55 protein-coding genes (2 of these 55 cut by a window edge) are annotated in these 57,671 nt (G+C 52.5%); 45 read left to right on the forward strand and 10 right to left on the reverse strand.

Annotated features, from left to right (window positions below):
• The 10 genes from mutL to nhaC all read left to right on the forward strand — a co-directional run.
• Positions 1 to 150: the 3' portion of a DNA mismatch repair endonuclease MutL gene (mutL, locus tag KNP86_RS03300; protein ID WP_214752822.1), read on the forward strand. Its footprint begins 1,653 nt before the window's first position; the window shows 150 of its 1,803 coding nt (coding positions 1,654-1,803); its start codon lies off the left edge, out of view; the stop codon is at positions 148 to 150.
• 163 nt (positions 151 to 313) lie between these two features.
• The gene (locus KNP86_RS03305; RefSeq protein ID WP_034777406.1) at positions 314 to 973 is read left to right on the forward strand and encodes a 50S ribosomal protein L25/general stress protein Ctc; all 660 of its coding nucleotides are present in this window, start codon (positions 314 to 316) and stop codon (positions 971 to 973) included.
• A 201-nt stretch (positions 974 to 1,174) separates the two neighbouring features.
• Positions 1,175 to 2,026, forward strand: a complete 852-nt coding sequence (locus KNP86_RS03310; RefSeq protein WP_200881482.1) for a formate/nitrite transporter family protein — start codon at positions 1,175 to 1,177, stop codon at positions 2,024 to 2,026.
• A gap of 190 nt (positions 2,027 to 2,216) precedes the next feature.
• A complete protein-coding gene (locus KNP86_RS03315) occupies positions 2,217 to 4,061 on the forward strand; it encodes an anaerobic ribonucleoside triphosphate reductase (RefSeq protein ID WP_034777407.1) in 1,845 nt (614 codons plus the stop codon).
• The gene (gene nrdG / locus KNP86_RS03320) at positions 4,039 to 4,494 is read left to right on the forward strand and encodes an anaerobic ribonucleoside-triphosphate reductase activating protein (RefSeq protein WP_214708567.1); all 456 of its coding nucleotides are present in this window, start codon (positions 4,039 to 4,041) and stop codon (positions 4,492 to 4,494) included. The genes KNP86_RS03315 and nrdG overlap by 23 nt, the downstream gene beginning before the upstream one ends.
• A 54-nt stretch (positions 4,495 to 4,548) precedes the next feature.
• On the forward strand, positions 4,549 to 5,367 hold the full coding sequence (locus tag KNP86_RS03325; protein ID WP_034777410.1) for a fumarylacetoacetate hydrolase family protein: 819 nt from the start codon (positions 4,549 to 4,551) through the stop codon (positions 5,365 to 5,367).
• A 121-nt stretch (positions 5,368 to 5,488) separates the two neighbouring features.
• Positions 5,489 to 6,751: a S1C family serine protease gene (locus tag KNP86_RS03330; RefSeq protein ID WP_034777411.1), complete on the forward strand. Its 1,263-nt coding sequence runs from the start codon at positions 5,489 to 5,491 to the stop codon at positions 6,749 to 6,751.
• Between the two features lie 55 nt (positions 6,752 to 6,806).
• Complete coding sequence (locus KNP86_RS03335) at positions 6,807 to 7,151, forward strand: DoxX family protein (protein ID WP_034777412.1); 345 nt, start codon at positions 6,807 to 6,809, stop codon at positions 7,149 to 7,151.
• A 21-nt stretch (positions 7,152 to 7,172) separates the two neighbouring features.
• Positions 7,173 to 8,270: an amidohydrolase gene (locus tag KNP86_RS03340; protein WP_214752824.1), complete on the forward strand. Its 1,098-nt coding sequence runs from the start codon at positions 7,173 to 7,175 to the stop codon at positions 8,268 to 8,270.
• A 164-nt stretch (positions 8,271 to 8,434) separates the two neighbouring features.
• On the forward strand, positions 8,435 to 9,835 hold the full coding sequence (gene nhaC, locus KNP86_RS03345) for a Na+/H+ antiporter NhaC (protein ID WP_034779844.1): 1,401 nt from the start codon (positions 8,435 to 8,437) through the stop codon (positions 9,833 to 9,835).
• A 17-nt stretch (positions 9,836 to 9,852) separates the two neighbouring features.
• Here nhaC and KNP86_RS03350 read toward each other — a convergent pair whose 3' ends face one another.
• On the reverse strand, positions 9,853 to 11,043 hold the full coding sequence (locus KNP86_RS03350; protein ID WP_214752825.1) for an HTH domain-containing protein: 1,191 nt from the start codon (positions 11,041 to 11,043) through the stop codon (positions 9,853 to 9,855).
• Positions 11,044 to 11,121: 78 nt separating this feature from the next.
• Here KNP86_RS03350 and KNP86_RS03355 point away from each other — a divergent pair, with 78 nt between their 5' ends.
• Positions 11,122 to 12,252: a mandelate racemase/muconate lactonizing enzyme family protein gene (locus KNP86_RS03355; protein WP_214752827.1), complete on the forward strand. Its 1,131-nt coding sequence runs from the start codon at positions 11,122 to 11,124 to the stop codon at positions 12,250 to 12,252.
• Complete coding sequence (locus KNP86_RS03360; protein WP_214752828.1) at positions 12,239 to 12,910, forward strand: hypothetical protein; 672 nt, start codon at positions 12,239 to 12,241, stop codon at positions 12,908 to 12,910. The genes KNP86_RS03355 and KNP86_RS03360 overlap by 14 nt, the downstream gene beginning before the upstream one ends.
• Positions 12,911 to 12,946: 36 nt before the next feature.
• On the opposite strand, the gene KNP86_RS03365 is transcribed toward KNP86_RS03360, so the two are convergent.
• Positions 12,947 to 13,696, reverse strand: coding sequence for a GDSL-type esterase/lipase family protein (locus tag KNP86_RS03365; protein ID WP_034777417.1), 750 nt, complete (start codon positions 13,694 to 13,696; stop codon positions 12,947 to 12,949).
• A 117-nt stretch (positions 13,697 to 13,813) separates the two neighbouring features.
• Between KNP86_RS03365 and KNP86_RS03370 the strand changes: the two genes are divergently transcribed.
• From KNP86_RS03370 to hfq, 7 genes are all read left to right on the forward strand, one after another.
• Positions 13,814 to 14,734, forward strand: a complete 921-nt coding sequence (locus tag KNP86_RS03370; protein ID WP_034779847.1) for an ABC transporter ATP-binding protein — start codon at positions 13,814 to 13,816, stop codon at positions 14,732 to 14,734.
• Positions 14,727 to 15,725, forward strand: coding sequence for an ABC transporter permease (locus KNP86_RS03375; protein ID WP_034777418.1), 999 nt, complete (start codon positions 14,727 to 14,729; stop codon positions 15,723 to 15,725). The genes KNP86_RS03370 and KNP86_RS03375 overlap by 8 nt, the downstream gene beginning before the upstream one ends.
• 179 nt (positions 15,726 to 15,904) lie before the next feature.
• Complete coding sequence (locus KNP86_RS03380; protein WP_214752830.1) at positions 15,905 to 17,434, forward strand: M4 family metallopeptidase; 1,530 nt, start codon at positions 15,905 to 15,907, stop codon at positions 17,432 to 17,434.
• A gap of 112 nt (positions 17,435 to 17,546) precedes the next feature.
• Positions 17,547 to 18,407, forward strand: a complete 861-nt coding sequence (locus KNP86_RS03385) for a PPK2 family polyphosphate kinase (RefSeq protein ID WP_034777421.1) — start codon at positions 17,547 to 17,549, stop codon at positions 18,405 to 18,407.
• A 111-nt stretch (positions 18,408 to 18,518) separates the two neighbouring features.
• A complete protein-coding gene (locus KNP86_RS03390; RefSeq protein ID WP_214752831.1) occupies positions 18,519 to 19,112 on the forward strand; it encodes an AmiS/UreI family transporter in 594 nt (197 codons plus the stop codon).
• 236 nt (positions 19,113 to 19,348) lie between these two features.
• Positions 19,349 to 20,299, forward strand: a complete 951-nt coding sequence (gene miaA, locus KNP86_RS03395; RefSeq protein ID WP_214752834.1) for a tRNA (adenosine(37)-N6)-dimethylallyltransferase MiaA — start codon at positions 19,349 to 19,351, stop codon at positions 20,297 to 20,299.
• A gap of 12 nt (positions 20,300 to 20,311) precedes the next feature.
• The gene (gene hfq / locus KNP86_RS03400) at positions 20,312 to 20,560 is read left to right on the forward strand and encodes an RNA chaperone Hfq (protein ID WP_021067304.1); all 249 of its coding nucleotides are present in this window, start codon (positions 20,312 to 20,314) and stop codon (positions 20,558 to 20,560) included.
• Between the two features lie 40 nt (positions 20,561 to 20,600).
• Here the strand turns inward: hfq and KNP86_RS03405 are convergent, their stop codons facing one another.
• A complete protein-coding gene (locus tag KNP86_RS03405) occupies positions 20,601 to 21,113 on the reverse strand; it encodes a hypothetical protein (protein ID WP_138859499.1) in 513 nt (170 codons plus the stop codon).
• A gap of 156 nt (positions 21,114 to 21,269) precedes the next feature.
• Between KNP86_RS03405 and KNP86_RS03410 the strand changes: the two genes are divergently transcribed.
• The 6 genes from KNP86_RS03410 (at position 21,270) to KNP86_RS03435 (ending at position 27,713) form a co-directional block, all read left to right on the forward strand.
• Positions 21,270 to 22,448, forward strand: a complete 1,179-nt coding sequence (locus tag KNP86_RS03410) for a DNA-binding protein (RefSeq protein WP_214752836.1) — start codon at positions 21,270 to 21,272, stop codon at positions 22,446 to 22,448.
• 15 nt (positions 22,449 to 22,463) lie between these two features.
• Positions 22,464 to 23,393 carry a CobW family GTP-binding protein gene (locus tag KNP86_RS03415; RefSeq protein ID WP_034777428.1) on the forward strand — a complete coding sequence of 310 codons (930 nt, stop codon included), beginning with the start codon at positions 22,464 to 22,466 and terminating at the stop codon, positions 23,391 to 23,393.
• On the forward strand, positions 23,393 to 24,175 hold the full coding sequence (locus KNP86_RS03420; RefSeq protein WP_214752837.1) for a 5'-3' exonuclease: 783 nt from the start codon (positions 23,393 to 23,395) through the stop codon (positions 24,173 to 24,175). Before KNP86_RS03415 ends, KNP86_RS03420 begins: the two co-directional genes overlap by 1 nt.
• Positions 24,156 to 24,545, forward strand: a complete 390-nt coding sequence (locus tag KNP86_RS03425; RefSeq protein ID WP_214708599.1) for a reverse transcriptase-like protein — start codon at positions 24,156 to 24,158, stop codon at positions 24,543 to 24,545. The genes KNP86_RS03420 and KNP86_RS03425 overlap by 20 nt, the downstream gene beginning before the upstream one ends.
• A gap of 106 nt (positions 24,546 to 24,651) precedes the next feature.
• Positions 24,652 to 26,052: a class II fumarate hydratase gene (gene fumC / locus KNP86_RS03430; RefSeq protein WP_214711016.1), complete on the forward strand. Its 1,401-nt coding sequence runs from the start codon at positions 24,652 to 24,654 to the stop codon at positions 26,050 to 26,052.
• A 170-nt stretch (positions 26,053 to 26,222) separates the two neighbouring features.
• The gene (locus KNP86_RS03435; RefSeq protein ID WP_214752838.1) at positions 26,223 to 27,713 is read left to right on the forward strand and encodes a GGDEF domain-containing protein; all 1,491 of its coding nucleotides are present in this window, start codon (positions 26,223 to 26,225) and stop codon (positions 27,711 to 27,713) included.
• 15 nt (positions 27,714 to 27,728) lie between these two features.
• Here KNP86_RS03435 and KNP86_RS03440 read toward each other — a convergent pair whose 3' ends face one another.
• The 3 genes from KNP86_RS03440 to KNP86_RS03450 all read right to left on the reverse strand — a co-directional run bounded on the left by KNP86_RS03440 (position 27,729) and on the right by KNP86_RS03450 (position 29,825).
• On the reverse strand, positions 27,729 to 28,208 hold the full coding sequence (locus KNP86_RS03440; RefSeq protein WP_214752840.1) for a dihydrofolate reductase: 480 nt from the start codon (positions 28,206 to 28,208) through the stop codon (positions 27,729 to 27,731).
• Positions 28,205 to 28,999, reverse strand: coding sequence for a thymidylate synthase (locus KNP86_RS03445; RefSeq protein ID WP_214708604.1), 795 nt, complete (start codon positions 28,997 to 28,999; stop codon positions 28,205 to 28,207). The genes KNP86_RS03440 and KNP86_RS03445 overlap by 4 nt, the downstream gene beginning before the upstream one ends.
• A gap of 154 nt (positions 29,000 to 29,153) precedes the next feature.
• Positions 29,154 to 29,825 carry a Type 1 glutamine amidotransferase-like domain-containing protein gene (locus KNP86_RS03450; RefSeq protein WP_214752842.1) on the reverse strand — a complete coding sequence of 224 codons (672 nt, stop codon included), beginning with the start codon at positions 29,823 to 29,825 and terminating at the stop codon, positions 29,154 to 29,156.
• Positions 29,826 to 29,997: 172 nt separating this feature from the next.
• On the opposite strand from KNP86_RS03450, the gene KNP86_RS03455 reads away from it, so the two are divergent.
• The 5 genes from KNP86_RS03455 to KNP86_RS03475 all read left to right on the forward strand — a co-directional run bounded on the left by KNP86_RS03455 (position 29,998) and on the right by KNP86_RS03475 (position 33,885).
• Positions 29,998 to 30,279: a hypothetical protein gene (locus tag KNP86_RS03455; RefSeq protein WP_214752844.1), complete on the forward strand. Its 282-nt coding sequence runs from the start codon at positions 29,998 to 30,000 to the stop codon at positions 30,277 to 30,279.
• Positions 30,280 to 30,383: 104 nt separating this feature from the next.
• Positions 30,384 to 31,304, forward strand: a complete 921-nt coding sequence (locus KNP86_RS03460) for an NAD(P)-dependent alcohol dehydrogenase (protein WP_214752845.1) — start codon at positions 30,384 to 30,386, stop codon at positions 31,302 to 31,304.
• A gap of 96 nt (positions 31,305 to 31,400) precedes the next feature.
• On the forward strand, positions 31,401 to 31,925 hold the full coding sequence (locus KNP86_RS03465) for a type 1 glutamine amidotransferase domain-containing protein (protein ID WP_138859491.1): 525 nt from the start codon (positions 31,401 to 31,403) through the stop codon (positions 31,923 to 31,925).
• A gap of 26 nt (positions 31,926 to 31,951) precedes the next feature.
• Positions 31,952 to 32,686: a Bax inhibitor-1/YccA family protein gene (locus tag KNP86_RS03470; RefSeq protein WP_214752847.1), complete on the forward strand. Its 735-nt coding sequence runs from the start codon at positions 31,952 to 31,954 to the stop codon at positions 32,684 to 32,686.
• Between the two features lie 80 nt (positions 32,687 to 32,766).
• Positions 32,767 to 33,885, forward strand: a complete 1,119-nt coding sequence (locus tag KNP86_RS03475) for an NAD(P)/FAD-dependent oxidoreductase (protein WP_214752848.1) — start codon at positions 32,767 to 32,769, stop codon at positions 33,883 to 33,885.
• A 71-nt stretch (positions 33,886 to 33,956) separates the two neighbouring features.
• Here the strand turns inward: KNP86_RS03475 and KNP86_RS03480 are convergent, their stop codons facing one another.
• Positions 33,957 to 34,520, reverse strand: coding sequence for a TetR/AcrR family transcriptional regulator (locus KNP86_RS03480; protein WP_214752850.1), 564 nt, complete (start codon positions 34,518 to 34,520; stop codon positions 33,957 to 33,959).
• 121 nt (positions 34,521 to 34,641) lie between these two features.
• Between KNP86_RS03480 and KNP86_RS03485 the strand changes: the two genes are divergently transcribed.
• The 6 genes from KNP86_RS03485 (at position 34,642) to KNP86_RS03510 (ending at position 44,324) form a co-directional block, all read left to right on the forward strand.
• The gene (locus KNP86_RS03485; protein WP_214752852.1) at positions 34,642 to 35,514 is read left to right on the forward strand and encodes an ABC transporter ATP-binding protein; all 873 of its coding nucleotides are present in this window, start codon (positions 34,642 to 34,644) and stop codon (positions 35,512 to 35,514) included.
• Positions 35,515 to 36,312, forward strand: coding sequence for an ABC transporter permease subunit (locus KNP86_RS03490; RefSeq protein WP_214752854.1), 798 nt, complete (start codon positions 35,515 to 35,517; stop codon positions 36,310 to 36,312).
• Positions 36,313 to 36,378: 66 nt separating this feature from the next.
• A complete protein-coding gene (locus tag KNP86_RS03495; protein WP_034777450.1) occupies positions 36,379 to 37,191 on the forward strand; it encodes an aldo/keto reductase in 813 nt (270 codons plus the stop codon).
• 217 nt (positions 37,192 to 37,408) lie between these two features.
• A complete protein-coding gene (locus tag KNP86_RS03500) occupies positions 37,409 to 38,158 on the forward strand; it encodes a TspO/MBR family protein (RefSeq protein ID WP_034777451.1) in 750 nt (249 codons plus the stop codon).
• A gap of 278 nt (positions 38,159 to 38,436) precedes the next feature.
• Positions 38,437 to 42,876, forward strand: coding sequence for a glutamate synthase large subunit (gene gltB / locus KNP86_RS03505; protein ID WP_214752856.1), 4,440 nt, complete (start codon positions 38,437 to 38,439; stop codon positions 42,874 to 42,876).
• Positions 42,873 to 44,324 carry a glutamate synthase subunit beta gene (locus KNP86_RS03510; RefSeq protein ID WP_214752858.1) on the forward strand — a complete coding sequence of 484 codons (1,452 nt, stop codon included), beginning with the start codon at positions 42,873 to 42,875 and terminating at the stop codon, positions 44,322 to 44,324. The genes gltB and KNP86_RS03510 overlap by 4 nt, the downstream gene beginning before the upstream one ends.
• 149 nt (positions 44,325 to 44,473) lie before the next feature.
• On the opposite strand, the gene KNP86_RS03515 is transcribed toward KNP86_RS03510, so the two are convergent.
• The 3 genes from KNP86_RS03515 to KNP86_RS03525 form a co-directional block, all read right to left on the reverse strand.
• A complete protein-coding gene (locus KNP86_RS03515; RefSeq protein WP_214752860.1) occupies positions 44,474 to 45,793 on the reverse strand; it encodes a Na+/H+ antiporter family protein in 1,320 nt (439 codons plus the stop codon).
• A 148-nt stretch (positions 45,794 to 45,941) separates the two neighbouring features.
• Positions 45,942 to 46,652, reverse strand: a complete 711-nt coding sequence (locus KNP86_RS03520) for a YebC/PmpR family DNA-binding transcriptional regulator (protein ID WP_214752862.1) — start codon at positions 46,650 to 46,652, stop codon at positions 45,942 to 45,944.
• A 79-nt stretch (positions 46,653 to 46,731) separates the two neighbouring features.
• Positions 46,732 to 47,178, reverse strand: a complete 447-nt coding sequence (locus KNP86_RS03525) for a MarR family winged helix-turn-helix transcriptional regulator (protein ID WP_034777458.1) — start codon at positions 47,176 to 47,178, stop codon at positions 46,732 to 46,734.
• 385 nt (positions 47,179 to 47,563) lie between these two features.
• Here KNP86_RS03525 and adhE point away from each other — a divergent pair, with 385 nt between their 5' ends.
• The 9 genes from adhE to KNP86_RS03570 form a co-directional block, all read left to right on the forward strand.
• A complete protein-coding gene (gene adhE, locus KNP86_RS03530) occupies positions 47,564 to 50,155 on the forward strand; it encodes a bifunctional acetaldehyde-CoA/alcohol dehydrogenase (protein ID WP_214752864.1) in 2,592 nt (863 codons plus the stop codon).
• Between the two features lie 140 nt (positions 50,156 to 50,295).
• On the forward strand, positions 50,296 to 51,498 hold the full coding sequence (locus KNP86_RS03535) for a zinc-binding metallopeptidase family protein (protein ID WP_034777462.1): 1,203 nt from the start codon (positions 50,296 to 50,298) through the stop codon (positions 51,496 to 51,498).
• Between the two features lie 87 nt (positions 51,499 to 51,585).
• Complete coding sequence (locus KNP86_RS03540) at positions 51,586 to 52,497, forward strand: alpha/beta hydrolase (protein ID WP_214752866.1); 912 nt, start codon at positions 51,586 to 51,588, stop codon at positions 52,495 to 52,497.
• A 139-nt stretch (positions 52,498 to 52,636) separates the two neighbouring features.
• The gene (locus tag KNP86_RS03545; protein WP_214752868.1) at positions 52,637 to 53,383 is read left to right on the forward strand and encodes a DeoR/GlpR family DNA-binding transcription regulator; all 747 of its coding nucleotides are present in this window, start codon (positions 52,637 to 52,639) and stop codon (positions 53,381 to 53,383) included.
• Positions 53,380 to 54,309, forward strand: a complete 930-nt coding sequence (pfkB, locus tag KNP86_RS03550; protein WP_034777465.1) for a 1-phosphofructokinase — start codon at positions 53,380 to 53,382, stop codon at positions 54,307 to 54,309. Before KNP86_RS03545 ends, pfkB begins: the two co-directional genes overlap by 4 nt.
• On the forward strand, positions 54,306 to 56,213 hold the full coding sequence (locus KNP86_RS03555) for a PTS fructose transporter subunit IIABC (RefSeq protein WP_214752870.1): 1,908 nt from the start codon (positions 54,306 to 54,308) through the stop codon (positions 56,211 to 56,213). Before pfkB ends, KNP86_RS03555 begins: the two co-directional genes overlap by 4 nt.
• 133 nt (positions 56,214 to 56,346) lie before the next feature.
• Positions 56,347 to 56,868: a GNAT family N-acetyltransferase gene (locus KNP86_RS03560; RefSeq protein ID WP_034777467.1), complete on the forward strand. Its 522-nt coding sequence runs from the start codon at positions 56,347 to 56,349 to the stop codon at positions 56,866 to 56,868.
• Positions 56,869 to 57,066: 198 nt separating this feature from the next.
• Positions 57,067 to 57,459 (forward strand): hypothetical protein, encoded by a 393-nt coding sequence (locus KNP86_RS03565; RefSeq protein WP_161787531.1) that lies wholly within the window; start codon positions 57,067 to 57,069, stop codon positions 57,457 to 57,459.
• Between the two features lie 86 nt (positions 57,460 to 57,545).
• Positions 57,546 to 57,671, forward strand: the 5' portion of a protein-coding gene (locus KNP86_RS03570) for an SRPBCC domain-containing protein (protein ID WP_214752872.1). 342 nt of this gene lie beyond the right edge of the window; only the first 126 of its 468 coding nucleotides appear in the window; it begins with the start codon at positions 57,546 to 57,548; its stop codon lies off the right edge, out of view.

Below are 57,671 nucleotides of genomic sequence, written 5' to 3' on the forward strand. Positions count from 1 at the left end.
GCAAACCATCCGTTGAACCACGAGATGATGCGGCAATTGCTTCACGATTTGAATCAGACGACGTCTCCGTACACGTGTCCGCACGGTCGTCCGATTTTAGTGAAGTGGAGCACGTACGAGCTCGAGAAGCTATTTAAACGCGTTATGTGACACAGTTGTAATCTTATTTTAACCGGCTGTAACGTTTATTTAGTTGTACCTATGGGAACAATATACACATGTCACTCAACGCATCGAGGTTGAGAGGTGGCTTTTTCACTGCCTCACCCTCAAGATGTAGACATGATCGATAAACCAGTAGGGGGAAAAGATTATGGCAGACACGCTTAAAGTAACGAAACGAGAATTACGACCACGTTCGGTCCGCGCTAACTTGCGTAAAGAAGGAAAAGTGTTAGGTGTCGTTTACGGCTACAAAGTTGAAAGCACACCGGTCGCATTCGAAGAGATGGCACTTCGTAAGATTCTTCGTGAACACGGCGACAACGCTTTGATCGAACTCAATATCGATGGTAAGAAAGTGAACACACTCGTTCACGGGACAGAAGTCGACCCATTCACGAACGAATACAAGCACGTCGAATTTATGGCAGTGAAGATGGACGAAGCGACAGAAGTCGAAGCGGACGTCACACTCGTCGGCGACGCGAAAGGCGTCAAAGAAGGCGGCTACTTGGCACAGACGCTCTACAAAGTAACGGTCTCGGCAACACCAGCCAACATTCCAGAGCGTATCGAGCTTGATGTTTCTGAACTCGGCATCGGTGACTCGCTCACTGTCGCTGATATTCCAGAGAACAAAGATTACGAAATCGTATCTGAGGGTGATCTTCAAATCGCATCGGTGAATGAACCGGTGGCGGTCGAAGACCTTGAAGCTGATACAGCGACAGAAGGCGAAGTTGAAGCGACTGAAGAGGCGTCAGAAACTTCAACGGAAGAGTCGGAAGAGGCTTCTGAAAACAAAGAATAATCATTTCGAACGGCCCTTTGCGAAGGGTCGTTTTTTTCTAGTCACAAATCCGACAAATGTAAACGATTACGATGTGAAAAATGTGTCAACATGTGGAAGGGGCGATTGCAATTTATTCGTTTCGGGCTTATATTGTTAATGATTTCACATGTTCGTTCTTATTATAATGGTTTCATTCAAACAGAAAGAAGGGTTTGTGACATGGCATCAATGGAAATCCATGCACTCGAATCGTTGCGGAAGAAAGCACAGGCATCTTCGCAAATGATTCATTATCGGCCAATGGAGTACTTTTTACGAGCAATGCTCGCGGGGATCTTTATCGGATTCGCTTCAATTTTCACACTGAAAGTCGTCAACGGAATGTATTTGATCGATTCTCCGTTCACAACGCTCATCGGAGGATTCTCATTCGGGATCGCCCTCGTCATGATCATCTATGGCGGAGCCGAACTGTTCACCGGGAATACGATGTACTTCACAACCTCGACGATGCGGGGGTACACGACGCTCAGCGACACGATGCTCGTCTGGTTGCTCTGCTTTGTCGGGAATGCGCTCGGTGGCGTTTTGTTCGCCTTGCTGCTCGCTCCGACCGGTGTCATCCAAGAACTTGGGATGGACAACTGGCTGTTCTCGGTCGTCGAAAGCAAGATGCACCACACGACGGTCGAAATTTTCTTCCGCGCAATCTTCTGCAACTGGATGGTCTGTCTTGCCATCTTCTTGCCGAAGCAAATGAAAAACGAGTTCGCCCAAATCTTCTCGATGATCTTCCTCGTCGCCGTTTTCTTCGCCTCAGGATTTGATCATGTCATCGCCAACTTCGTCTTGTTCGCCCTCACGCTCGTCGTCCCGCATCCTGAGGCGATCAGCTTTGCCGGCGCGATCCACAACTTGATTCCAGCCACGTTCGGGAATATCATCGGTGGCGCGTTGTTCATGGGTGCGATCTATACGTGGTTAAACGCGAAAGGCTTGCGTGAAGCCCAAGAATCGGAAGCAACGGAAGAAGTCGAATTGAAAATTGTGAAACCTGCCAAAGAAGTATAAGGTAGCTCACGACAACGAGCAGTCGAGTCCACGTCAGTGGCTCGACTGCTTTTGCGTTTTTATCACAAGCATTGATCACAATTTCGACTTCACAGCTCAATAGCAAAACATGACATAATCTATATATGGAACTTGAGCGAGTGATTAACTCGCTTGTAATCAATATATAGTGAGGTGATGCGGAGTGAATATGCTCCAGCTTTATGAAGATGTCTGTGTTCTCCCAGATCAGGACCTCGTACAAGAGAACGCCAACGTCGACGGGAAATCACCACTTGGAAAATTGGCACGATTATCCTCAGAAGTATCAAAACAATTGTCGACGACATATCTATTATCAGAACGGTCACGTCAAGCCGTCGAAGATAATTTTTTGTATATCCATGACGCCGACTACTACGTGACAGGATCGACGACGTGTTGTCAAATCCCACTCGGTGAGTTACTCACGAACGGATTTCATACCGGGCACGGGACGATTCGACCGCCCCAGGATATCCGCTCGGCGATGGCGCTCGCTTCGATTATTCTTCAAGCGAACCAAAACATGCAGCATGGCGGTCAAGCTTTCCCGATGTTTGATGTCGACCTCGCACCGTATGTCGAAAAAACGTATGAACGTCAGCTCGAGCGGCTCAAAAAGCTACCAGTCGAATGGACGACCGAGCAACTCTTTGAAACTGCCGAGTCTGAAACAATCGCGGCGACGTATCAAGCGTGTGAGGCGTTCATCCACAACGCTAACTCGATGCACTCACGTGGTGGCGGACAAGTACCGTTCGTTTCCATCAATTACGGCACCGACACGAGCCGGTGGGGACGCGTATTCATTCGAGAGTTGCTGCGTGCGACCGAGCGAGGGCTCGGTAACGGGGAGACGCCGATTTTCCCGATTCAAATCTTTAAAGTGAAAGAAGGGGTCAACTTCCATGAGGACGATCCGAACGTCGACTTGTTCCGTCTCGCCTGTCGTGTGACGGGCAAGCGGTTATTCCCGAACTTCTCGTTCGTCGATGCTCCGTTCAACCTTCAATACTACGACGGGACGCACGGCTCGGAAGTCGCCTACATGGGTTGTCGGACACGGGTGATGGGGAATCGACATGGTGCCGAGACGTCGATTGGACGAGGCAACTTATCATTTTCGACGTTGAACTTGGTCAAAATGGCACTCGTCTCCTCGGATATCCATACTTTTTATGAGACGCTCGACGCTTACGTCGACGTCGCCATCGATCAATTGCTCGAACGATTCGACTATCAAGCGAAGCGGCACGCCGACGAATTTCGGTTCCTCTATGCCCAACACGTCTGGCGGGGTGGAGAGAGACTCGGTCCAGAAGACGATCTTCGCGAGGTACTGAAGCAAGGGACGCTCTCGGTCGGATTTATCGGTCTCGCCGAAGCGCTTCGTGTTCTCACAGGTGGCACGCATGCCGAGTCGCGAGAGGCGGAACGGCTTGGGCTCGATATCGTCACTCATTTACGTGATCGAATGAAGCAGGCATCGGAACGATACGATTTGAACTTTTCTCTCTTGGCCACCCCGGCCGAAGGATTGTCGGGTAAATTTGTGACGAGAGATCAGCAATCGTTTGGGATGATCGAAGGTGTGACCGACCGCGCCTTTTATACGAACTCGTTTCATGTGCCCGTGTATCAATCGGTCTCGATTCGCGATAAAGTCCGTCTCGAAGCGCCTTACCACGCGCTCTGTGATGCGGGTCATATCACGTATGTCGAAGTCGACGGATCGCTCGCCCATAACGCGGAAGCGGTCGAAGCGATCGTCCGGCTCATGCGGACCGAGAACGTTGGCTACGGGTCGATCAACCATCCGGTCGACCGTTGTGGCAACTGCGGCCTTGAAGGGATCATCGACGAAGCGTGCCCGACATGTGGCGAGCATGAACGAATTGAACGGATCCGTCGCATCACCGGCTACTTGGTCGGGACGATGGACCGGTGGAATTCGGCAAAACGAGAAGAAGAACGAGCGAGGGTGAAGCATCATGCGCGTCCTATCCGTACTTGAAGAATCGGTCGTCGACGGTCCAGGCATTCGCACGGTCATCTTTACGGCGGGCTGCCCGCACCGTTGCCCTGGGTGTCATAATCCAGAATCTTGGAATCCACGTGGAGGACAAGACGTCTCGGTCGCGGACTTACTCGCTCAAATCGAACAATCAGGCTGGGACGGGGTGACGATTTCAGGCGGGGAACCATTTCTGCAACCGGAAGAATTGGCACGGCTCGTTGACGGATGTAAGGTCCTTCAGAAAAACGTTTGGGTGTATACGGGCTATACGCTCGAACAGTTGCAAGCCATGCACGACGAATTCGTCACAAGCGTGCTCGACCGTGCCGATGTGCTCGTCGATGGGCGTTTCGAACAGCCGCTCATGGACCGGTCGCTCCGGTTTCGGGGATCGAGCAACCAGCGGATTATTTTCTTAAACAAAGCGTAATCGGGGCCGTCGCGTCCCGATTTTTTGTATACTAGCAAAAAAGGGGGAATTTTGATGAAATGGTGTAGTTTTCAAGTTGAAGGAGAGCAAAGGGTCGGTGTCGTGGCAGGCGAGTTCGTCTATGACGTCAGTGACCAATTACATACGACTTCGTTGTTAGAAGTCATCGCGCGTGAGTTTGAACCGGATGTCGATCTAGATGTCGCGCCAAGGCTGGCGCTTCAAGACGTCACGTTCGTCGCACCGTATCGTCCGCTCAAAAATGTCATCTGTATCGGGAAAAATTACGAAGAGCATGTGAAAGAGATGGATACGGCGGGGGCCGGTAAGCTCGTCATCTTCACGAAAGCGCCGACCTCGGTCGTCGGCCCAGAGGCTGTCGTCGAACGTCACCCCGAATTGACCGACCAGCTCGACTATGAAGGCGAACTCGCCGTCATCATCGGGAAATCAGGGCGGGATATTGACGACGTCGATGCCCATATTTTTGGTTACACGATTCTGAACGACATCACGGCCAGGGATGTGCAAAAACAACACGTCCAGTTTTTCCGCGGCAAATCGTTCGATACGTTCTGTCCGATGGGGCCGTATATCGTCACACCGGATGAGCTCTCGTTCCCACTGACGATTCAAACGGTTGTCAATGGCGAGACACGTCAAGATGGGTCGACGGCGGATATGATTCGCCCGATCGAAGAGTTAATTCGGACTTTGTCAAAGGGCATGACACTTGAAGCAGGAGACATCATCGCGACCGGCACACCGGCCGGGGTCGGCCACGGCATGAAGCCGCCCGTCTATCTCCAATCAGGAGACACGGTCGAAGTGAGCATCACGGGACTCGGGACGCTCCGTAACGTCATCGTCTGACCCAATTGACGCAAATTGTGAAGAATCTTGTAATCGATGCTTCATTTCCGCAAAACGATGACTATGCCTCTTATACTAAGGGTAGAACAAAGAGGAAACATCATATAGGAGATGATTACACATGGAACGCAATGATCGTCCAACAGAATCAAATGAACAAAATCACCGCGAGGATTGGCTCGATACTGAGCTCGGCTCGTCAGAACAACGACAAGAACCGTCGCGCGCAGAGCAACCGGCCCGACCATCGTTCGTCGGCCGGATGTTCCCTGGGTTTGTCGGTGGCGTGATTGGTGCCGTCTTGACTGGCGCCATCGCTTTTCCGTTCATCGATCAAGTGCCGACAAATGTGTCTGATACGAACGTGACGTCGGAAGGGTCGCCGGTCCAGACGACGTCTACGACAACGGACAGCTCGGTTACCGATGCGGTCGCGACCGCACAGCCTGCTGTCGTGACGGTGAACAATTTCGCGTCAAACGGTTTTTCAAGTGAGGCTGTCGAAGCCGGGGTCGGCTCGGGTGTCATCTATAAGAAAGACGGCGACTCGGCTTACATCGTCACGAACCATCACGTCGTCAACGGTGCTGACCGTTTGACCGTGACATTCAATGACGGATCGACAGCGGACGCCAAATTGATGGGTAGCGACGCCACGTATGACTTGGCCGTGCTCGAAGTCGATGCGGACAAAGTCTCGTCCGTCATCTCGATTGGAAAGTCGAGCGAGTTGAAACCGGGGCAAACCGTCGTCGCCATCGGGAACCCGCTCGGCCAGTTTGAGAACTCGGTCACACGCGGCGTCGTCTCGTCGACGTCACGTCTCGTCCCGGTCGATACGGATGAGAACGGACAAGCCGACTTCAACGCCGAAGTCATTCAGACGGACGCGGCCATCAACCCGGGTAACTCCGGTGGCGCGTTAATCAACGAATCAGGACAATTGATTGGGATCAACTCGATGAAAATCGCGACCGACTCGGTCGAAGGGGTCGGCTTCTCCATCCCGGTCGATATCGCTTTGCCGCTCATCAATCAAATCGAACAGACGGGCGAAGTGAATCATCCATCGCTCGGCGTCTCGCTTCGGGACGTGTCGGAGTTCCCACCGGGGTACTTGACCGAGCAAATCAATTTGCCGGAGTCGGTGACGTCGGGCACGATCATCGTTGAAGTGCAAGCGAACAGTTCGGCTGCACGGGCAGGACTTGAGGCACGCGATGTCATCGTGAAAATCAACGACCAGGCTGTCTCATCGTTCATCGACCTGCGGAGTGAACTGATTCGAGACACGGACGGGACCGTCACAATCGAATACGTTCGTGACGGTAAGACCGAAACGGTCGATGTCGAGATTCAAAACGCAAATGGAGACGCACTGTAAAGATGGGCACGCAGCCCATCTTTTTTGTTATGCTTAGAAAAAAGGAGGGGTTCAGTTGATTCGTAAACTATACGGGATTTTATTTCTAGGGGCCGGCATCATGCACTTCATTCAGGAGCGGGCGTTCATGTCGATTATTCCGAAATCATGGCCGTTCAAACGATTCATGGTCCAGGCAAGCGGGGTCATCGAGGTCGTCTATGGTGTGTTGTTGCTCATGAACAAAGGGACGCGCTTCGTGAAAGGGACATTACCCGCTTTCTTAATCGCGGTGTTCCCGGCCAATATCAACATGGCGCTCAAACCGTCGAAACTAGGCAAAATACCGCTCCCAAAATGGGTCACGTGGGCCCGATTGCCGCTGCAGTGGCTCTTAATCAAAGGGGTCAAAAAAATATAAGTACATATGGGGGAATTGATCATGACGACGAACGTATTGAACTGGTTTGAGCATTTTCATGCTCATCCGGAAGTGAGCTGGAAAGAGGTTGAGACGACGAAGACGATTGCCGACATCTTGACGTCATGGCAAGTCCGTCACGAGACGTTTGCGGACGTGACCGGGGTCATCGCAGAGATTGGGCAAGGTGATGACGTCATCGCTGTCCGGGCCGATATCGATGCCTTATGGCAACAAGTCGACGGGACGTTTCAAGCCAATCACTCATGCGGGCACGACGCCAACATCAGCATGGTGCTCGGCGCGCTCGACCTGTTGAGACATGAGATGCTATCGAAGCGGATTCGCTTCATTTTCCAACCGGCAGAAGAACAAGGGAACGGCTCGCTCGCGATGATTCAAAAAGGGGCACTCGAAGGAGTGAGTCAGCTGTATGGCATCCACTTGCGACCGCTCGAGGAATTGCAGCGCGGACAATATGCGGCTGCGATTCAACACGGAGCCGCATTCTTTCTAAGAGGAAGCGTTATCGGGGTCGATGCCCATGGTGCGCGACCGCATCAAGGTCAAAACGCGTTAGATGTCATCTTTACGATTCAACAGATGCTCAAAAGCATCTACTTGTCGCCGTTCGAGCCCCATTCGATCAAGTTGACGGGCGTCCAAGCCGGTAGCGATAATTTGAATATTATCCCAGGGAACGCGACGTTCTCACTCGATGTCCGGGCTCAACAGAACAAGGAGTTGCTGGCGTTACGTGACCGCGTCGAGACGCTGTTGCAGCAAATCGCCGTCCTTCATGATGTCACCATCCACTGGGACTGGCAAGACTTCACACCGGGTGCGGAGATCGGCGAACGCTCGAGCCGACATGCGGCCGAAGCGATTGTCGACCGCTTCGGGGAAAGCGCGCTCGTCGACCGGATCATTACATCAGGTAGTGACGACTTTCATTTCTATACGGTCGAACAGCCGGGACTCGATGCGACGATGATCGGAATCGGCGCGAACTTGACACCGGGGCTCCATCATCCTCATATGTCGTTCGATCGGGACGTCTTACCAGAAGCGGCCGCCTTACTCGCCGATACGTTGCGCCGGGCCGCAAACGATAATTGAAGCGATTGACTAGATGGACGGGCCGGACGAGCTCGTTCATTTTTTTATTGCCAACTTTAAATGTAAGCGTTATCATCTACTTATTAGCGACAATATAACGACAATTCTGAATTTTTCGCTATCGGGGAGGAAGACACATGGAACAACAGGGGAACAAGGTAGACATGAAGCTTCGCTGGGCGGTATTGCCGCTACTTGTCATGATCGGGGTCATGCTCGTAGCCATCGTCAAATTGGAACAAGGGCCGCACATCCCACTCATCGTCGGGACAGCGGTCGCGTCGCTCGTCGCATGGCGACACGGGTACAAGTGGAAAGAGATCGAGGAGATGATGTACAAAGGGATTCGGCTCGCACTACCGGCCGTCGTCATCATCATCTTGGTCGGTTTAACGATTGGTGCCTGGATCGGGGGAGGCGTCGTCGCTACGATGATTTATTACGGATTGACGATTATTTCACCGGCCTATTTCTTGGTGACGATTTGTATCATCTGCTCGGTCGTCGCGCTCTCGATTGGCAGCTCATGGTCGACGATGGGAACGATCGGCGTCGCCGGGATGGGCATCGGACTGAGTATGGGGATACCAGCACCGATGGTCGCCGGAGCTGTCATCTCAGGGGCATACTTCGGGGATAAGATGTCCCCGTTGTCGGATACGACGAACCTCGCGGCGGGTTTGACGCACACGAACTTGTTCGAACATATTCGGCATATGCTCTACACGACGATTCCAGGGCTCGTCATCGCGCTCGGCGCCTATTGGTGGCTTGGCAGACGGTTCAGTGAGACGACGACGGACTCTTCAGAAATCGTCCAAACACTCGGTATTTTACAGGACAGCTTCGTCATCTCGCCGTGGCTCCTATTGATTCCACTTGCTGTCATCGTCCTCGTCGCGAGGAAAGTACCGGCCATTCCGGCACTCGTCGTCGGGATTGCGCTCGGCTTTCTCGCCCAAGTCATCGTCCAAGGCGGTTCGCTCGCCGACAGCGTCGGGGCGTTGCAGAGCGGGTATGTGATCGACACCGGTAATGAACTCGTCGACAACTTGTTCAGTCGGGGCGGTCTCGACGCGATGATGTACACTGTCTCGATGACGATCGTCGCGATGACGTTCGGAGGGATTTTAGAATACTCGGGGATGCTGCAATCGATCATGAATCAAATCGTCAAACTGGCGAAAACGGCCGGTTCGATGATTGCGTCGACGATTCTCGCCGGGGTAGCAACGAACGCCACGTGTTCCGAACAATACATCTCGATCGTCGTTCCATCTCGTATGTTTGCAGGTGCTTATGAGAAAATGGGGCTTCACTCGAAAAACTTATCCCGGGCACTCGAGGACGGCGGGACACTGACGTCGGTCTTCATCCCATGGAACACGTGCGGTGTGTTCATTCTCGGGACGCTCGGCGTCGGGGCGTTCGAATATGCGCCATACGCGATCTTGAACTTCATCGTTCCGGTCATCTCGATTATCTATGCGTTCACAGGTTTCACGATTGCACGGATTGCTGTGCAGAGTGTGGAACCGCCACTCGAAAAACAAGCAGCACAATGAAAAATTTCCCGGCCTATTCAGGTCGGGAAATTGAATTTATAGACGGCACGAGGTCGTCCTTGGTTGTAACTCATCTCTTCACCAATCACTTCGATCAGTTGCGCGTCATGTAATTTTTTGATGAGTCGCTCCGTCGTCCGTCTTGAGACGGCGAGATGGTCAGTCAACTCTTTTGCCGTGAATTCGAGATGGTGCTTTGAGAACTGCATAATTTTACCGATGTTGACCGGACTGATTCCAGCTTGCTTGATGACGTCAAAGACCGCTACTTCGGTCACTCGATAGGGGATGCGGTCCTCACGGTTCGGAAAGGACAGGCGTTTTGAATCGTCGACGATTCGAATGCGCTCCTTGCTCGCGGCCGATAGTGCGATCTCAGCATGTTCGTATGCTTGTTGATATTGCGTGCCATAGCCGATTCCGATTCGATAATCACCTGTTGGGCTGAGCGTACTTGTATCGAGGGCGTTGTTCGTCTCGCCTCGTGTCGTAAGTAGCGTGATACGACCATCGTCGGTCGATTCGATGTGTCCGCCAAGGTAGCGGACCACTTTCAAATGTTCGAGTAATGCCTTGTCGTCGGTCTCGAAACGAATGATGGCGAACTGGGCGTCGTCCGCGAACTGGCGTCGAATTCGTTGAATTAACATATCGAGATGGCGCTCGACCGTGGTCCGCGGCTCGATCATCAATAGACTATGATACCCATCACGGACGAGTTGACGATGAACTTGTTCGATGCTCGTCACGGCCAGTTTCGCCTGCTTGGCCCGGTGCTCCGTGTGAAAAGTAATCACATCTTCGAAAGCGATATTCGGTTCGATTTTCATAACGACAGGAGTCGAGGCATGATTCGGGAACGACTCGAGGATTGACGTCAAGCGCTCCGGCTCGACCAAATCGATGGACAGTTGATCAAGAGGGAATGAGTGGGTTAGCGTCGCATAGAGAAGTGTCGTTAATAGGACAGTCTCGTCTTGGACGACGTGATGGGTCGCCACGTTTTGAAGGTAGGGGGCCGCATAAGTGAACGGGAACGACCCGGAAAAAAAGACACCATCGAACGAGCCGAGCGTTTTGGCGATAACGGCTGCTTCATGGGGATGCTCATAAGGGTGATACGCGAACCGAACACCTTCTGGGGCACCGAGGGTACGGATGGTCGCCACGAATTCGTGCGACCCGACGATGGCGATATGGATGGACATCAAAACTCCTCCTTGCAATTTAACGACTATTTAACGACAATATAGCTAACGATATATAAAAAGTAAAGGGGAATGGATATGAGAATAAAGAAAATCGAGCTGTTTGCGATACGTCTACCACTGAAAGTACCGTTCATCGTCAGTTATCACCGCTATGACGACATGCCGTCGGTAATCGTGAAACTGACGACCGAGTGCGGACATGTCGGTTACGGCGAGGCCGTCGCTGATGAGCACGTCACGGGTGAGTCGCTCGACAGTACGATTAGCGTCATCCAACATGTGCTAGGACCACTTTTGATCGGGCAAAACCCGATGCATATGGAACGAATCCATGACGTGATGGACCGAGCCATCCGGGACGTGCCGGCGGCGAAGGCGGCGCTTGATATTGCCTGCCACGACGTTGTTGGGAAAAAACTTGGCTTGCCTGTGTATGAGTTGCTTGGCGGCCGTTATCACGATGCCTTCCCGGTCACGCACGTGTTAAGCATCGGAGATCCGGAAGCGATGGCGGCCGAGGCGCTCGAACAAATCGAACAAGGCTATACAGCCGTCAAGATGAAAGTCGGCGTCGATGTCGCCTCGGACGTACGACGTGTCGAGGCGGTTCGGCAAGCTGTCGGACCGGACGTTCCGATTCGGGTCGATGTCAATCAAGGTTGGGTCAATGCTGCCAAGACGCTCCAAGCGATGAAGTTGCTCGAACCATTCCATATCGATTGGGTCGAACAGCCGGTCAAAGCCGACGATTTTGAAGGCATGGTCGAAGTAAAAGGGAAAATCTCGGTCCCGCTCATGATTGATGAAGGCGTGCGGGGTGTAACCGAAATGCGTCGTCTGACGATGATGCAGGCCGCCCACAAAGTGAACATTAAACTGATGAAGTGCGGCGGCATCTACCCGGCGAAAAAACTTGTCCATATGGCCGAGATGTCAGGTATCGAGTGCCAAATCGGGTCGATGGTCGAGTCGTCGGTCGCTTCGAGTGCAGGTTTCCACGTCGCGTTCTCGAGCAAAATCGTCCAATCGGTCGAATTGACAGGGCCGCTCCGCTTCGCAGAAGACATCGGCAATTTGACGTACGACCTTCCGTTCATTCGATTGTCTGAACGACCAGGACTCGGTGTCGACGTCGATGAATCTGTCTTATTACGTCTGACGACCGCGACGTACGTCGTCGGAGGGACCGATCATGTGGCGCGGTGATTGTAACGGCCTCGACATCGAGGTCACATATTTGGCGATGACCGACCTGGAACAAATCGAGGCGGTGCAACAGGATGTCATGGATACACTGACGGAAGGGAGCCAGTATCAGTCCTTGTCGACAGAGGAGTTCGTCAAGTTGTTGACGGACCGGACGCTCATCGGGGCATATCACAAGGGAACGTTGATCGCGTTCCGCGCGCTCCTCATCCCACCGCTCGATGACGAGCATCTCGGCTATGATATCGGATATCCATCAGAGGGACTGGAGCGCATCATTTATCAAGAAGTGACGAACGTCCACCCGGACTACCGCGGCTACGGCCTGCAACAGCATCTCGGCAGGCTTCTGATGAAAGAGCTGGAACATGGTAGCCGATTCGACCTCGTCTGTGCGACCGTGGCACCATTCAACATCCCGAGCTTGAAAGACAAGTTTGCCCTCGGGCTTCGCATCGGTGCCCTTAAACCGAAGTATGGCGGGAAGTTGCGCTACATCTTTATGAAGGAACTGCACAGCGACTGGCGACCGGCCGGAGAAGCGACATGGCTCGAGATGGGCGAGACGGAGCAACAGGGCGCCTTGTTGAAGGCGGGTTGGTACGGAACGTCCATGACGCGCGACGGGGAGCGCTGGCTCGTCAAATATGAACGATGAAAAAATGGCCTGATCGCGATGATCAGGCCATCTTACTTATTCGAGGATGAACAGGACGTCCTCGGCTAACTTCTCGTACGTGCGATCGCTCGGATGGAACTGGTCGGTCGCGAGGTCACGCGAGACGTCAGAGACGTATGCGAACGGGTCGATCACGTCGATGCGTTGCGCGTTTCCGAACGTGGCCGCCGAGGCGTTCCAATCGAGAATCAGTTGATTGAACGCCTCACCGTTTTCGTTCTCTTGGAATGGATTATAGAGCGCGATATAAACGATTTGTGCCGTATCGTTCAATCCGCGAACTTGTTCAAAGATGTCATTCAAATTCGTCTTGGCATCGGTCACAACTTGTTCGATATCGACCGATTCAAAGTTATCGACGTTCTCGCCGCGATTGAACAGGTCGTTGCCGCCAATCGTGAGTGTGATGTAGCGGGCGTTCTCAATCGTTCGCCGTACTTCCGGTTGTTCGAGTTGGGCCAACAAATCCTCAGTCCGGGCACCAGAGACGGCCAAGTTCTGCGTACGAATGCCGTCTTCGTCGAGCGCTTCACCGACCGGCTGAACGTAGCCAGCACCTGACGTCGACCCGACGCCGCGTGTCAGGGAGTCACCTAAAGCGACGTAAACGTCACCGACCGGTTCGGGTCTCGAATCTTCACTAATCGAGAGTGTGCGTTCCGGGGGGTTGACGATATCTTGATAGCCGATCCATAAACCGTATAAGGCGATGCCCGTCAAGAAGACCGAACCGATTAAAAACGAATACCATTTCCCATTTTTCATGTGATTCCCTCACTTTCTATGAGACTATCATATCAAATAAGTTTGAACCTGCCCTATGTGAATGTTCGAATAGGACAGATGCGGTTGAGTCCGATAGAATGTAGGAGAGGTGAGATGATGCAACCAACATTGAAAATAGACCATTTGACAAAAGTAATCGGTAAGAAAACAATCATCGATGACATCTCGTTCGATGTATTCCCAGGTGAGGTGTTCGGATTTTTAGGTCCGAACGGGGCCGGCAAAACGACGACAATCCGGATGATTGTCGGGTTGATTAAGCCGACGAAAGGGACCGTCTCGATTTGTGGATTCAGCGTCGAACGACAATTCGTTCAGGCGATGAACCAAATCGGGGCCATCGTCGAGAATCCGGAGCTGTATAAATTCATGAGCGGGCGTGAGAACTTGAACGCCTTTGCCCGGATGTTGCCCGGTGTCGATGAGGCCCGGATTCAAGAAGTGATCGACCTCGTCGACTTGACGGCGCGGATCGATGATAAAGTGAAGACCTACTCGCTCGGAATGCGGCAACGGCTCGGTATTGCCCAAGCGATGTTGAACAATCCCCGCGTCTTGATTCTTGATGAACCGACGAACGGGCTCGATCCGATGGGGATTCGCGATCTTCGTCTCTTCATCCGCCGTCTCGTCGAAGAGACTGGGCTGAGCGTCCTCGTCTCGAGCCACATTTTGGCTGAGATTGAACTGCTCGCGGACCGCGTCGCCATCATGTCGCGCGGGAAAATCGTCAAAGTCGGGACGGTTGACGAATTGATTCATGAGTTGGCGTCGACTGTCGATGTTCATGTGGCCGACAGTTTTGAAGTCTTGCCGATTGTGCGCGGTTTCGAATCGATTGAGCACGCCGACGTCGTCGACGAGCGCACGATTCGCGTCTCGATGAATCTTGAAGAGACGGCCCGCTTGAACCGCTATTTGCTTGACCGGGGAGTCGACGTATTCGGGCTTGAACGACGCGTCCAGACACTCGAAGAATTATTCATCTCATTGACCGGGGGTGACCATATTGTCTAATCCGTCAATACTTGGCCTTATTCGGAACGAAGTTTTAAAGATCCATAAGAAGCGACGACTCCTCGTCGTCTCGATCATCTTGATTGTGCTCGTTTCGATGTTCACGTATGCGAACTATCGTCAAATCGAGAAACAGCGCGAAGAACAAGGGACGATCGATTGGCGCGTCGACTTGCAACAAGAGATTGTCGATACGCAAAACCGGCTCGCCTCGGCGAACGTTCAGGACGAGTTCCGTCAAATCTTGGAGTTCCAGGTCCAACAGAATCAATACTACTTAGATAATGACATCAACCCGAACTATCCTGGGGCTCCGACGTTCATGCGAGTCTTCTTCTCGCAAGGGACGACGCTCGTGTTGCCGCTCTTCATCATCGTCTTAATGGCGGATATCGTCTCCGGTGAACACAATGACGGGACGATCAAGACACTGTTGTCACGGCCCGTAAGGCGATTCAAAATCTTGCTCGCCAAATGGATGACGACGCTGCTTTATACGTCGATTCTCATCTTCATCACGGCGTTCGTTAGTTACGCCATCTCCGGCATCGTGCTCGGTTGGGACGGATGGACCGCCCCGATTTTGACCGGCTTCCAGGCCTCGTCGACGGGGACGTTCTCGACCGACTTCGTTCATACGCTGCCGATGTGGCAATACTTGCTCATGTCGGTCGGACTATCTTGGTTCGTCGTCGCAGCCGTCGGGACGATTGCGCTCATGATCTCGGTCATCGTCAAAAACACGGCGACAGGGATTGGGATCATGATGGCCGTCCTGATTTCAGGACCGCTCCTCACGTCGCTCGGGTCGAATTGGGACAGCTCGAAATATTTGGTCAACGTCAATTTCGGTCTTCATACCTATCTCGAGGGGCAAGCCCCACCGATCGAGGGGATGACGTTGCCGTTCTCGCTCATCGTCATATTCGTCTGGTCGCTAGCGGCTCTCGCGTATGCGTTCTACCATTTCACACAAAAAGATGTCTATTGATGACTGGCGTCACCTTCCATGGTGACGCTTTTTTTGTTACGGCTGATACGACTAGAGAAGAGGACGGGTTAGTCCAAATGTCTTAATAATTTGAATTGTCAAAATAATTAAAAAGTTGGATACATTAAATGTGGGAAACTATGTAAAGTAGGAGACACCACATAAGGAGGGAAACACACATGAAAAAAGTTTTATCTACATCACTCATCGCAGGAGTCTTGCTCGTGCCACAACTCGTCGGCGCGGCGGAGCTCAAGTCGGGCACGTTGACGAAACCATCGAACGAAGCCCCGACGACGATCGTCAAAGAGTATGCGAAAGCGAAAGGCGAATTCAAAACGCTCGAATCGAAGCGTGACAAAGTCGGACAAGTTGTCAAATTACAACAGACGGTCGACGGAGTGCCAGTCTTCGGTGGAATTGTCGTCGGTGTCGTCGATAATGATGGTCAATTGAAAACGGTCGTCGATGATACGAAACAACTTAAAGGATTACATAAATCAATCAAGCTGAACGAACAAAAAGCGGTCGCTCGTTATAAAGAGCTTGTCGGCCACAAAGGCGCATACGAGCTTGAGCCGGCAGCGGAACTCGTCGTCTATCCGAATGGTGAAGAGGCGGTCTATGCGTATGAAGTGACCGGGACGATCCTTGATGCGGATGAGCCGTCACGCTGGACATACTTCATCGATGCGGCAAGCGGGAAAGTATTGAACAAATACAACCAATTGGCGCACGCCAAACCGGCGAACGGCGTCACGGGTACGACATTTACGGGAACGGGAATCGACGTCCTTGGTCAGAGCCAAACGTTCAAGACGACGAAGAGCGGTTCATATTACTATCTCCAAGACTCGACGCGCGGTAAAGGCATCTATACGTATGACGCCGGAAACCGGACGCGCCTTCCTGGATCTCTCTGGGCCGACGCTGACAACGTCTTGAACACGACGTACGACCGGGCCGCGGTCAGTGCCCATGTCAACGCAACGAAGACGTATGACTTCTTCAAGAACACTTATGGACGCAACAGTTACGATAACAACGGTGCGGCCCTCAACTCGACGGTCCACTATAGCCGTAGCTACAACAATGCGTTCTGGGATGGCAGCAAGATGGTGTACGGTGACGGGGACGGCCAAACGTTTACGTACCTCTCTGGTGCCCTCGACGTTGTCGCTCACGAATTGTCACACGCCGTTACAGAATACACGGCCGGTTTGATCTATCAAAATGAATCGGGTGCGATCAACGAGGCGGTATCGGATATCTTCGGTACGGTCGCGGAATATAGTGTCGGCTCGAACTTTGACTGGTTGGTCGGGGAAGACATCTACACGCCTGGCGTGGCTGGGGACGGTCTCCGCTCGATGTCGAATCCGGCAGCATATGGTGACCCGGACCACTACTCGGTCCGTTACACGGGGACGCAGGATAACGGCGGCGTCCACATCAACTCGGGAATTGTCAACAAAGCGGCGTATCTCTTAGCGAGCGGCGGGTCGCACTACGGCGTCTCGGTCCAAGGCATCGGCGTCATGGAGATGGGGGACATCTACTACCGTGCCCTCACGGTCTACTTGACACCGACTTCGAACTTCTCAAGCCTACGTCAAGCCGTCGTTCAATCGGCCAAAGACTTGCACGGTGCGACGAGCACGCAAGCAGTCGCAGCGGCGAAATCGTTCGATGCGGTCGGCATCAACTAAACTTGATTTAGTCCTTTTCGCTTCGGCGGAAAGGATTTTTTTGTCGCTATTTTTTGAAAGAATAGGGTAAATAGGTGTTGTACTTAGAATTCAATCGAGTCAAGGAGGACACATGGATATTCAAACTTTTCGCATTGACCATAAAAATGGGATTCGTCTCAGCGATTTCCCGACCACGATACAAGATCGGCCATCTGACGAGACGTTACAAAACGAGTTGATTCCAAAGAGCGTGGAGCGATTGAAAGAGTTGCATTGGAAGCTGTACGCCGAATCGAAGAAAGGGATCGTTGTCGTCTTGCAGGCGCTCGATGCCGGCGGCAAAGATGAGGCGATCAGTTATATCTTTTCGAACTTGAACGCGCAAGGGTTAAAGACGAACGCGTTCCAAAAACCATCGGACACGGAAAAGAAACACGATTACTTGTGGCGAATGCATGACCTCATGCCAGAGCGGGGGCAGGTAGGCATCTTGAACCGGTCGCATTATGAAGAAGTGATCGCCCCGCGCGTCCATGACTTGCTCGGGGAAGAGGTCATCCCTGATGAAGAGGACAAAGAGTCGGTATGGAAGGTCCGTTATCGCCAAATCAATGACTTTGAACAATATTTAGATGAGAACGGATTCAAAGTCATCAAATTTTTCTTTAACGTGTCAAAAGAAGTCCAGCGTGACCGCTTGCTTGAACGACTGAAAGATCCAAGTAAGAACTGGGAGTTTTCATTTAATGACGTCGAAGAGCGAAAGCATTGGGATGATTACCAGGATATCTTTGAGGATATGTTATCGAACACGGCGTCGAAACATGCACCCTGGTTTGTGCTCCCGGCAGATGATGACTGGTACGCCAGATATATCGTCTCCACGATTATGATTGACGTCCTTGAAGACATCGATCCTAAATTCCCGACATTTACGGAGGACGAACAGGACCGGATTGATGAAGCGATTGAAACGCTCGAGAATGAGTGACCTTTGTCGACTCCGTGAACATCCATTTCCCCACTTGCACTGAAAACGAATTCACGTTACAGTGGACGTATAAAATAAGACGTCAGACATCTGTACGAAGGAGCAATGAGAGTGGGGAATATTAGTTTATTATTTGGTGGCGTGGCACTGTTCATTAACAGCCTCGTCTTATTCGGGAAAGTGGACGTCAAGAGTGCGGGTGTATTCAGTCTCTTCACCGGACTGTTGCAGACGTTCATCGCGACGTGGCTCGTCATCGGGGCGAGTTCGGCGGAAGTGTTCGGATATGCGAGCATCTATTTGTTCGCTTTCACCTATTTGTACGTCGGTGTGACATTTTTGTTCGACCTCGACGGACGTGGCGTCGGTTGGTTCTCGCTATTTGTTTCGATTTCAGCCGTTTTTTATGCCACCATCTCGTTCACGATGGGCGATGTGATGGGCGCCGTAACCTGGTTGTTCTGGTCGTTCCTATGGGGACTGTTCTATGTAGGGATGGGTCTTGGGCGCCAAATTGATGGGTTGACGGCCCGAGTCGCATTCGTGCTCGCTTGGTTGACACTGATCGTCCCGGCGCTGTTTGGACTGGCCAACTTGATGACACCGCTCTATGACGTGATCTGGTGGGCAGCGAGCGGCACGACGGTTCTCTACATTGGGTTCACGATGTGGCGAGGCCGCCGAGTTCTTGAAGTGACACAATGAATGACGCTCTTCGTGAGCGTCTTTTTTTACGTATTCAATTGTGTCTAAAGTGTGAAAAGTGGGAATGAGGTACGTAAAGGAGGCGACCACGGATGAGTGATGGCTTAATTTTATTGATGGGACTATTATTATGCGGATGGATGCTGTTTGCGGTCGTGTTTGATGATACAATTAAAAGAAGAATTTAACGGACCGTTTCCTTTTTGGAACGGTCTTTCGTTTGAGGAGTGACAAGGATGGAACAAACACCAGTCATCGTCCTCGTCGGACCGACCGCTGTCGGGAAGACGAAGACAGGAATCGAGCTCGCGAAAGCGTTCAACGGTGAAATCGTATCGGGCGACTCGGTCCAAGTGTACCGCGGGATGGATATCGGTTCGGCAAAAGTGACGGTCGAGGAGGCGGAAGGGGTTCCGCATCATTTAATCGATATCTGTGACCCGGACGAGGCGATGAGCGTCGCCAAATTCCAGACGTTGGCCCGGGCGGCGATCGATGACATCTACGCGCGCGGGAAATTGCCGATTTTAGTCGGTGGGACCGGTCTCTACATCAGAGCAATCTTATATGACTATGAGTTCACGGAGCGACCGGTCGATCATGCATTGCGCGAATCGCTCGAGTTAGAGGCGGAGACGAATGGTCCTGAAGCGCTGCACGCCCGCCTGCAGTCGCTCGACCCAAAACGGGCCGAGAGCATTCATCCAAATAACGTCCGCCGCGTCATCCGTGCTCTTGAAGTCGCGCTCCAAGGCGACGCCCAGACGATGGATAGCCTCCCGTCGGAGCATTACGCCTATAAATTGTTCGTCTTGCATGCGGACCGGGACGTACTCTATGAGCGTATCAACCTTCGTGTCGACTTGATGCTCGAAGCGGGTCTCATCGAAGAAGTCGAGCGCTTACTCACGGCTGGTTACCGGGACACGCAAGCGATGCGGGCCATCGGTTACAAGGAAGTCGTTCCGTACCTTGATGGATTGATGACCCGAGAGCAGATGACCGAGACGCTCAAACAGCACACGCGCAAGTTCGCGAAGCGTCAATTGACATGGTTCCGTCATCAATTTGATGGGATTTGGGTCGATATGGGACGAAAATCATTTGAACTATCGTATCAAAATATTTATGATGAAGTTGAGGAGTTTTTTCGAAAATTCCGATTATTTGAAAGAGACATAGACTAGGGGGAATGCAACATGAAGGCTAGCTATAACATCCAAGACCATTTTTTGAATCAATTACGTAAAGAAATGGTGCCGACGACCGTCTTTTTAGTCAGCGGATTTCAAATTCGGGGAGTCATCAAATCGTTTGACAACTTCACGGTCATCGTCGAATCAGAAGGGCGCCAACAGTTGATCTATAAACATGCGATTTCAACGTTCTCACCAGCGCGGAACGTCACGTTGTTCGAACCGGAAGCGGTCGAAGTGACAGAAGGATAATTCAAGGCATAAAAAAGAGCGGCCCGGGGACCGCTCTTTTTTATGCCGTTTTGACGTTCGGGTCGAGATCGAGTGCTTCAATCACACGATGGACGGCGCAACCGCCGAGCAGTGAGTCGAGCTGGTCACAGAGCTGTGTCGGTGCCGACCGATACAAGTGGGTATATGTCCGCTTCCAAGATCGTTCTGCCGATTGAATCCGCACGAGCAAGTCAGCATGACCGAGTTCTTTCAGTTTCTCGATGTTCATCCGGTTCGTGCGTGCGAACGCCGATAAGACGACGGCTTTGGCGAGCGGTGTTTGGATCGGATAACCGGCGACGAGCAGGACGGCCATCGCCCCTTTCATTTCATGCTCGATGACCGAGTCGACGAGTTGGTCTGGCGTATATGGGTTACCGGCATGCCCCGAGACCGCCGTGACGAGCTCTTGATGCGAGACCGGGCAAGTCGATGCCTGTAAAATGCTTGCGATTGTCGAATGCGTAGTGGCGTAACGTGTCGCTTCCCCTGTTGCGATCAACCGTTCATACGTATCTACCAATGAAATCATGTGAGTTCCCCCTTTATCTAACTGCCTTTATCGTAACAATTATAGTAAGCGCTTTCAATATAATTCAGGAAACTTCTGGCCCTATAACGAAAGTATGTTCGCCTCGAAGCGGAAAACACGATACAATGGGCAAAGAGAAGAAGGAGGGCATTGCACATGAACTATTACCAACAGATTGATCCAATTGCAGGGGGCGGATTCGACCGAACACGGTTCCAACTTCCGACCGTAGAGAAGTCGGCGACACGGCTATCGGACCTGACAGACGGAACACCGGTTCAGACGAAAGCGCTCGTCAGTACGGTCGAAGTTCGAGAAGGCAAATCCGGGGCGAAATGGTTACAGCTCAATTTGACGACCTCGAGCGGACTCATCCGTGCCAAGCAGTGGTTGCGCGGCAATGAAGATCAATTGTTGCCGATTTACGAGTCAGGCGTCATCGAGCTCGAAGGGAAAATCGACGTCTACCCAAAACCGGACGGCGCCAAATCGATTACGATCGACCGGGCCAAACCGATTGCCCGGGACGAGGCGGTATCGTTGTTGCCAGGTCTTCCTGGAGACGAGACGATGGAACAATACGCCGACGAGCTGTTCGCGATTCTGTCGACGCTCTCGCCAGACTATCAAGCGATCGCGATGTCACTGCTCGACCGCTATTGGGACGATTTCGTTCTCGCACCGGCCGCACTGTATCATCATCATAACTATGTCGGCGGCCTCTTGAAGCACACGGTCTGTATGCTTCGACTTGGTTATCGGTTCCAAGAACAAGACGACCATTTGGCGATGGCGTTCCGGGTCATCAAAGAAGCCGAGCAGTTGCACAAAGTAGACGTATGGAATACGATGAACGGTGTAAAAGTTGAACAGGCGTTCCGCGGCACGTTCGAGTCGCTTTACGCGGCCTGTGAGGCCATCGCCGAGTTGAAAGAGCCACTCCGTTGGGACGAGCTCGCGCTCGGGATTTTGTTCCATGATATCGGTAAGTTGTTCGAGTACAGTCACTTGCTGTCGTCCCCGAACCGGTTCGAGCAACTGTTCTCGGTCAGCGGCACGAGTGAGACGACCGGGATCTCCATCAACCCGATGGGAAGCTTGATCGGACACATGCCGTACGGCGGACTGTTGTTCGAAAGAAGTCAACAAGCTGCCGGCGTCACACTTCCGCTCGACGTCCATCACCGGATTTGGCATATGATTTTGTCCCACCACGGCAAGCGCGAGTGGGGCTCGAGCGTGTTACCGGTCACGACGGAAGGATGGATGCTCCATCTGATCGACTTGTTGGATGCCCGTTATGAGAAGTGGGCGCGGGTCCACGAAAATTTATAAGGTGAGGTGCAGTACATGATTCCCGTGCAATTGGTGACCGGTTTTTTAGGCGCCGGAAAAACGACCTATATGAATCGCTTGCTAGAAGCGACGGACGAGCGATTGCTCGTCATCGTCAACGAGCTTGGCTCAGTCAATATCGACGAACAGTTGATCGTCAAGATGGACCAAGAACAGATCGAGTTATCGAACGGTTGCATCTGTTGCTCGATTCAAAGCGATTTGAGTAAGACGTTCTATCAGCTTGCGTCCAAAGATACATTTGACCGCATCGTCATCGAGACAACTGGTGTCGCCGATCCGGCACCGATCATCCAGACGATCTATTACGATGATTACTTACGGACACGGTTCAAGCTGACGGCGATTTTAACGGTCGTCGACGCTAGTCAAATGGACCGCGAATTGTTTATAGAAGGAATCCATCAAATCGCCTATGCAGATGTGATTCTGATGAATAAAGTCGACCTCGTCGATGACGTCACGCTCGAACAAGCGCATGAACGGATTAAAGCACTAAATCCGACCGTTCGGGTCATCGAGACGGTCCAGACGGTAGGGGACTATGACTTGACGGAAAATACGTTCCAGCTTTCACGAGTCGACGAGCAACTCCTCGGTCGACTGACAGCAGGGCACACGTCCGTCTCTTCACTACGGGCCGTGACGCTCACGACCGACGTCCCACTACGTCGGGAACGTGTCACGCAATACGTACGCGAGGTGCTCATGCACTATGAGGACGATGTCTATCGCTTGAAGGCGATTGTCCGTTTAGACGGAGAAACATCAAAATTCGTCGTCCAAGCGACAAATCAACTGATGGGGGCGACGTTCGCCAACGAACCGAGCGACGACTCGCGTTCCGTCTTCGTCTGGATTGGGAAGAATCTCGACCGAGACGCGCTAGCGCGCGGATTACAAGCTTGTGAGGTGGATGCATGATGAAATTGATGTTGGTCGATGGGTTTAATCTCCTGTCGCGATATTATTTTGCCACAGAGCGTCGTCGGGCGCTCGACCCCGATGTGACGTTGAAAGGACTGCTCCGTAAAGTTGACGGGTGGACGAACGACTTCACACATATCGCCTTCTTTTGGGACGGACCACGCGAGACGACGCATCGTTACGCCCTGTTTTCGGACTACAAAGCGACTCGTACCGGCTTACCGGAACCGTTGTTCCACGATTACGTCAAGTTGCGGGCAGCGTTGAGCGAGCGCTGCATTTTTCAGTCCGAGCTCGCCGGATATGAGGCCGACGATTTGATCGGGGCCGTCGCGACCGCGTTCCCGGGTGAATCGTATATGTATTCGTCAGACCGTGATTTGCATCAGCTGCTTTCCCCGAACGTGTTTCAAATCGTCCCGAAAAAAGGGGAAGAGATGATGATGAACCAGGACATATTCGAGACGACTTATGGAATACGGCCCGGACAGTTCGTCGATGTGAAAGCGCTCCAAGGTGATGCCTCGGACAATATTCCAGGCGTCCGCGGCATCGGACCAAAGACGGCGACGATTCTTGTCCAGTCATACGACACGGTTGAAGCGCTGTATGACATCTTGAGACAAGAAGCACTCCAAGAGGCGCATCGGAAGTTTGCGAAGAAGCTCGACGGGCAAGAAGAAGTGGCGCTCTTGTCGAAACGTCTCTCGCTCATTGATATCCATGCACCGATCGAAACGGATTGGGAGGCGTATCGCTTTGGTTCACATTTATTTTGATGCGGCGACGAACCAAGAGGCGGGTGAGAACGGTCTTGGTGTCTGGATTAAGACAACGGACGGCACCGTATCCACGTACATCGCCAAACGTGTCGGGCTGACGAGCGTTCAGGCCGAACTCGCCGCGCTCGCGTTCGCCCTCGAAAAAGCGCATACGCTCACGGACGAATCGACGTTCATGTTCTATTCGGACGCCGAGACGGTCGTGCGGGCGCTCGAGCAGCGGTTCTTAAAAGACCAAGCGGTGCGTCCTTTGTTCGTCAAGGCGCTGACGCTGTATGACGAATTGCCAAACAAGTTCATCAAATGGATCCCGCGGGCAGAGAACCGGGCCCATGACGTGGCGAAACAGGCATTGTTGATCGGATGAGAGTCGGGCTTTGGCCCGACTTTTTGTCAATTGCAGGGGAATGATTTCTTTTTTGCAAAAGTTTCGCTAAAATGAAAGCGTAGTCAAAAAAAGAGGGGGAATTTTCATGGAATATCGGATCGAACGGGACACGATGGGGGAAATCAACGTTCCGGCTTCAGCCAAATGGGGAGCCCAAACACAGCGCAGTCTAGAGAACTTTAAAATCGGCACGGAAAAGATGCCGCTCGAGGTCGTGCATGCCTTCGCGATTTTGAAAAAAGGTGCCGCACTCGCCAACGCCGAGCTCGGTGTGTTGGAGCAAGCGAAAGCCGACGTCATCGCCGAAGTCGCCGATGAGATCGTCGCCGGGAAACATGACGCCGAGTTTCCACTCGTCGTCTGGCAAACGGGTTCAGGGACACAGTCGAACATGAACGTCAACGAAGTCATCGCCCATTTGGCGAATGATAAGTTGAAAGAGCGTGGTCAAACGCTCACGATTCATCCGAACGACGACGTCAACAAGTCGCAGAGCTCGAACGACACATATCCGACGGCGATGCACATCGCCGCCATCCTCGCTGTTGAGGACCATGTGTTGCCGTCAATCGAGGCGCTCCACGCGACGCTCGCGAAGAAGGCCGAGTCATTCATGGACATCGTCAAGATCGGTCGGACGCACTTGCAAGACGCGACGCCAGTCACGCTCGGTCAAGAGATCAGTGGTTGGGTCCGGATGCTCGAGCTGTCGAAACAGATGATTGAGCGTACGATCGAACCGTTGACAGAGCTCGCCCTCGGCGGGACGGCAGTCGGGACGGGGATCAATGCTCATCCACGGTTCGGAGAAGTCGTGGCCGAGAAGATCTCGCAAGAGACCGGAAAACGTTTTATCACGGCCGTCAACAAGTTCCATGCGCTCACGAGCCACGATCAGCTCGTGTTCACACACGGTGCCTTGAAAGCGCTCGCCATGGATGCGATGAAGATTGCCAACGACGTCCGTTGGCTCGCTTCTGGCCCGCGTGCCGGTATCGGTGAGATCTTGATTCCGGAGAACGAACCGGGCAGCTCGATCATGCCTGGTAAAGTCAACCCGACTCAGAGTGAGGCGTTGACGATGGTCGCGGCCCAAGTGCTCGGCAATGATGCGACGATTGGATTCGGGGCGAGCCAAGGAAACTTCGAGTTGAACGTGTTCAAACCGGTCATCATGTACAACTTCCTCCAGACGTGCCGCCTGTTGACGGACAGTCTTCATTCGTTCGACGTGCATTGCGCCGTCGGCATCGAACCAGACTTAGACGTCATCGCGCACAACGTCGATCGTTCGCTCATGCTCGTGACAGCGCTCAACCCGCATATCGGCTACGAGAATGCGGCTAAAATCGCAAAACTAGCACATAAGAATGGGACGTCTTTAAAAGAAGCGGCGCTAGAGACAGGACTATTGACAGAAGAGCAGTTTGACGAATGGATTCGTCCAGAAGAGATGACATCTCCTAACCTAAAAGTTGGAAAATAAGAAAAGAGCGGTCGATGACCGCTCTTTTTCATGATGTAATGGGTCATAAGCACTATCTTACTGTCAAACAATGGGCAGAAAATAAGTAAATAGTTGTATTTTCGTGGATAAAGTCGCATAATCATAGACAGAAGAACATATCGGGGAGAACGAAACTGGGGGGGTCGGGAATGAAGCAGCAGCAACTCACAGATCGTATACATACTATTTTGACGCAAATCACGAGCGCGAGACAGATTCAAACATCAGAGATCGAGTTTTTATTAGATTGGATGAAGCAAGAAGTGAAGCGTCGCCGCTTGATGCACTTGCTTGAGATTTTCAGTCGTGTCGAGTCTGATGTTCGTGAATTGCCACCGGTCTTGACGCAAGCGGAGGCTATGGCTTTGATTGCCCCAGTGAAACGTTATATCCATACCGTCTTAGGCATCGAGCAGGAAGACGAAGATCTCGTACTTATTTTAGCCAACAGTTTTTCGACGTATAGCCGGTATAAACCGCGCGTCGAAAAGCTCGGGGCGCGTCCTGTCTTCTTGCAGACGTTAGAAGAGGCCGTCGAATATGACTATGAAGATGTCCCGAAAGCCATCATCATGGACGTCGAGTTGTGGGCCCGCTTCCCGGAGCGGTCGATTCAATCGTTCGTCAGCAAGATGAAGAAGCTGTATGTCCCGCTCATCGTGATCGGCACGAATGAACATTATCGCCTCGCCGCCTATTCTTACGGCTTCGATGACTATTGGGAGGAATGGGTACCGATGGAAGAAAGACTCGTTCGTCTCGGACATCATATCGAGAAGGCTCGTCTCGTCTCGAACGCGCTCCTCGTCGATGAATTGACAGGCGCGTTCAACCGAAAATATTTGAAAGCGACGTTTAGCCGTTTCATGTCCCGACTTGAGCGCTCCGGTGAGAGCTTCACGCTCGCCCTGCTCGACATCGATCATTTCAAACAGTTGAACGATACGTTCGGTCATGCTTACGGGGACGAGGTGTTGCATCGCGTCGCCGAGGAAGTCCGTCTCGCCATCCGCTCGAGTGACGAATTGATTCGTTATGGCGGGGAAGAATTTCTCATCATCCTAAACGTGTCCGAGCGTCACGTCGTCGATGCGGTGCTTGAACGGGTCCGTAGGCGCATCGAGGAGATGACATTTGCATATGAACATCACGTCACCGTATCGATCGGCTATACACGGGTCTGTCAGACCGGTATGACGCTCGGCGAGTGGTGTGCTTATGCCGATGAGGCGCTCTACAAGGCGAAGCGCGATGGACGCAATCGAATCATCCGCTACTCGTCAGCCGTCCGCGAGGAGAAACGGCTCGCTTACGTGACGATGAGTCCTGAGAAGTACGCTTTGCTCGCTGAGCGCTTGCCGAAGCAGCATCGTCGCTACGAGGTCATCTATCGCCCATACGACCGTTACGCCTGTAACGATCATATGGAAATGTTTATTCTCGATGACTCGGGCACGAACGAGACGAGAGGGACCTTGTCAGCCGTCAAAGAGCAACGCGGCAAGTACAGCCACATCTTGGCCGTATCGAAACGAACCGCGCTCGAGCTCGGGGCGCTGTATGACGACTTGGCCGAGCAGGACCATCAGGACACGATCACTGAAAAAATCGAGCAATGGCTCGAAAAATTACCCGATTAAAAAAGGGACGTCGACTCAGTCGATGTCCCTTTTGTCATATTGACGGAATGTGAAGTTATAGGCATGCCGTTCGTCGGCCGGATGAAACTGTTCGTTCGTCACGATAAGACCGTCCGGAAGGGACGGATAAAACGTGTCCGCCTCGAACGTGCCATCGACCTCGGTGACGAAGAACCGGTCCGTTATCGAAAGCGTCTGCTCATAGAGCGTCGCGCCACCGATGATATAAAGGTCTGTCGTCTCGTCTTTAAGCGACTCGAGGTCGTGCCACACATCGACACCTTCAGGCGAGAAGGTGCGGTCCGACGTGACGACGATATTGCGTCGGTTCGGCAGCGGCCGACCAATCGATTCAAACGTCTTTCGTCCCATGACGACCGTTTGACCCGTCGTGACAGCTTTGAACTGTTTCAAGTCATCGGGCAGGCGCCACAACAAGGCGTTATCTTTCCCGATTTCCCGATTGCTCCCGATGGCGACGACATGGATGATCATACGCTCACTTCTCCTTTAATGTGTGGATGAGGGTCATAGCCGACAATCTCGAAGTCTTCAAACCGGAAGTCCTCGATGGATGACACGTCACGCAGGATGTTCAATGTCGGGAGCGGTCGTGTCTCACGCGTCAATTGCAGCTTCACTTGTTCGAGGTGATTATGGTAAATGTGGGCGTCGCCGAGCGTATGGACGAAGTCGCCGACCTCAAGCCCGGTCACATGGGCGACCATATGCGTGAGCAAAGCGTAAGACGCGATATTGAACGGGACACCGAGGAACGTGTCAGCGCTTCGTTGATAGAGCTGGCACGACAATTTGCCGTCCGCGACGTAAAACTGGAACATGAGATGGCACGGCGGCAACGCCATGTCTTCAAGTTGCCCTGGATTCCAGGCCGAGACGATGAGTCGGCGCGAGTCAGGGTTCGTTTTGATTTGCTCGATTACTTGCGTGAGCTGGTCGACAGTCGTGCCGTCTGGTTTCGGAAACGAGCGCCACTGCGCCCCGTAGACAGGACCGAGATTACCGTCCTCATCGGCCCACTCGTTCCAAATACGAACCCCGTTGTCTTGAAGGTATTTGACGTTCGTGTCACCGGTGATGAACCAGAGCAGTTCATGGATGATGGAGCGCGTATGTAATTTCTTCGTCGTGATCAGGGGGAACCCGTCCTGAAGGTTGAAACGCATCTGGTAGCCGAACACGCTCGTCGTCCCGGTCCCGGTGCGGTCTTCTTTGACGACCCCGTTCTCGAGGATATGGGTGCATAAATCATGGTATTGTTTCATGTGGGAAGTCCCCTTTCTCGTTCAAAAATTTACAAAAAGACGCACTCATTATAACACAATATATTGACGACATAACGTTTCGATTTCTACATACAGATTTTGCAAGCGATAATTATCTCGGATTTAACATGAAACCATATCGTAATGGGAGGGACTAATCTGTATGAAAAGATGTGGTCTCAGGTAGCTTCGTTATGTTTCGATTCGCGTACAAATAAACGTCTCCGAAGATATCGACTTGATCACCTTGAACACGAAGTGCACAATCTTTGTTCGACAAATAGATTGGTAATTCTTCGGATAAGAGGGCGAGCTCTTGCTTGACGATGTGCATGTGATGTTCGAGATCGAAGTGGGAGAGCACCGAAAAATCGTTGAGGGCCACGCCCTGGAAAATCGTTGGGGTTGAAACCTCATAACCCATGAATGGCGAGCATAACCAAGACAAAGACATATTGATTGCGCCTGCACTAGCGCCTATGACGATGGCCTCGCTTTGTTGAATCGATTGGATTAGGTCATATTCATGTATGAACTGATTTTGCTTGACGGTGTCCCCACCTAACAAGAAGATCATCGAAGCTACTTTAAGAAGATGTTTTGCATTAGTTCGGTCCGTTTCATAATTGATTACGTGATAGTCGTTGAACAAGATGCCGGCTTCCTGTAACCACGATAGCTCGATAACACCATTTTCCGCAGTTGAGGCAGGGTCCGAGCTGATCATTACGAGGGACTGCCGATTTGTCACGTCTCGTGATAAGGCATCTGCCAAATGAGTTGGGAAAAAATCGTTGAACCATCCAAGATAGTAGCACGTCTTCATAGTGAGCCTCCTTCGTATGGAAGTTCTTTCAATAAATTGATTAGAATCAATCTCATTGTAACCGAATTGGTTGAAATTTTTTCCATAAATAATATGTGATTGTTTATAATGAAGAAGACAAACGAGTCTACCTTGTCATGTTGATTGATGTACGTTCAAAAGGAGGATTATCGTGAAGAAGCAATCATTAATTTTCTTATTATCCGTATGCTTACTGAGCCTTGGCCTAATCGGAAATCTTGTTTTTGAAACGATGGGCTTTTTCTTAAATCCAACCATTCATGTGATCAGCATCCCAATCGCATCCACTGAAGGGTACTTCATCCATGGACTTATCGCCCTTGCCATTACTTTTCTTGGGTTATTTCTGCTTCCTTTCGCATTGAATCGTAACAAAGTAAAAATCACTTCCGTTTTACTGTTGGCGGTCATTCTTATTCCTCAGCTTGTTTGATGAAAAACTCATTCCAGGAACCAGATGACTTTTCCATCTAGTTTTATTTTATTGAGACGGTGAATTCATTAGTAACTACTGCACGTCTTAAGAGGAGGGTTACGATGAAAGCAGTGATTTGTACCGCATATGGGCTACCTGACGTGTTACAGCTCCGAGAGGTCGACAAGCCTGTGCCAAAATCGGATGAGTTGTTGATCAAAGTTCACACCTCTGCCGTCCATTCCGGCGACCGACGATTACGGGCTCTTGATGTACCGGCTCTAGGTAAGCTACCGATGCGAATCGTCGTCGGTTTCAAGGCACCGCGCCAACCGATTCTCGGTGTCGTCTTGGCAGGCGAGATCGTCGAGACGGGTAGTCGCGTTGAATACTTCAAGGTCGGTGACCGTGTCTATGCGCTGACCGGGATGCGGTTCGGCGGCTACGCTGAATATGCGTGTGTCAAAGCGAATAAATGTGTCGAACGCATGCCGAACAACGCTAGTTTTGTCGAAGCAGCCAGCTTGCCGTTTGGCGGGACGACGACTCTTCACTTTTTGCGCAAAGTGAACATCGAACAAGCGAAGACCGTATTGATTTATGGGGCTGCCGGGGCAGTCGGTTCGATGGCCGTTCAAATCGCAAAACATTACGGGGCTCACGTGACAGCAGTCTGTCGAGAGCGGAACTTCGAACTCGTCAGAAGTCTTGGCGCAGACGTCGTGGTCGATTACACGAAAGCAGGCTATGATAAGAAACTGACCACATACGACGCCGTGTTCGATGCGGCCGGGAAAATCGATAAGCGGTTGGCCCGGAAACATGTCGCCGAACACGGGAAATTCAGTTCTGTCGCCGGACAAGGACCTGCGAGTGAACGGAAAGAGGATTTGACTTTCCTGAACGATCTGTTTGAAGCCGGCCGAGTAAAGGCCGTCATCGATTCGGTTTATCCGCTCGAGGACATCGTCGCGGCGCACCGTTACGTTGATGCCGGAGGAAAGGCTGGAAATGTGATTGTGACCGTGACACAAGCAAATTGATTCAAGTTAAGCGACGTGCGTTTCATCAATCGTCCCTGTTTTCGCCACGTGGCTTATGGGGTATACTTGTGAAAGACAAATAAAGGGAGGGATTCGATGCAATTACAAGGTAAAAATATTTTGCAAATCGTCAGTGACGACTTTGAAGACTTAGAATTATGGTATCCGGTCCATCGGTTACGCGAGGAAGGTGCAAACGTCATCCTCGCCGGCGAGAAGGCGGATCACGCCTATATCGGTAAGTACGGCGTTCCAGCCAAATCGGACATCGCGTTCGATGACGTCGACATCTCATCATACGACGCTATCCTCGTCCCAGGTGGCTGGTCACCCGACTTGTTGCGCCGCTTTGATTCAGTGAAAGGGTTCGTCCGCTATATGCATGACGAGAAACGGCCGATCGGTCAAATCTGTCACGCTGGCTGGGTGTTGATTTCAGCGAAGATTCTTGATGGTGTCAACGTCACGAGCACACCGGGCATTAAAGATGACATGGAAAACGCGGGTGCGATTTGGCACGATGAGCCGGTCGTCGTCGACGGTCATATCGTCTCGAGCCGCCGTCCGCCTGACCTGCCTGACTATATGCGGGAATTCATTAAAGTCATGGCCAAGAACTGAAAATAGAATAAAGGGGTTAACGACAGTTGAGACTTAAATCGAATCCAGTTCTCCGTAAATCAATGGAGACAACAGCTTATAGCGCCACGCCGATGACGAAAGCCGGTACGTGGTCGAAAGTGTTCACGCTGCTCTTGCTCGTCACGGCAGCCGCCGGGACGACGTGGATGCTCGTGCCGACAATCGGGGAGGCGTTATTGTTCCCGCTCATGATCGGCTCGCTCATCCTCGGCTTGGTCTTAGCACTCGTCATCACGTTCAAACCGAGAACGGCACCTGTCGTCGCGCCATTGTATGGTATTGTCGAAGGGGTGTTCGTCGGGTTGATCTCGTACTTCTTCGAAGCGATGCTTCCGGGCATCGTCGGCCGTGCCGTCTTGACGACGTTCATCGTCGCGTTCGCGATGTGGTTCGTCTACTCGACGGGTCTCGTCAAAGTGACGCAAAAGTTCCGCGCCGGTGTCACGGCCGCGATCTTTACGGTCATGTTGCTTTATCTCGTTCAAATCGGGATGAGCTTCTTTGGTTCAGGACTCCCGTTCATGACGGGCTCGTCACCGCTTGCCATCGGCGTGCAATTTGTAATTGTCATCATCGCCTCACTCGCGCTCGTGCTTGATTTCGACTATATCGCTCGTCAAGTCGAGAGCCGGGCTCCGAAAGAGCTCGAATGGGTCGCGGCGTTCGGGTTGATTGTGACGCTCATCTGGCTCTATATTGAAATTCTTGATTTACTGTATCGCCTCGCCATGCGCGACTGATCATCGGCCTTCGGGCCGGTGATTTTTTATGAAAGGAAAGGATGTGAAGCCGTCATCGAACCGATGATGGCGCTACTGTTATGAAAAAAGTGATTGTGATTGGATCAGGAATCGTCGGCATCTCGACCGCGTACCATCTGGCCGGGAAGGCCGACGTCACCGTCATCGACCGTAAAGAGAAGGGCCGTGCGACCGACGCGGCAGCAGGCATCGTCTGCCCGTGGATCGCCCAGCGCCGGAACAAGGCGTGGTACGCGCTCGCCAAAGGGGGCGCTCACTACTACGCGACCGTCGTGGACGATTTGAAGCGAGAAGGTGAGACGGAGACCGGCTATAAACGCGTCGGGACGCTCGCCTTGCACGAAGACAAAAAATTGAACGAGATGCAAGAGCGAACGGCGCTACGCCGTGAAGAAGCCCCGGAAATCGGCGATTTGACCCGGATGACGGCAGAAGAAGCGAGAGCGCTGTTCCCGCCGCTCTCGGACGAATATGACGCCCTTCTCGTCGAAGGAGGGGCACGCGTCGATGGGGAGAAGTTAAGAGCGGCGCTCGAACGGGTCGCCGTAAAACGCGGTGTGACCTTGATTGACGGTTCGGCCGTGCTCGTTGAAGAAAACGGCTATCATGTCGAATGTGATGGTATCCGCTTTGAGGCGGATGAAATCGTACTCGCCTGCGGGGCGTGGTTGCCCGAGTTGATGGAACCGATCGGGTACACGGCCCGTGTCGCCGGGGAGAAGGCGCAAATCGTGCACGTGCAGCTACCTGATACGGACGCATCCGACTGGCCGGTCGTCATGCCGCCGCGGCGCCGCTATTTGCTCGGATTTGAAGAAGGACGAATCGTCATCGGCTCGACGCATGAGCGGGACAAGGCGTTCGACGCACGACCGACGGCGATCGGGATTCATGAAGTGCTCTCAAAAGGGCTAGAATCGGCCCCGGGACTCGCTGAGGCCGAACTGATTGAGACGCGGGTCGGCTTCCGCCCGGTCACCCCGAACTCGATCCCGATTCTTGGCCGCGTGCCTGGAGCGGAGCAGTTGCTCGTCGCGAACGGTCTCGGCTCGTCCGGTTTGACGGTCGGCCCGTTCATTGGGAAAGTGCTCGCCGATCTCGTTCTGACAGGGGACTGCGAGCTCGATCTATCACTCTATCCAATCGAGGAATCGGTGTTTAGAACGAAAGACAGCTAATCATAAGGACGGAATATAAAAAGTCGCCTATCCCTTCTTACACACACATGAAGGGGAAGGCGACTTTTTAGTTATTTCCGGATGATGCCGTGAAGGAAAAATCGGAAATAGTCTTGCATCGATTCGGTCATCGGTGACGTCGACAGGCTCGGGTCGGACAAAATCGCCTGCTGCACAAGTTGGACGTAGCGTAAGTACGAATCGGTCGACAGCTCCGGGTCGATGGCCCCGCTCGTCTTCCCGTACTCAATCAATTGCCGGAATGCGGCGTAGCCTCGTCCTGCCAACTGTTGCCACGAGGCGTCCGCTTGAATCATCGAAGTGATCGTCTCGTCGAACAGCCCGGCCGTCTCGATTTTACGAGACAAAATCTCGATCAGCAATTGATCGAACGGGACGGTGTCAGTGATTTGTGACTCGATCCATCCCATCTGTTCCTCCGTCATTTCGGTCAAGACGGCGACAATCACTTGTTCTTTGGAGCCGAAGTAATTATAAATCGATACCGGTGAGACCGAGGCGGCGCGAGCAAGCTCACTCACCGTGAAACGGGACTGCTTCTCGTTCATTAGCCGAAAGGCGGCGTCTAAGATTGCTCGTCGTTTCGTTTCAGTTCGTTTTGTGAATCCATCCATGATGACCCTCGCTTCTCTAATGTTTTGTAATCAATATACCATTTCCATTTCAAAAAATAACGTGATATACTAGTTTTGTAATCATATATATAATAAATTTCAAAACTAAGGAGTGAGTGCGGTGATTCAAATTAAAGGACTGACGAAGCGTTTCGATGCGTCACACGGCATCTTCGACGTGTCGTTCACGGTCGAGCCGGGAACCGTGTTCGGATTTATCGGACCGAACGGGGCGGGGAAATCGACGACGATTCGTCACTTGATGGGGTTGCTCCACGCTGAATCGGGTGTCGCCTCCGTCATGGGACATGATTGCTGGAATGAGAGTGAGACGGTGAAGGCGCTTGTCGGCTATTTGCCTGGCGAAATCAATTATCCACAGGACATGACTGGGGAAGATGTCATCCGACTGACTCGGAAACTTCATGTGACGAGCGCGGAGCGCGAACGGAAGTTGCGTGACGTGTTCGCCTTCGATACGTCACTCAAAGTGCGCAAGATGTCGAAAGGAATGAAACAAAAACTTGCCATCGTCACCTGCTTCATGAAAGATGTGCCGGTTTATATTCTCGATGAACCGACGAGCGGGCTCGACCCGCTCATGCAGGAACGGCTCGTCGATTGGGTCATCGCTGAGAAAACAGCGGGCAAGGCGGTCTTGATGAGTTCCCACCACTTCCCGGAGATGGAGAAGACGTGTGACCGGGCCGCACTCATCCGTGATGGTCGGATGATCATCGAAGCGGAGATGACCGAGTTAAAACGGCATAGTCAGAAGACGTATCGGATCGAATTGATGGACGAGGCGGCAGCAATGCGGTTGAGCGAAGAAATCGGTTCGCGTGACGGTGTGGTCGTCACCGTCACTTTATCGACGGTCGAAGAGTTGAACGACTTGATTCATCGACTCGCCCGTCACGAAGTCCAATCGTTGTCGAGCGGCACGGACGAACTCGAGCATCTGTTCATGCAATATTATGGGGAGGCGAAATAAATGGTTCTCATCTCGGCACTGTTTAAACAAAATCGTAGCTGGATTCTTGGGTACTCGCTCGGGACGAGCCTCTACTTGTTCTTTTTGGCGGCGGTGTTCCCATCCATCCAAGAGACGGGGCTGATTGAAGGAAAGTTGGATTCGTTGCCACCCGAGTTGCTAGAAGTGTTTAAAATCGACCCGAACTTGGCGATAGACAACGTCATCAATCTGCTCGCGGGCAATTACTATGGGCTCATCTTTTACGTATTGGCCATCCTGTTCGCGCTCACGTTCGCCTCACGGCTCATGGCTAAACCGGTCGATTCGGGTGAGGTCATGCTTTATTTGGCCGCACCGATTTCACGTGGCGGTTACGTGACGGCTAGTATGGTGTTGCTTGTGATCGCGAGTGGTATGCTCGTCGGGTTGAACGGGCTCAGTCTGATGCTCGCCAACGTGTTGTTTGATTTACAGATCGACATCGGCTTACTGTGGACGCTTCAGTTGAACGCAGGATTGATTCTAGTCGTCCTCGGTGCGCTCGCCTATGTTCTCGCAAGCCTGTTCGACGACAGCACACGGTCATATATGGTCACAGGTGGGATTTTCGCGCTCTTCTTGATGGCGAACGTCTTCTCGGGATTTAGTGACCAGCTCGACTGGTTGAATACGTTATCGATTTTCTCGTTGTTTGACGCCAACGCTCAAATCCAAGGGGAATCAGCGTTTCGTTCTTTCATCTGGTTGGGGGGACTTCTCATCGTCGCCATGCTGTTGTCTTATGGACGTTTTACCCGAAAAGATTTGACGATTTAGTTTTTCGAAATAGAATGACGGGTATGATACAATCAGCTCGAACAGTTTTGAAAGGGGAATGATTGTATGCAACTCGCAACGTTACGCAACGGTGTCAAAATTCCAATGATCGGCTTTGGGGTATGGCAAGTCGACAACGAGACGGAGGCGCCACAGGCTGTCGCCGAGGCACTGAAAGTCGGATATCGCCATATCGATACGGCAGCCGTTTATAAGAATGAAGAAGGCGTCGCCAAAGGGATTCAAACATCTGGCGTCGCTCGTGAAGATATCTTTTTGACGTCGAAGATTTGGAACGAAGATATCCGCCAGCGCCGGACGAAAGAAGCGTTTGACGAATCACTCGCTCGACTCGATACGGACTATTTGGACCTCTGCCTCCTCCACTGGCCAGTCGACGGGTTCGTCGAGGCATGGAAAGATTTGATTGACCTCTATGAGGCCGGTAAAATCAAGGCGATCGGGGTGTCGAACTTCAAAGAACATCATCTCGAAACGTTGAAAGAAGCGGGTCTCATGACGCCCCTCATCAATCAAATCGAGTTGCACCCGCAACTGCCGCAACCGGACCTCGTCGAGTATTGCCAAGACGAGGGCATTCAAGTTGAGGCTTGGAGCCCGCTCATGCAAGGGAAGTTCCTCGACATCCCGACTTTCGCTGAGATCGCGGAGAAACACGGCAAGACGCCGGCTCAAGTCGTGCTTCGCTGGCATTTGGACACGGGGAATGTCGCGCTTCCGAAATCCGTCACACCGCACCGCATTCAAGAGAACTTCGAAGTGTTCGACTTTGCGCTCGATGCGGACGACTTGGCGAAAATCGATGCCGTGGCGACACATGACCGTCTCGGTCCCGACCCGGACGAGATCGACTTCTAAACAATTGATGTTGTCGCCCACCTACTTAGGTGGACGATCCCGAATGCGGTGACACTGCCGCTTCTTCGACACGACTCCGGTTAAGGCCGGAGTCGTTTTATTATGTGTCCAGCGAGTTATTCAGGAGCTAGTCCGGATGTGTATGAGCGTTGGCACATGGGTATAGAAAACTATGCTAATAAAGGAGGTGTCAGGTCTTCTTCGGAGGATCGTACTTATGGACTTATCAAAATGGCCTTTAATCAACTGGCTGGCGTTTTTGGCGACGGTCGTCATCAACTACTTCGCGAGCGGTGAAAATGCGGCCGTGTCGGACCGAATCGATATTTACTTCAAACCGGCGGGCTACGCGTTCTCGATTTGGGGCGTGATTTATATCGCGCTCGCCGTCTGGCTCGTCTTGCAACTGAAGAAAGGGTCGGTTGCGAACCGGCAGGCGAATCGGATGAAAGCGGGCTTTCTCGTCTCGTGTATCTTGAACGGCCTCTGGTTGCTCACGTTCACGAACGAGTGGTTCATCGCTTCGCTCGTTGTCATGATCGCATTTCTCGCGACGCTCGCCTGGCTCTATTACATCGCCTTCCGGACGTCGACAAGTTGGCTCGACCGGTTCCCGTTCTCGATTTATATCGGCTGGGTGTCCGTCGCGACGATCGTCAACGTGTTCGTCGTCATGAACCGAGAAAATGTCACCACGTTGCTCGGGCTCGACGAACTGGCTTGGACGTCGCTCATGCTCATGGTCGGTGTTGTCCTCGCACTCGTCTTCATGTGGTGGCATCGTGACTTCATCTATCCGCTCGTCTTCGTCTGGGCCTACGTCGCCATCTTCGCACGAATCGACAATGCGACGCTTTATGTCGTCCTCGTCAGTGCCTTGATTTTGCTTACCCTCGGCTATGTCGGCTTGATCATTTGGAAAAAGCCACGGGCATTCTTGCATCACTCACGAAAAACGGTTGAATAAGGTCGAAAGCAGAAGCGGTAGCTCAATAGACTACCGCTTTTTTTGCGAGAATATTTGAGTTCTTATGAACCTATATATCAATATATTTTATGGATAATTATTCTTTATGCATTATAACATGTTTTCAAAAATTGCTTGATAACGCTAATGAATCCGCTTACATCGATATGGTGGTGGACGTGAATTATGCATAATGGTATACAAGCCCCTTGATTTATCAGAATATTTAGAACAAAATAAAATTTACGAAACAAGATCGAGAGAGAGGGGTTGATTCGATGAAGCGAACAGGCTTGTACGATTCACGATTCGAAAAAGACGCATGTGGCATTGGGCTATATGTCAACCTAAACGGAGAGAAGAAACACGACATTGTCAGTAAATCATTATCGATGCTCTGTAAGCTGGAACACCGGGGCGGGCAAGGCGTCATCGATGCCGGAGACGGCGCGGGGATCATGACCGAGCTACCGCACGAACTGTTCCTCGAGACGATGAATTTGCCGACACCAGGTCGCTACGCGGTCGGGATGGTCTTTTTCCAACCTGACGAATCACGGCTGCAAGAAAAGCAACGGCAGATGGAAGCGATTGCCGATGAGTTTGACTATGCGACCATCGCCTGGCGTGAGGTCCCGGTCGATAGTCTGGCCATTGGGGAACACGCCCGGGTGACACAGCCGACGATTTATCAATGGTTCGTTTCTTGCCCATTCGCAGACTACGACTCGAACGAGCGGACACTCTACCAACTCAGACGGACGATTGAGAAGAGCGAAGACTTGAATCTATACATGCCGAGTTTATCGACGAAGACGATCGTCTATAAAGGGATGCTGACGCCTGAACAGATCGAGCGGTTTTATCTCGATTTGCAGGCGCCGTCCTTTAAGAGCACGTTCGGTATCGTCCATTCTCGCTTCTCGACGAACACGTTCCCATCATGGGAGCGGGCCCATCCGAACCGCATGATTGTGCACAACGGAGAAATTAACACACTCCGCGGCAATATCGACGCGATGCGAGCGCGCGAAGGCGTGACATCGACCGATTTGTTCGAGGACGTGAATCAGCTGTTCCCAGTCCTTCAAGAGACGGGCAGCGATTCGTCGATGCTCGATAACGCCTTCGAGTTCTTTACACGGACCGGACGTTCCATCGCTCATACGGCGATGATGCTCATCCCTGAGCCGTTCGCAGAAGTGAAAATAGATCCGTTCAAAAAAGACTTCTACCAATATCATTCATCGATCATGGAGCCTTGGGATGGACCGACTGGTGTCGTCTTCACGGACGGCCGTCAAATCGGCGCCATCTTAGATCGGAACGGACTACGGCCGATGCGTTACATCGAGACGCTTGATGGCGAACTCATCTTGTCGTCTGAGAGCGGCGTCATTCCCGTACAAGCCGAGAACGTGAAGTCGAAACAGCGACTTCGTCCAGGCCAGCTCCTATTGATCGACTTAGAATCGAAACGCCTCATCCCTGACGCGGAAATCAAACAGACGATCGCGCGCGCCGAGCCGTACGGTAAATGGTTGAAGCAGATGACTAAGCTTGAAGAGTCTCCGGTCGAAGAGCCGTTCGTCGCCGAACTGCACCGGAAACAGCGGGCGTTCGGTTACACGAAAGAAGATATTGAACAATATCTCGTCCCACTCATTCTTGAGAAGAAAGACCCGATTGGTTCGATGGGTCATGACCAACCGGTCGCGGTCTTGTCTGAACGGCCACGCTCATTGTTCCATTACTTCAAACAGCACTTCGCCCAAGTCACGAATCCGCCAATCGATGCATTGCGTGAGAAGATCGTCACGGCCACGTTCACGTGGCTCGGACCACTCGCGAACCCGGTCCACACCGGTCGCGGTCATGCGCGTCGCGTCTGGCTTAAACATCCGTTCCTTGATGCGGCCGCGGTCGAACAAGTGAACGAGACGCTTCGCGTCGAACGGGTCGAGACGACATACGAACACGACCTCGAGGCTGCCCTTGAGACGTTGTTCGAACGTGTCGAAGGGCTCGTCCGCGATGGGGCTGAAGTCATCATCTTGTCAGACCGAAGCATGAACGAAAACCTGCTGGCGATGCCGTCGCTCCTCGTCTTGAGCGCCGTCCACCAACATTTGATTCGCGTCAATCTTCGCGCGTCGTGCAGTCTCGTCGCTGAGAGTGGCGAAGTGCGTGAAGTGCACCAAGCGGCCGCCTTGATTGGATACGGCGCAGACGCCGTCTATCCGTATCTCGCCTATGCGACGATTGCCGAGGCGGTCGAGGACGGTCAACTGCCATACTCGTTCACAGAAGCCGTTCGCCGCTATCAGACGGCATCGGTCGATGGCATCGTCAAGATCATGTCGAAGATGGGGATCTCGACCGTACAAAGTTACCGTGGGGCCCAAATCTTTGAGGCGGTCGGGATTGACCGTGCCTTGATCGAACGCCATTTCCGCGGGACGACATCACAGTTGTCCGGTGTCGGTTTCACTGAACTCGAAGAAGAGTCGCGCCGCCAGCATGAAGCTGCCTACGAGCGGGAACGACCGCTTGAGGCCGGAGCCGATTTCCAGTGGCGCGCTGATGGGGAAGAGCATGCCTTTAACCCGAAGACGATTCATTTGCTCCAGCGGGCCTGCCGCGAGAACGAGCGCCGGTATTATGACGCCTACGTCAAACTCCACGAGTCGTCAGGCCAATTCTTACGTCAATTGTTCGCGTTCAAACAACAAGATGCGATTTCGATTGATGAAGTCGAGTCGGTCACTTCGATCGTCAGCCGCTTCAAGACGGGAGCAATGTCGTTCGGATCCTTATCGAAAGAGGCGCACGAGACGCTCGCCATCGCCATGAACCAAATCGGCGGCAAGAGCAACTCAGGGGAAGGCGGGGAGGACCGGAATCGGTTCACACCTGATGAGGACGGCAGTGAACGCGTCAGTCGCATCAAGCAAGTCGCAAGTGGTCGTTTCGGTGTGACGGCCGAATATTTGTATCACGCCGATGAGATTCAAATCAAGATGGCGCAAGGTGCGAAGCCAGGTGAGGGTGGACAATTGCCAGGGAACAAAGTATATCCATGGGTCGCCGAAGTGCGCGGCTCGGTCCCAGGTGTCGGACTCATCTCGCCACCGCCGCACCACGACATCTATTCGATTGAAGATTTGGCGCAACTGATCTTCGACTTGAAGCACGTCAACCCGAACGCGAAAATCAGCGTCAAACTCGTCTCGAAGTCAGGCGTCGGGACGATCGCGGCCGGTGTCGCCAAAGCGAACGCCGACACGATTGTCATCAGTGGCTATGACGGAGGAACCGGGGCGTCACCACGGACATCAATCAAGCATACGGGACTCCCGTGGGAGCTCGGTTTGCTCGAGACGCATCAGACGCTCGCGTTGAACGGACTCCGGGGCCGCGTCACGCTCGAGACCGACGGCAAGCTCATGACCGGGCGTGATATCGTCCTCGCCGCCATCTTCGGCGCCGAAGAATACGCGTTCGCGACGGCGCCGCTCGTCGTGCTCGGTTGTATCATGATGCGGGCGTGTCACCTCGACACGTGTCCGGTCGGTGTCGCCACACAAGACCCGGCCTTGCGCGCAAAGTTCATGGGCAAACCCGAACACGTCGTCAACTTGATGACGTTCCTCGCCGAAGACGTGCGAGAGATATTAGCCTCGCTCGGTGCGAAATCGCTCCGTGACGTCATCGGCCGGACCGACTTGTTAGAGGAAAGCGTCTGGAAACAAGAACATCCGAAAGCGAGAACACTTGATTTGGCACCGATGCTATCGATTCCGACAGCGTTGCCGGAAAAAGAAGAGTTGCCGCATCCGGCCTATCAGTCGTATGACCACCGAAAATTGATCCCGGCCGTATCACGCTCGATCAAGTCGCTCCAACCGACGTTCTTCGTCGGCCGCGTCCGCAACACGGACCGCGCCGTCGGGACGATGCTCGGGCATGAAGTGACGAAAGTGCATGGCAACGTCGGTCTCGCCGAGGATACGATTTCACTTCGCCTCAGCGGATCGGCCGGCCAAAGTTTAGGGGCGTTCCTGCCGAGCGGGATCACGATCTCAGTCATCGGTGACGCGAACGATTACGTCGGGAAAGGCTTGAGTGGTGGAAAACTCGCCGTCATCGCCGAGAAACATGCCCCGTTTGAAGAGAGCGAACAAGTCATCGCTGGGAACGTCTGTCTCTACGGCGCGACGTCTGGGATGGCGTTCTTCAACGGTCATGTCGGAGAACGATTTGCCGTCCGTAACTCGGGTGCGGTCGCTGTGACAGAAGGCGTCGGCGATCACGGCTGTGAGTACATGACTGGTGGGACGGTCGTCGTCCTCGGTACGGTCGGTCGTAACTTTGGGGCCGGGATGTCGGGCGGAGTGGCCTACCTTTACGGGGACCAGGCGTACGAACAACTTGTCAACGAAGAGCTCGTCTCGATTGATCGAGAGTTGACCGATGAAGATGCCGAACAGATTTACGCGTTGCTCGAGATGCACCAGTTCCATACGGACAGTGTGAAAGCGAGAGCCGTACTTGAGGCGTTTGAGCAAGAACGAAAACGCTTCGTCAAAGTCGTACCGCGTGACTATGCGAACGTACTTGACGTCATGCGTCACATCGAGGCGACGCGTCCGGAATTGAGTGACGCCGACCGCGCCCTCGAACTATTCCGCGTCGTGACTGAAGGAGGGGGAGCATGAGACATAAATTTATCGATATCCCACGGGAGACATTGCCAGAACGTTCTGTCCTCGAACGGATTCATGATTACAGTGAATACGCTTCACGGATGGAAGACGGACCGATCGTCAAACAAGCCGAGCGTTGCATGGATTGTGGCACCCCGTTCTGTCACGTCGGGGACATGATCGGTCAAGAGACGATCGGCTGTCCGATCCACAACTTGATTCCCGAATGGAATAAGCTCGTCTCGGATCAAGATTGGTATCGGGCCTACGAACGATTGATGGAGACGAACAACTTCCCAGAGTTTACGGGGCGTGTCTGTCCGGCCCCATGTGAAGGGTCGTGTACGCTCGGCATCAGCGAGGATCCGGTCGCGATCAAATCGATCGAACGGACGATCATCGACCGCGCGTTCGAGGAAGGTTGGGTCAAGCCACGTCATGTCAAGAAACGGACCGGACATCGTGTTGCCATCATCGGCAGCGGGCCGGCCGGACTCGCGGCGGCCGATCAATTGAACCAGCTCGGTCATGCGGTCACAATTTATGAGAAAGCGGATGAGGCGGGCGGCCTGTTGTTCTATGGCATCCCGAACATGAAGCTTGAGAAGGACGTCGTCCGTCGTCGCGTACGGCTACTCGAGGCAGAAGGGATTCGCTTCAAGACGGGCGTCAACGTCGGGACCGATGTGACGATTGAGTCACTCCGTCACACGTACGATGCCGTCATTCTCGCGACAGGGGCTCAAAAACAACGGACGCTCGGCATCGATGGGGATGATGCCACAGGCGTCGAGCCGGCGATGGATTATTTGACGGAATCGACGCGGGTGCTCGGCGGGAAATCGCTCGACGCTCGATACGACGCGAACGGGAAAGACGTCATCGTCATCGGTGGCGGAGACACGGGAGCGGACTGCGTGGCGACGGCGATCCGTCAAGGCGCCAAGTCGGTGACGCAGTTCGGGAAACACCCGGAGAAAGGCATGTTCCGGGCGCCGGAGCGGCCATGGCCGCTTCAACCGGACACGTTGTCGACTGATTACGCTTATGCGGAAGCAATCGAACACTTCGAAAGTGACCCGCGTACGTATTTAATTCGTTCGAACCGGGTCATCAAACAAGGGGATCAGGTCGTCGGGATTGAGACGGAACGGATGGAGAAAATCGTCAAACCGGACGGACAGGCGACATTCTTCGTCGTCGACGGTTCGGTCGAGACGTATCCAGCCGATCTCGTCCTTGTCGCCATCGGGTTCGAACGACCGGAGCGAGAGCTCCGGAAAGTCGGCATCGAGGCGAACCATGACTATACGTCGAACGTCGAGGGTGTGTTTGTTGCAGGGGATGCGAGACGGGGACAAAGTTTGATTGTTTGGGCAATCCGAGAAGGTCGCGAGGTCGCGGATACCGTCGACGGATACTTGAACACTTGTCAACAACAGCTAAAAACTTCATCATAAAAAGGAGCGACGAATTCGTCGCTCCTTTTTACATGGACATTTAGGAGGAGTCAGAAATGATTATCGAAATCCTCATGTACACCGGGGTTTGGTTTTTACTCGTGCTCGTCTTGCTCGGCACGATTTACGCTCGGCGCAATCGGAAGTGATTACAACACCATGGCGGCGATCAAGCCGAAGACGATGAGCGGAATGTTGTAGTGGAGGAACGTCGGCCACACCGTCTCACGCAAGTGGTCGTGTTGACCGTCGGCGTTCAAGCCGCTCGTCGGTCCGAGTGTCGAGTCACTTGCCGGGCTACCAGCATCACCGAGTGCACCGGCCGTCCCGATGATGGCGATTGTCGCCTCGACCGAGAAACCGTATTGGATGCAAAGCGGGACGAAGATGGCCGCGATGATTGGAATCGTCGAGAAACTCGAACCGATTCCTAACGTGATCACGAGTCCGACGAGGAGCATGACGAGCGCGGCGACAAATTGTGAGTCGCCCATGATGCCGCTTGCGCCACTGACGAGCGGATCGATGGCACCGGTCGCGCGGATGACGGCGGCAAAACCGCTCGCTGCAATCATGACGAAGCCGATGAAAGCCATCATGCGCATCCCGCTCGTGAAGATGTCGTCTGCCTCTGACCAAGGGATGAGGCGAAGCAGCGTCAACAGGATGAGTCCTGAGACGGCCGATGCGATCATCGATTCGGTCTGAAGTTGAACGACGAGCACGACGAGGACGACGGCAGCTGTGAGCCAGATTTTGAGCGGGCTCAACGTCCGAATTTCGTAATCAGTAGGCCCGAGTTGAATCGTATCGTACGTCCGCGGCTTCCGGTAGTGGAAGAAGGCGGTGACGAGACCGACGAGCATCCCGAGGGCTGGGATGGCCATGATGCTGACAATATTGACATCACCGACGGCCATGCCGTTCGTTTCCACGTTTGGTAGCAAAATCTCATTCAAGTAAATGCCGCCGAATCCGACCGGAAGTAACATATACGGCGTGACGAGACCGAACGTGAGGATCGTCGCCACGAGCCGGCGGTCGAGCTTCAACTCGTTAAAGAGCACGAGGAGCGGCGGGATGACGATCGGGATGAACGCGATGTGAATCGGTAATGCGTTCTGCGAACTGATTGCTAGTAATAAGAGGAACGATAGCAACAATGCCTTGACCCGGGTCACACTTTTGCCTGTGACGTCGCGGCCTGACATGCTGATTAACTTTTCAGCCAGGACGTCTGGGAGCCCTGTTTTTGATAGACCGACGGCAAATGCGCCGAGCAACGCGTAACTGAGGGCGATTGTCGCACCTCCGCCGAGCCCGTCACTGAAGGCGGTCAACGTCTCATTAAACCCGAGACCTCCGACCAGACCACCGACGACCGCGGCAAGGATGAGCGATAAGACGATGTGAACTCGACTGATCGCAAGAGCGAATAATACGATAACAGCTAATAAGACAGCATTCATCAATTCCAACACCTTTCTTTCAAAACTCTTTCTCTTGTTATCACTTTAATATGATAAAGACTTTTGAAATTTAACATACGTTTTTCGGGTTGTCAAATCGATTGTTCAAAAAAAGCGATAACTCCGAAAAGTTATCGCTCGTTCATGATCATTCAACGTTATGGTACACCTGGCGCACGTCTTCAAGATCTTCGAGGACGTCGAGCAGTTTTTCGAACTGTTCTTTCGACTCGTCGTCGAGGGTGATCTCGTTTTGTGGCAACATCGTCAACTCGGCGACTTCAAACGTCTCGATGCCTGCAGCTTTGAAAGCAGTCTGGACGGCATGGAACGCTTCTGGTTCCGCATAGACGATAATCGTCTCATCTTCTTCGATGACATCGCGAACGTCAAGATCGTGCTCCATCATGAGTTCGAGTACGTCGTCGGCGCTCATGCCACTGACACCGATGACGGCCGTCGCGTCGAACATGTAAGCGACCGACCCGCTGACACCCATGTTGCCGCCGTTTTTGCCGAAAGCGGCGCGGACTTCAGACGCCGTCCGGTTGACGTTGTTCGTGAGCGTGTCGACGATGAGCATCGAGCCGTTCGGTCCGAACCCTTCATAGCGGAGTTCATCGAAGTTCTCTTCGTCGCCGCCTTTCGCTTTGTCGATGGCGCGGTCGATGATGGCGCGTGGGACGTTGTATGTCTTCGCCCGTTCAACGACGAATTTGAGCGCTTGGTTTGATTCTGGATCTGGTTCCCCTTGGCGGGCGGCTACGTAGATTTCACGGCCGAACTTCGCATAAATGCGACTCGTATTGGCGTCTTTTGACGCCTTTTTCTCTTTAATGTTGTTCCATTTACGACCCATTACATGTCATCTCTCTTTCCATTGTTCGATTGATTCATCCTCGATTATATAAGAAGACGTGGATATTGACGAGTAAAAATCATCCCTCGCTCTTATCCATCTTCTCGACGATCTCCGTCAACGTCTTCAGGCTGTCGATCAATCGATCCGTCTCTTCCTCGTCTAAAAAAGCGAGGCGGTCCTCGAACAAGCGTCGAAACGAGTCGCGACGCTCGCGAAGAACGAGCTCACCTTTGTCGGTCAACTGGTTCCAGATGACACGGCGGTCACGCTCGTCCGGCACGCGGGTGATGTAGCCCTCATCGACGAGCTTCGTGATGAGCGGCGTCACGTTCGGCGGGGCGATCGATAGCGTCTCGCTGATGTGTCCGTTCGTCACGGCACCTTCATCCTCAATCAACATGAGGAGATGAAAGTGGGAAAAGTTCAAGTTTGGGATTTGCGGGAGGTCGGAACGGCGTAACAACTTCCTGCGGATTAATGGGATCAGTTTTACGAACTGATCGGCTGCGTCTTGTCTCGGCATAGTCATGTCACTTCCTAATTAGGTTCTTTCTTCATTATACACGACCGAGGGCGGGGTAGACGACCAATCCTTGTTGCGTGACAAATTGCACAGCACATCAGACAAACAGGCGTCACAATATATGTAAGCGTTTACATTTGTTAGACTTCATCTTTTCATGAAAACGCATACGATTTTACTGAGCGTCCTATCAAAAAGCAAGACCTATCCTCATTCTTCAAAAAAATATTGTGAAAGAGTTCACATTGTTGTCACGCACAAATTGTTGGAAACGTTGTATTCTATGAATGTGAAGGAAAGCACAAACTCTTATCAAACCACTGATCGCCCCGTGCTCTCCATCAAGTCAGCAGTATAAGCTCTCATTCATGAGGAGGAACCCAACATGGCAGTTAAAGAGAAAGCAGTAGTGGAAACATCAGCAGAACAGATGGTCGACACGCTCGTCACACGAGCACATACAGCGCTCGACACGTTAATGACGTTTGATCAAGAGAAAATCGATGCGATCGTTCAGGCGATGGCGCTAGCCGGTCTCGAACAACACGTCGCACTCGCGAAACATGCATATGAAGAAACTGGTCGCGGTGTGTTTGAAGATAAGATGATCAAAAACATCTTTGCGACAGAATATATTTATAACTCACTCCGTGGTGAGAAGACGGTCGGCGTCATCGAAGACGATGAGCAAAACGGCATCACGTACATCGCGGAACCAGTCGGTGTCGTCGCCGGGGTAACACCGGTCACGAACCCGACATCAACGACGATGTTCAAAGCAATCATCGCCATCAAAACACGTAACCCGATCATCTTCGGCTTCCACCCGTCGGCACAACAGTGTTCAAGTGAAGCGGCCCGCATCCTTCGTGACGCAGCCATCGAAGCCGGCGCACCGGAACATTTGATTCAATGGGTTGAAAAACCGTCACTCGACGCGACGAAAGCGCTTATGAACCACCCAGGAGTCGCCATGGTCCTCGCAACAGGCGGTGCGGCGATGGTCAAATCAGCCTATTCAACTGGTAAACCGGCCCTCGGTGTCGGTCCTGGTAACGTTCCAGCCTACATCGACAAGACAGCAAAAGTAAAACGTGCCATCTCGGACGTCATCTTGTCGAAAACGTTCGATAACGGGATGATCTGTGCATCTGAACAAGCGATCATCGTCGACCAAGAAGTTTACGAAGAAGTGAAAGCCGAAATGACGGCGCTCGGTTGCTACTTCTGCTCACCAGAAGAGAAAGCAAAACTCGAGACACTCGTCATTAAAACAGACTCTTGTGCGGTAAACCCTGAAATCGTCGGGAAGCCTGCAGCCTGGATCGCCGAGAAAGCTGGACTTAGTGTTCCGGCCGACACGAAAATCTTGATTGCCGAACTCGAGACGGTCGGCGCGACAGAATTGCTCTCACACGAGAAACTTAGCCCAGTACTCGGAGCCTACAAAGTCCAATCGCGTGAAGAAGGTTTCGCCATCGCTGAGAAGATGCTTGAAATCGGTGGTCTCGGTCATACGGCAGCCATCCACTCGACAGACGACGACGCCATCCTCGCATTCGGACTCCGGATGAAAGCTTGCCGCATCATCGTCAACTCGCCAACGGCACACGGCGGGATCGGTGACCTCTATAACGAAATGACACCATCACTCACACTCGGTTGTGGGTCGTACGGTAAAAACTCCGTCTCTGAGAACGTGACGGCGAAACATCTACTCAACGTGAAAAAGGTGGCGAGACGTCGCGTGAATATGCAATGGTTTAAAGTCCCTGAAAAGATTTACTTTGAGAAAAACTCGGTCCAATACCTTCAATCGCTCACATCAAAAAAACGGGCGATGATCGTTACAGATGAAATGATGGTCAAACTCGGATTTGCCGATAAAGTCGTCAAAAACTTGCCGGCTGGTGTCGAGTACCGCATCTTCGACCAAGTCGAGCCAGACCCATCGGTCGAGACGGTCATGCGTGGTGCCGAAGCAATGCGTCACTTCCAACCAGACATGATTATCGCACTCGGTGGTGGATCACCGATGGATGCCGCGAAAGGGATGTGGCTCTTCTACGAACGCCCTGAAGAGAAGTTCTCGAACCTTCGCCAAAAATTCATGGATATCCGCAAGCGGACGTACAAGTTCCCGACACTCGGCAACAAGTCGATGTTCGTCGCCATCCCGACAACATCAGGTACGGGTTCTGAAGTGACACCGTTCACGGTCATCACAGATAAGAAACGCAACGTCAAATACCCGATCGCTGACTATGCGATCACACCGGACGTCGCCATCGTCGACCCTGAGTTCGTCATGACGGTCCCAGCTTCAATCACGGCTGATACAGGTATGGACGTGTTGACACACGCCATCGAAGCTTACGTTTCGGTCATGGCAAACGACTATACGGATGGACTCGCGCTTCGTTCGATGAAGATGATCTTCGATTACCTCCCGAAAGCGTATGAGAACGGCAGTGACGCCGAAGCGCGTCAGAAAGTCCACAACGCATCGACAATGGCTGGTATGGCGTTCGCGAACGCGTTCCTCGGTATCAACCACTCGATCGCACACAAAATCGGTGGCGAGTTCCATGTCCCACACGGACGGACGAACGCGATCCTTATGCCGCACGTCATCCGCTATAACGCGACACGCCCATCGAAACTCGCGGCGTTCCCGAAATATGAGTCATTCATCGCCGACGAGCGTTACGCTGAAATCGCGCGCTACCTCGGACTTCCAGCCAGCACGACGGAAGAAGGCGTCGAGTCGCTCATCCAAGCGATCATCGAGCTCGGTCAGCGCTTGAACATCAAGCTCTCGTTCAAAGCCCAAGGCATCAAGAAAGCGGACCTCGACGCGAAAATCGACAAGATGGCAGTCGACGCGTTCGAAGACCAATGTACGACGGCTAACCCGAAAATGCCGCTCGTCGAAGAATTGAAAGAAATCATGTACGCTGCTTACGAAGGCGTATAAGTCTTACAATATCTAAACGGTTTCCCTCCTAAGAGGGAGGCCGTTTTTTCTTGAAAAATAAATATACAATTGTCAGATCACTTAATATAATAGGATAATACAACCATTTATTGGTGAGTTTTTTTTATGGAGATACGTAGATGACCATTATGTACAGCCTACTGTCGGCACTATTTACTATTTTTCTTTATTTCAATCCGGCCTCGGCAACAAGTCCTTATGAGACGGCTGAATATTTTGCTTCATACGATCGGGTCGCAGAAAGCCATGAAAATGTCGAACTGTTCGAGTCGTTAGGTATCGGTGTTTCTGACGAGACTTCAGTCGATATGAAACGTGAAATTCATTACGCTCCGCTCAACACGAATTGGCCGACTATAACGATTGATGATGAATTTTACGATGGGTACGCGACAATTCCATTTGAAGAGACAATTGAAGGGGAACTGCTTCATTTGGAATGGGATGCCCCGATACCTGATGTGGCTGGAAGAGTCATCGTCCTACCGACGACCGACGTATCTTATGAAGCGATGGAAGATGCGTATGAAATCGATTATTACGGAGAAGTCCTTAATGACGAGGCAGCGAATCGCTATCTTACAAAATTAGCCGAAGCGAATGCGGCAGGTTATCTCATTACGCCACACCCGGATGCTCCGGAAGAATATGGATTCGCTTACGTTTCAGCTGCACTTCGCTTGAATGGGGCCGGGGTCGACCGAATAACAGCCGAGTCTTTCCAAGACGGTCAAACGGTTGCGATTGAGCCGTTCACAGACGAAATTCCTTACGTAGAGTTTACGCAACCTGGCACGACTGACAAAGAAGTGATTGTCATGGCCCGACTTGAGGGAAGCTGGTATGGCGATCACGCTCTCACTGGGTTAGGTGGTGCATCCGTGCTCTACCATACGCTTCAAGCGATGGATGACGTAGAGACGGATGCAACGGTCCGCTACGTTTTCTTGAATGGAACTGGGGATGGATACGAATCAAGTACGCACTATTTGCAGATGCTTCAAGATCGAGGTACGACGCCGCGTGTCATCATGTTACTTGATATACTTGGTACAGGGGAGACGAATCGATTCTTCAAAACAAGTGGGATGACGACATATCCGTTTATGGAGGGGATTGGTTTTGGCCCTGTCGAAGTGAAGAGTCTAGGCGTATCAATCTTAGATGAGTACAAGCAAGCCGGGTTCCCAGTCATCTCCGTCAATGATTCTGTCACAGCCCATAACGACGTTTATACAGATAAAGACACAATCAGTCGTCTTTCTGACGAGGCGATGCGTGATCACGTTAAATGGCTCAGCGAGTGGTTAACTCTCCAATAAGAAGTAAGACCGTCACATATGGGGCGGTCTATTCTTTTACTCGAAACGGATCCATTACTTCGGTATGATGAAAGGGGAGGCGATACGATGGAACGACAACTGAATGTGACAACGAATTATGGACAACTGGCCGGTACGTGGATGACCCACGGCGAGCCCCGAAAGACGGTCGTCCTGCTCAGCGGGAGCGGGCCGAGCGACCGGGACGGCAATTTGGGACCATCCCAATTCGGCACATATAAAAAGCTGGCCGAGGCGCTCTTTGAGATGGGTGTCAACGTCTACCGCTATGACAAACAAGGCATCGGTGCATCGGACGGTGATTTCAATAAAGTCGGGCTGCACGATTTGGTGACAGATGCGATCACCGTCGTCAACGCCATCAAACAGGAGCCGGACGCAGGGGATATGTATGTGCTCGGTCACAGCGAAGGGGCCGTCATCGCCCCGGCTGTTCAGCTCGAGACGAATGCGGCCGGGCTGATCCTTCTCGCCGGATTCAACGATTCCTCGAAGAAGATGTTCTTGCTGCAAGCCGACGCACTCGCAACTGAAGTCGGTTCGGTGAAAGGACTCAAGGGCGTGTTCTATCGATTGACCGGCGTCCCGAAGAAGATTCGCCAGCGCCAAGACGATTTGCTCGAACGGTCGCTGCGGACGAACGTCGCCGCCTTCAAGTACCGCGGCCAAGTCGTGAACGCCAAATGGATTCGCGAGCATGCCTCGTACGACGTCCGCGAACGGCTCGAACATGTGCGTGTTCCCGTGCTCGCTCTCACCGGTGATCGCGACGTCCAAGTCCCACCGGAACATGTCCACTCGATTCGGACCAAAGGGGACGTCGACAGCCACATCATCCACGACATGAACCACTTGCTCGTCGAGCGGACGAGCCCGCACTCGCTCCTCACGCTCCATAAGGAATATCGGGACGCCATTGAGGCGCCGCTACACCCCGAACTCATCCGCCGATTGAACGATTGGTTGATGAAACGATAACGAACTGTCAAAAACGGTCACTTAGTGACCGTTTTTTATGTTATAATTGTGACAACGTAAAAAAAGATGAATGTTTTTGAATGTTTATGATTGTTTTTTAAATGAAAACGCTTTATATTAGAGCTACGGAGGGAATACGATGTTAACGAAACAACGACATCAACTGATTTTGCAACGTCTGTCGGAGCAAAAGATCGTCAAATTGAAAGAATTGGTCGAGTTGACGGCATCGTCGGAGTCGACGATTCGCCGGGATTTGACCGACCTTGAAGCCGAAGGTTATCTCGAACGGGTTCATGGCGGTGCAACGCTCGTGGCCCGCTACGAAGAAGAGCCGACGTTCGAGGAGAAACGAGATCAACACGTCGATGAAAAAGTCGCGATCGCACGGAAGGCCGCGACATTCATCGAAGACGGGATGTCCGTCTATCTCGATGCCGGGACGACGACGCAAGCGATGGTTCCTTTCTTAAACGGAAAAGACGTCATCGTCGTGACAAACAGTTTACCGATCGCCAACGACTTGTTCGACCTCGATATTAAAACGTTCGTGATCGGCGGCGAGTTGAAACGTTCGACACAAGCGCTCGTCGGTTATAATGCTCGCGAGAGCATGATGAACTATCGGGTCGACCTCGCATTTCTCGGAATTAACGGCGTCGACGTAGAAGCCGGGTACACGACCCCGGACCCGGAAGAGGCACTCGTCAAAAAGACAGCGATCGACTTGGCCCGTGAGGCGTATATTTTGGCGGACGATTCAAAATTCGGGAAACGTTCGTTCAGCCGTGTGGCATCACTCGATGCAGCCACACTCGTCACATTTGGTGACACGCCATACATCAGCTCAATCCAATCAATCACAAAGGTGGTGAACGCCCAATGATTTACACATTAACCCTCAATCCCTCAATCGATTACTACGTCACTCTCCCTGAAGTCGTCCTCGGAGAAGTCAACCGGATTCAAGAGACGACACAGCGTGCCGGCGGAAAAGGAATCAACGTCGCGTTCGTCTTACGCGAATACGATGTCGACACGGTCGCGTTAGGATTCGTCGGCGGTACGACTGGAGACTTCATCAAGAAGGCGTTGACGGACAAAGGCGTCCAAACCGATTTCGTCGAAGTCGACGGACAAACGCGGATCAACGTCAAGATCCGGGCGCAAGAAGAAACGGAATTGAACGCAAGTGGTCCCGTCATCTCGGACACGGAACTTGACCGGTTGACGCGTCAATTCGATCACGTCCAACCGGGCGACATCGTCGTGCTCGCTGGAAGCATCCCGGGCAACCTGCCGGATACGCTCTACCGGACGCTCGCTGAGACGGTCCGCGCGAACGGTGCCGAGTTCGTCGTCGATACGACGAAGGAAGCAATGCTCGAAGTGCTCGCACTCAAACCGCTTATGATCAAACCGAACCACCATGAACTCGGTGAACTGTTCGATACAGACATCGAGACGTTTGAACAGGCGCTCCCATACGCGGAGCAGTTGGTCGAACGCGGTGCTCAAAACGTGATCGTCTCGTTCGCCGGTGATGGTGCCATGCTCGTCAACGCTTCAGGCGCTTATACGGCGAATACACCGAGCGGTAAACTTGTCAACTCGGTCGGCGCAGGCGATTCACTCGTCGCCGGATTCGTCGCCAACATTCTCGACCACGACGCAACCGAGGCGTTCCGCTATGCGGTCACGACCGGCAGCGCGTCTGCATATACGTTCGGGCTGTGCACAAAACAAGACGTGGACCGCTTGGTCGGCGAAGTCAGCGTCACCCCACTATCTCGATTGGAGGAAACAACATGAACATCACGGATCTTCTTAAAAAAGACACGATTCAACTGAATCTCCGTAGCCGTTCGAAAGCCGAAGTCATCGAAGAACTCGTCGACGTGCTCGACCGCGCCGGCAAACTATCGGACCGCAACGGCTATCGCGACGCCATTCTCGCACGTGAGGCACAAAGCACGACTGGACTCGGTGAAGGGATTGCCATCCCGCACGCGAAGACGAAAGCCGTCAAACAACCGGCCATCGCTTTCGGACGCTCGGAAGGCATTGATTACGAGGCACTCGACGGCCAAGACAGCCGCTTGTTCTTCATGATCGCAGCCGGAGAACACGCCAATAACGAACACTTGGAAACACTTTCGAAATTATCCGTCTTCCTTATGGACCCAGCTTTCCAAGAACGTCTCTATGCGGCCACGTCAGAAGATGACGTCATCCGGGCCATCGAAGAAAAAGAAGCAGCCGAGGCGGCTCCTGTCGCTTCGAAACCGGTTCAAGCTGATGCTCCTTACATCCTTGCCGTCACGGCGTGTCCAACAGGTATCGCCCACACGTACATGGCCGCCGACAGCTTGAAGCAAAAAGCAGACGCGATGGGCGTCGACATCAAAGTCGAGACGAACGGATCGACTGGCGTCAAAAACGAATTGACAGCAGCCGATATCGCGAAAGCGACTGCCATCATCGTCGCAGCCGACAAAGCCGTCGAAATGGATCGTTTTGCTGGCAAACATGTCATCGAAGTCCCGGTCGCCCAAGGCATCCGGAAGCCGGAAGAGTTGATCAACCGGGCCATGAAACAAGATGGACCGGTCTATCAAGCGACTGGTAAATCAGGTCAGCAAAAAGAACAGCGCACCGGTATCTACAAGCACTTGATGAGCGGTGTATCTGCGATGCTTCCTCTCGTCGTGGCTGGTGGTCTCTTGATCGCCCTCAGCTTCTTCTGGGGCATCAACTCCGCCAACCCGGATGACCCGTCGTACAACGAATTCGCCGCCCAACTTATGACGATTGGTGGCGCAGCGTTCGGCTTCCTCGTCCCGATTCTTGCTGGTTTCATCGCGATGTCAATCGCCGACCGCCCAGGTCTCGCACCAGGTCTCGTCGCCGGAGCACTCGCCAGTCAAGGGAACGCCGGATTCCTCGGTGGACTCATCGCCGGTTTCCTCGCTGGTTATGTCGTCCTCTTCTTGAAGAAAGCGCTCGCGAAATTGCCAGCCACACTTGAAGGAATCAAGCCGGTCCTGTTGTACCCGTTACTCGGTTCATTCATCTCTGGGATGATCATGCTTCTCGTCGTCAACGAACCAATCGCCGCACTCATGTCTTGGTTGATGGAGACACTTAACGGTATGAGTGGCGCGAACGCCATCTTGCTTGGTGTCATCGTAGGTGGAATGATGGCCGTCGATATGGGCGGTCCGATTAACAAGACAGCCTACGTCTTCGGTACAGCAGCACTCACTGCCGGTAACCAAGAAGTCATGGCAGCCGTCATGGCCGGTGGGATGGTACCACCGCTTCTCGTCGCACTCGCATCGACAGTGTTCGCTCGTCAAAAGTTCTCGAAACAAGAACGTGAAGCCGGGAAGACAGCATATATCATGGGTGCCTCGTTCATCACGGAAGCAGCCATCCCGTTTGCAGCGGCCGACCCGATTCGGGTATTACCGTCAGCGATTCTCGGATCTGCGATTGCAGGTGGGTTGTCAGCCTTCTTCGCTATCCAATTGCCAGCGCCACACGGTGGGATCTTCGTCTTCCCACTCCTTGAAGGAGCTGGAAACGTCGTCATGAGCATGGGACTTTACGCTCTAGCGATTCTCGCCGGAGCCTTGATTGGAGCACTCCTCCTCTCATTCTTGAAAAAACCATTGACGGAGACGCAAGCTACAACAACGCGTAACGTCGCTTGACCAGTACGACCGTAGGATTTCCTACGGTCGTTTTTTGTCAAATGATTGTCAGTCAAATCTGGAAGAAGTCTGATTTCGATTGGGTGATTTGTGGTAAAATACTTGTAAAACTTACGCTAAGGAGGGGGTACGGATGCTCATACGGAAAGCCGAGCCAAAAGACGCTTACGGGATTGCGCGGGTGAGGGTGAACGGATGGCGCACAACCTATCGGGGAATTGTGCCGGCCGACTTTCTCTTGAAGCTCGGTTCGAACGCGATCGAGTGGTCTGAAAAGGTCCGCAGCGCCCTCGCAAAACGAGAAGTCGAAGGGTTTGTCGCCATCGTCGAAGAGGAAATCGTCGGGTTCGTTCTTTACGGGGAAGAACGGACGGGCGAATATCCGGACCATCCGAATGAGATTTATGCAATTTACATTCTAGAGGACCATCAGCGTAACGGGATTGGTTCGCTATTGCTGGAGCGAGCGATTCAAGCGATGTCGAATCACGGGCTCATCATTTGGGCGCTCGAATTGAACCCTTACCGCACGTTCTATGAGCAACGTGACGGGCAGGTCATCGATGCGAAAGAGCGCTTGTTCGGGGAACTTGCCCTCCGTGAAGTCGCCTACGGATGGACAAAAGGGAATCACGACGCGATTGTCGGCGCATAATCGGACACGACTCTACTGTCGTGTCCTTTTTTTAGACTACACACAAAACAAAGGAACAGGCTAGGTGACTATGTGAACATCTATAGCATAACCAAATATCATCCTGAAACGAGAGGAAAAATTGACGAGTGGACGGAAATCACGGACATCCTCCGAACGTTTGACGGTGTCGTCTTCATGTTGGAGGAATATCTCCGCGTGGAATCGAATTACGTTGAAGCGATTGAGCGAATCATGAGTTATTTAGGAGTGAAGACATTGACTGTCTCCTATCTTGAACGACGTGATTATGCGTATCGCCCCTCTTCGAAAAGCGCGTTCAATGCGCTTTATCCAATCCGGATGAGAGATCTTCGTAAAAAAGTGAGGCCAGGGAAGGCACTGTCACGAGACCAAATCCCGAACATGCTTCGACTCATGTTAAGGAATGCGCTTTACGCTGAGTTAGAGTCTAAAGTGAATGAGTCAGACGAAGAGTATAGGTTCAAAGTGTTCTTTGGATACGACTATATGATGGGCGTCCATTCGGTAATAGATTTATCCCCGCTTCGAGACGAATTGTTGCGCATGGATATGTATCTTGAGAGTTGATTTGGCGAAGAAATTTAAGAAGAAATTTAAAAGGAAGTTCCGCACGACTGACTGTACTGTAGCACGCGCTAAAGGAGTGATCCGATATGAATCGACGCATCGATACAGCCGTGGCATGGATTGAGGCAACTCCAGAACGGATCTATCATGCATTTCTCAACTCTGATGAGCTCGTCGAGTGGCTTCCACCGAAAGGGATGTCGGCTCGTGCG

The organism is Exiguobacterium sp. s16 (genome assembly GCF_018618115.1).
GTDB classification, from domain to species: domain Bacteria; phylum Bacillota; class Bacilli; order Exiguobacteriales; family Exiguobacteriaceae; genus Exiguobacterium; species Exiguobacterium mexicanum_A.

Coding starts and splice junctions, on each gene's coding strand:
- KNP86_RS03305 (WP_034777406.1), top strand. CDS start 314: ATGGCAGACACGCTTAAAGTAACGAAACGAGAATTACGACCACGTTCG.
- KNP86_RS03310 (WP_200881482.1), top strand. CDS start 1,175: ATGGCATCAATGGAAATCCATGCACTCGAATCGTTGCGGAAGAAAGCA.
- KNP86_RS03315 (WP_034777407.1), top strand. CDS start 2,217: ATGCTCCAGCTTTATGAAGATGTCTGTGTTCTCCCAGATCAGGACCTC.
- nrdG (WP_214708567.1), top strand. CDS start 4,039: ATGCGCGTCCTATCCGTACTTGAAGAATCGGTCGTCGACGGTCCAGGC.
- KNP86_RS03325 (WP_034777410.1), top strand. CDS start 4,549: ATGAAATGGTGTAGTTTTCAAGTTGAAGGAGAGCAAAGGGTCGGTGTC.
- KNP86_RS03330 (WP_034777411.1), top strand. CDS start 5,489: ATGGAACGCAATGATCGTCCAACAGAATCAAATGAACAAAATCACCGC.
- KNP86_RS03340 (WP_214752824.1), top strand. CDS start 7,173: ATGACGACGAACGTATTGAACTGGTTTGAGCATTTTCATGCTCATCCG.
- nhaC (WP_034779844.1), top strand. CDS start 8,435: ATGAAGCTTCGCTGGGCGGTATTGCCGCTACTTGTCATGATCGGGGTC.
- KNP86_RS03350 (WP_214752825.1), bottom strand. CDS start 11,043: ATGTCCATCCATATCGCCATCGTCGGGTCGCACGAATTCGTGGCGACC.
- KNP86_RS03355 (WP_214752827.1), top strand. CDS start 11,122: ATGAGAATAAAGAAAATCGAGCTGTTTGCGATACGTCTACCACTGAAA.
- KNP86_RS03360 (WP_214752828.1), top strand. CDS start 12,239: ATGTGGCGCGGTGATTGTAACGGCCTCGACATCGAGGTCACATATTTG.
- KNP86_RS03365 (WP_034777417.1), bottom strand. CDS start 13,696: ATGAAAAATGGGAAATGGTATTCGTTTTTAATCGGTTCGGTCTTCTTG.
- KNP86_RS03370 (WP_034779847.1), top strand. CDS start 13,814: ATGCAACCAACATTGAAAATAGACCATTTGACAAAAGTAATCGGTAAG.
- KNP86_RS03380 (WP_214752830.1), top strand. CDS start 15,905: ATGAAAAAAGTTTTATCTACATCACTCATCGCAGGAGTCTTGCTCGTG.
- KNP86_RS03385 (WP_034777421.1), top strand. CDS start 17,547: ATGGATATTCAAACTTTTCGCATTGACCATAAAAATGGGATTCGTCTC.
- miaA (WP_214752834.1), top strand. CDS start 19,349: ATGGAACAAACACCAGTCATCGTCCTCGTCGGACCGACCGCTGTCGGG.
- hfq (WP_021067304.1), top strand. CDS start 20,312: ATGAAGGCTAGCTATAACATCCAAGACCATTTTTTGAATCAATTACGT.
- KNP86_RS03405 (WP_138859499.1), bottom strand. CDS start 21,113: ATGATTTCATTGGTAGATACGTATGAACGGTTGATCGCAACAGGGGAA.
- KNP86_RS03410 (WP_214752836.1), top strand. CDS start 21,270: ATGAACTATTACCAACAGATTGATCCAATTGCAGGGGGCGGATTCGAC.
- KNP86_RS03415 (WP_034777428.1), top strand. CDS start 22,464: ATGATTCCCGTGCAATTGGTGACCGGTTTTTTAGGCGCCGGAAAAACG.
- KNP86_RS03420 (WP_214752837.1), top strand. CDS start 23,393: ATGAAATTGATGTTGGTCGATGGGTTTAATCTCCTGTCGCGATATTAT.
- fumC (WP_214711016.1), top strand. CDS start 24,652: ATGGAATATCGGATCGAACGGGACACGATGGGGGAAATCAACGTTCCG.
- KNP86_RS03435 (WP_214752838.1), top strand. CDS start 26,223: ATGAAGCAGCAGCAACTCACAGATCGTATACATACTATTTTGACGCAA.
- KNP86_RS03440 (WP_214752840.1), bottom strand. CDS start 28,208: ATGATCATCCATGTCGTCGCCATCGGGAGCAATCGGGAAATCGGGAAA.
- KNP86_RS03445 (WP_214708604.1), bottom strand. CDS start 28,999: ATGAAACAATACCATGATTTATGCACCCATATCCTCGAGAACGGGGTC.
- KNP86_RS03450 (WP_214752842.1), bottom strand. CDS start 29,825: ATGAAGACGTGCTACTATCTTGGATGGTTCAACGATTTTTTCCCAACT.
- KNP86_RS03460 (WP_214752845.1), top strand. CDS start 30,384: ATGAAAGCAGTGATTTGTACCGCATATGGGCTACCTGACGTGTTACAG.
- KNP86_RS03465 (WP_138859491.1), top strand. CDS start 31,401: ATGCAATTACAAGGTAAAAATATTTTGCAAATCGTCAGTGACGACTTT.
- KNP86_RS03475 (WP_214752848.1), top strand. CDS start 32,767: ATGAAAAAAGTGATTGTGATTGGATCAGGAATCGTCGGCATCTCGACC.
- KNP86_RS03480 (WP_214752850.1), bottom strand. CDS start 34,520: ATGGATGGATTCACAAAACGAACTGAAACGAAACGACGAGCAATCTTA.
- KNP86_RS03490 (WP_214752854.1), top strand. CDS start 35,515: ATGGTTCTCATCTCGGCACTGTTTAAACAAAATCGTAGCTGGATTCTT.
- KNP86_RS03495 (WP_034777450.1), top strand. CDS start 36,379: ATGCAACTCGCAACGTTACGCAACGGTGTCAAAATTCCAATGATCGGC.
- KNP86_RS03500 (WP_034777451.1), top strand. CDS start 37,409: ATGGACTTATCAAAATGGCCTTTAATCAACTGGCTGGCGTTTTTGGCG.
- gltB (WP_214752856.1), top strand. CDS start 38,437: ATGAAGCGAACAGGCTTGTACGATTCACGATTCGAAAAAGACGCATGT.
- KNP86_RS03510 (WP_214752858.1), top strand. CDS start 42,873: ATGAGACATAAATTTATCGATATCCCACGGGAGACATTGCCAGAACGT.
- KNP86_RS03515 (WP_214752860.1), bottom strand. CDS start 45,793: ATGAATGCTGTCTTATTAGCTGTTATCGTATTATTCGCTCTTGCGATC.
- KNP86_RS03520 (WP_214752862.1), bottom strand. CDS start 46,652: ATGGGTCGTAAATGGAACAACATTAAAGAGAAAAAGGCGTCAAAAGAC.
- KNP86_RS03525 (WP_034777458.1), bottom strand. CDS start 47,178: ATGCCGAGACAAGACGCAGCCGATCAGTTCGTAAAACTGATCCCATTA.
- adhE (WP_214752864.1), top strand. CDS start 47,564: ATGGCAGTTAAAGAGAAAGCAGTAGTGGAAACATCAGCAGAACAGATG.
- KNP86_RS03535 (WP_034777462.1), top strand. CDS start 50,296: ATGACCATTATGTACAGCCTACTGTCGGCACTATTTACTATTTTTCTT.
- KNP86_RS03540 (WP_214752866.1), top strand. CDS start 51,586: ATGGAACGACAACTGAATGTGACAACGAATTATGGACAACTGGCCGGT.
- KNP86_RS03545 (WP_214752868.1), top strand. CDS start 52,637: ATGTTAACGAAACAACGACATCAACTGATTTTGCAACGTCTGTCGGAG.
- pfkB (WP_034777465.1), top strand. CDS start 53,380: ATGATTTACACATTAACCCTCAATCCCTCAATCGATTACTACGTCACT.
- KNP86_RS03555 (WP_214752870.1), top strand. CDS start 54,306: ATGAACATCACGGATCTTCTTAAAAAAGACACGATTCAACTGAATCTC.
- KNP86_RS03560 (WP_034777467.1), top strand. CDS start 56,347: ATGCTCATACGGAAAGCCGAGCCAAAAGACGCTTACGGGATTGCGCGG.